General features: G+C 66.5%; 58 protein-coding genes and 1 tRNA gene (1 of these 59 running past the window's edge). 4 read left to right on the forward strand and 55 right to left on the reverse strand.

Going from position 1 to position 57,671, the window contains the following annotated elements; all coding sequences use genetic code 11:
* From CHC08_RS26835 to rplM, 4 genes are all read right to left on the reverse strand, one after another.
* Positions 1-9,487, reverse strand: a 9,487-nt coding sequence (locus CHC08_RS26835; protein ID WP_245878596.1) for a DUF7927 domain-containing protein, incomplete at its 3' end; no start/stop codon positions are given.
* A gap of 527 nt (positions 9,488-10,014) precedes the next feature.
* Positions 10,015-11,370 (reverse strand): phosphoglucosamine mutase, encoded by a 1,356-nt coding sequence (gene glmM, locus CHC08_RS26840; RefSeq protein WP_089210152.1) that lies wholly within the window; start codon positions 11,368-11,370, stop codon positions 10,015-10,017.
* A gap of 1 nt (position 11,371) precedes the next feature.
* On the reverse strand, positions 11,372-11,893 hold the full coding sequence (gene rpsI / locus CHC08_RS26845; RefSeq protein WP_089210153.1) for a 30S ribosomal protein S9: 522 nt from the start codon (positions 11,891-11,893) through the stop codon (positions 11,372-11,374).
* Between the two features lie 66 nt (positions 11,894-11,959).
* A complete protein-coding gene (gene rplM, locus CHC08_RS26850) occupies positions 11,960-12,403 on the reverse strand; it encodes a 50S ribosomal protein L13 (protein WP_089210154.1) in 444 nt (147 codons plus the stop codon).
* A 356-nt stretch (positions 12,404-12,759) separates the two neighbouring features.
* On the opposite strand from rplM, the gene CHC08_RS26855 reads away from it, so the two are divergent.
* From CHC08_RS26855 to CHC08_RS26865, 3 genes are all read left to right on the forward strand, one after another.
* Entirely contained in the window at positions 12,760-13,533 is a 774-nt protein-coding gene (locus CHC08_RS26855; RefSeq protein ID WP_089210155.1) for a CAP domain-containing protein, read from the forward strand.
* A 36-nt stretch (positions 13,534-13,569) separates the two neighbouring features.
* Positions 13,570-14,538 (forward strand): hypothetical protein, encoded by a 969-nt coding sequence (locus CHC08_RS26860; RefSeq protein WP_143653361.1) that lies wholly within the window; start codon positions 13,570-13,572, stop codon positions 14,536-14,538.
* Positions 14,539-15,240: 702 nt separating this feature from the next.
* Complete coding sequence (locus CHC08_RS26865) at positions 15,241-16,890, forward strand: hypothetical protein (RefSeq protein WP_089210157.1); 1,650 nt, start codon at positions 15,241-15,243, stop codon at positions 16,888-16,890.
* Positions 16,891-16,929: 39 nt separating this feature from the next.
* Here CHC08_RS26865 and truA read toward each other — a convergent pair whose 3' ends face one another.
* From truA to CHC08_RS27115, 50 genes are all read right to left on the reverse strand, one after another.
* Positions 16,930-17,820 carry a tRNA pseudouridine(38-40) synthase TruA gene (truA, locus tag CHC08_RS26870; RefSeq protein WP_089210158.1) on the reverse strand — a complete coding sequence of 297 codons (891 nt, stop codon included), beginning with the start codon at positions 17,818-17,820 and terminating at the stop codon, positions 16,930-16,932.
* 83 nt (positions 17,821-17,903) lie between these two features.
* Entirely contained in the window at positions 17,904-18,449 is a 546-nt protein-coding gene (gene rplQ / locus CHC08_RS26875) for a 50S ribosomal protein L17 (protein WP_089210159.1), read from the reverse strand.
* Positions 18,450-18,538: 89 nt separating this feature from the next.
* Positions 18,539-19,555, reverse strand: a complete 1,017-nt coding sequence (locus tag CHC08_RS26880) for a DNA-directed RNA polymerase subunit alpha (protein WP_089210160.1) — start codon at positions 19,553-19,555, stop codon at positions 18,539-18,541.
* A gap of 97 nt (positions 19,556-19,652) precedes the next feature.
* Positions 19,653-20,279 (reverse strand): 30S ribosomal protein S4, encoded by a 627-nt coding sequence (gene rpsD / locus CHC08_RS26885; protein ID WP_089210161.1) that lies wholly within the window; start codon positions 20,277-20,279, stop codon positions 19,653-19,655.
* A 19-nt stretch (positions 20,280-20,298) separates the two neighbouring features.
* Entirely contained in the window at positions 20,299-20,703 is a 405-nt protein-coding gene (rpsK, locus tag CHC08_RS26890) for a 30S ribosomal protein S11 (RefSeq protein WP_020542285.1), read from the reverse strand.
* A gap of 45 nt (positions 20,704-20,748) precedes the next feature.
* Positions 20,749-21,129: a 30S ribosomal protein S13 gene (gene rpsM / locus CHC08_RS26895; protein ID WP_089210162.1), complete on the reverse strand. Its 381-nt coding sequence runs from the start codon at positions 21,127-21,129 to the stop codon at positions 20,749-20,751.
* Between the two features lie 209 nt (positions 21,130-21,338).
* Positions 21,339-21,452 carry a 50S ribosomal protein L36 gene (gene rpmJ / locus CHC08_RS26900; protein ID WP_089210163.1) on the reverse strand — a complete coding sequence of 38 codons (114 nt, stop codon included), beginning with the start codon at positions 21,450-21,452 and terminating at the stop codon, positions 21,339-21,341.
* Between the two features lie 23 nt (positions 21,453-21,475).
* Entirely contained in the window at positions 21,476-21,697 is a 222-nt protein-coding gene (gene infA, locus CHC08_RS26905) for a translation initiation factor IF-1 (protein WP_012887858.1), read from the reverse strand.
* Positions 21,698-22,156: 459 nt separating this feature from the next.
* The gene (locus CHC08_RS26910) at positions 22,157-22,642 is read right to left on the reverse strand and encodes a hypothetical protein (RefSeq protein ID WP_089210164.1); all 486 of its coding nucleotides are present in this window, start codon (positions 22,640-22,642) and stop codon (positions 22,157-22,159) included.
* 105 nt (positions 22,643-22,747) lie between these two features.
* Entirely contained in the window at positions 22,748-23,200 is a 453-nt protein-coding gene (locus tag CHC08_RS26915; RefSeq protein WP_089210165.1) for a DUF1707 SHOCT-like domain-containing protein, read from the reverse strand.
* Positions 23,201-23,246: 46 nt separating this feature from the next.
* Positions 23,247-24,074 (reverse strand): type I methionyl aminopeptidase, encoded by an 828-nt coding sequence (map, locus tag CHC08_RS26920; protein WP_089210231.1) that lies wholly within the window; start codon positions 24,072-24,074, stop codon positions 23,247-23,249.
* Between the two features lie 118 nt (positions 24,075-24,192).
* Positions 24,193-24,843 (reverse strand): adenylate kinase, encoded by a 651-nt coding sequence (locus CHC08_RS26925; protein ID WP_089210166.1) that lies wholly within the window; start codon positions 24,841-24,843, stop codon positions 24,193-24,195.
* Entirely contained in the window at positions 24,843-26,162 is a 1,320-nt protein-coding gene (secY, locus tag CHC08_RS26930; RefSeq protein ID WP_089210167.1) for a preprotein translocase subunit SecY, read from the reverse strand. Before secY ends, CHC08_RS26925 begins: the two co-directional genes overlap by 1 nt.
* Before the next feature lie 176 nt (positions 26,163-26,338).
* On the reverse strand, positions 26,339-26,794 hold the full coding sequence (gene rplO / locus CHC08_RS26935) for a 50S ribosomal protein L15 (RefSeq protein WP_089210168.1): 456 nt from the start codon (positions 26,792-26,794) through the stop codon (positions 26,339-26,341).
* Between the two features lie 2 nt (positions 26,795-26,796).
* A complete protein-coding gene (gene rpmD, locus CHC08_RS26940; protein ID WP_012887849.1) occupies positions 26,797-26,979 on the reverse strand; it encodes a 50S ribosomal protein L30 in 183 nt (60 codons plus the stop codon).
* Positions 26,980-26,982: 3 nt separating this feature from the next.
* Complete coding sequence (gene rpsE, locus CHC08_RS26945; protein ID WP_089210169.1) at positions 26,983-27,615, reverse strand: 30S ribosomal protein S5; 633 nt, start codon at positions 27,613-27,615, stop codon at positions 26,983-26,985.
* A gap of 61 nt (positions 27,616-27,676) precedes the next feature.
* A complete protein-coding gene (rplR, locus tag CHC08_RS26950; protein WP_089210170.1) occupies positions 27,677-28,060 on the reverse strand; it encodes a 50S ribosomal protein L18 in 384 nt (127 codons plus the stop codon).
* 2 nt (positions 28,061-28,062) lie between these two features.
* Positions 28,063-28,605 (reverse strand): 50S ribosomal protein L6, encoded by a 543-nt coding sequence (gene rplF, locus CHC08_RS26955; protein ID WP_089210171.1) that lies wholly within the window; start codon positions 28,603-28,605, stop codon positions 28,063-28,065.
* 17 nt (positions 28,606-28,622) lie between these two features.
* On the reverse strand, positions 28,623-29,021 hold the full coding sequence (gene rpsH / locus CHC08_RS26960) for a 30S ribosomal protein S8 (protein WP_089210172.1): 399 nt from the start codon (positions 29,019-29,021) through the stop codon (positions 28,623-28,625).
* 133 nt (positions 29,022-29,154) lie between these two features.
* The gene (locus CHC08_RS26965) at positions 29,155-29,340 is read right to left on the reverse strand and encodes a type Z 30S ribosomal protein S14 (protein ID WP_089210173.1); all 186 of its coding nucleotides are present in this window, start codon (positions 29,338-29,340) and stop codon (positions 29,155-29,157) included.
* A gap of 2 nt (positions 29,341-29,342) precedes the next feature.
* On the reverse strand, positions 29,343-29,912 hold the full coding sequence (gene rplE / locus CHC08_RS26970) for a 50S ribosomal protein L5 (RefSeq protein WP_089210174.1): 570 nt from the start codon (positions 29,910-29,912) through the stop codon (positions 29,343-29,345).
* Positions 29,912-30,235 (reverse strand): 50S ribosomal protein L24, encoded by a 324-nt coding sequence (rplX, locus tag CHC08_RS26975; protein WP_089210175.1) that lies wholly within the window; start codon positions 30,233-30,235, stop codon positions 29,912-29,914. Before rplX ends, rplE begins: the two co-directional genes overlap by 1 nt.
* A complete protein-coding gene (rplN, locus tag CHC08_RS26980; protein ID WP_089210176.1) occupies positions 30,236-30,604 on the reverse strand; it encodes a 50S ribosomal protein L14 in 369 nt (122 codons plus the stop codon).
* A gap of 177 nt (positions 30,605-30,781) precedes the next feature.
* On the reverse strand, positions 30,782-31,069 hold the full coding sequence (gene rpsQ, locus CHC08_RS26985) for a 30S ribosomal protein S17 (RefSeq protein ID WP_089210177.1): 288 nt from the start codon (positions 31,067-31,069) through the stop codon (positions 30,782-30,784).
* Positions 31,062-31,298: a 50S ribosomal protein L29 gene (rpmC, locus tag CHC08_RS26990; protein WP_089210232.1), complete on the reverse strand. Its 237-nt coding sequence runs from the start codon at positions 31,296-31,298 to the stop codon at positions 31,062-31,064. The genes rpsQ and rpmC overlap by 8 nt, the downstream gene beginning before the upstream one ends.
* Positions 31,298-31,717: a 50S ribosomal protein L16 gene (gene rplP, locus CHC08_RS26995; RefSeq protein ID WP_012887838.1), complete on the reverse strand. Its 420-nt coding sequence runs from the start codon at positions 31,715-31,717 to the stop codon at positions 31,298-31,300. The genes rpmC and rplP overlap by 1 nt, the downstream gene beginning before the upstream one ends.
* A gap of 2 nt (positions 31,718-31,719) precedes the next feature.
* A complete protein-coding gene (gene rpsC / locus CHC08_RS27000; RefSeq protein ID WP_089210178.1) occupies positions 31,720-32,607 on the reverse strand; it encodes a 30S ribosomal protein S3 in 888 nt (295 codons plus the stop codon).
* Positions 32,607-32,960, reverse strand: a complete 354-nt coding sequence (rplV, locus tag CHC08_RS27005; protein ID WP_089210179.1) for a 50S ribosomal protein L22 — start codon at positions 32,958-32,960, stop codon at positions 32,607-32,609. Before rplV ends, rpsC begins: the two co-directional genes overlap by 1 nt.
* A gap of 31 nt (positions 32,961-32,991) precedes the next feature.
* A complete protein-coding gene (gene rpsS / locus CHC08_RS27010; protein ID WP_089210180.1) occupies positions 32,992-33,270 on the reverse strand; it encodes a 30S ribosomal protein S19 in 279 nt (92 codons plus the stop codon).
* A gap of 11 nt (positions 33,271-33,281) precedes the next feature.
* A complete protein-coding gene (gene rplB, locus CHC08_RS27015; RefSeq protein WP_089210181.1) occupies positions 33,282-34,118 on the reverse strand; it encodes a 50S ribosomal protein L2 in 837 nt (278 codons plus the stop codon).
* Positions 34,119-34,209: 91 nt separating this feature from the next.
* A complete protein-coding gene (gene rplW, locus CHC08_RS27020) occupies positions 34,210-34,512 on the reverse strand; it encodes a 50S ribosomal protein L23 (protein WP_089210182.1) in 303 nt (100 codons plus the stop codon).
* A complete protein-coding gene (rplD, locus tag CHC08_RS27025) occupies positions 34,512-35,159 on the reverse strand; it encodes a 50S ribosomal protein L4 (protein WP_089210183.1) in 648 nt (215 codons plus the stop codon). The genes rplW and rplD overlap by 1 nt, the downstream gene beginning before the upstream one ends.
* The gene (rplC, locus tag CHC08_RS27030; RefSeq protein WP_089210184.1) at positions 35,156-35,809 is read right to left on the reverse strand and encodes a 50S ribosomal protein L3; all 654 of its coding nucleotides are present in this window, start codon (positions 35,807-35,809) and stop codon (positions 35,156-35,158) included. The genes rplD and rplC overlap by 4 nt, the downstream gene beginning before the upstream one ends.
* Positions 35,810-35,823: 14 nt before the next feature.
* Positions 35,824-36,132 carry a 30S ribosomal protein S10 gene (gene rpsJ, locus CHC08_RS27035; protein WP_030912931.1) on the reverse strand — a complete coding sequence of 103 codons (309 nt, stop codon included), beginning with the start codon at positions 36,130-36,132 and terminating at the stop codon, positions 35,824-35,826.
* A 264-nt stretch (positions 36,133-36,396) separates the two neighbouring features.
* Complete coding sequence (tuf, locus tag CHC08_RS27040; protein ID WP_089210185.1) at positions 36,397-37,590, reverse strand: elongation factor Tu; 1,194 nt, start codon at positions 37,588-37,590, stop codon at positions 36,397-36,399.
* A gap of 228 nt (positions 37,591-37,818) precedes the next feature.
* Positions 37,819-39,867, reverse strand: a complete 2,049-nt coding sequence (fusA, locus tag CHC08_RS27045; RefSeq protein ID WP_420823587.1) for an elongation factor G — start codon at positions 39,865-39,867, stop codon at positions 37,819-37,821.
* A gap of 87 nt (positions 39,868-39,954) precedes the next feature.
* Complete coding sequence (gene rpsG / locus CHC08_RS27050; protein WP_012887827.1) at positions 39,955-40,425, reverse strand: 30S ribosomal protein S7; 471 nt, start codon at positions 40,423-40,425, stop codon at positions 39,955-39,957.
* 2 nt (positions 40,426-40,427) lie between these two features.
* The gene (rpsL, locus tag CHC08_RS27055; RefSeq protein ID WP_012887826.1) at positions 40,428-40,799 is read right to left on the reverse strand and encodes a 30S ribosomal protein S12; all 372 of its coding nucleotides are present in this window, start codon (positions 40,797-40,799) and stop codon (positions 40,428-40,430) included.
* A 676-nt stretch (positions 40,800-41,475) separates the two neighbouring features.
* A complete protein-coding gene (locus CHC08_RS27060; protein WP_089210187.1) occupies positions 41,476-45,366 on the reverse strand; it encodes a DNA-directed RNA polymerase subunit beta' in 3,891 nt (1,296 codons plus the stop codon).
* A 26-nt stretch (positions 45,367-45,392) separates the two neighbouring features.
* Complete coding sequence (gene rpoB / locus CHC08_RS27065; RefSeq protein ID WP_218825504.1) at positions 45,393-48,860, reverse strand: DNA-directed RNA polymerase subunit beta; 3,468 nt, start codon at positions 48,858-48,860, stop codon at positions 45,393-45,395.
* A gap of 444 nt (positions 48,861-49,304) precedes the next feature.
* The gene (locus CHC08_RS27070) at positions 49,305-49,820 is read right to left on the reverse strand and encodes a hypothetical protein (RefSeq protein WP_089210189.1); all 516 of its coding nucleotides are present in this window, start codon (positions 49,818-49,820) and stop codon (positions 49,305-49,307) included.
* A complete protein-coding gene (locus tag CHC08_RS27075) occupies positions 49,817-50,326 on the reverse strand; it encodes a hypothetical protein (RefSeq protein ID WP_089210233.1) in 510 nt (169 codons plus the stop codon). Before CHC08_RS27075 ends, CHC08_RS27070 begins: the two co-directional genes overlap by 4 nt.
* A 288-nt stretch (positions 50,327-50,614) precedes the next feature.
* Positions 50,615-51,001 carry a 50S ribosomal protein L7/L12 gene (rplL, locus tag CHC08_RS27080; RefSeq protein WP_089210190.1) on the reverse strand — a complete coding sequence of 129 codons (387 nt, stop codon included), beginning with the start codon at positions 50,999-51,001 and terminating at the stop codon, positions 50,615-50,617.
* 81 nt (positions 51,002-51,082) lie between these two features.
* On the reverse strand, positions 51,083-51,607 hold the full coding sequence (gene rplJ / locus CHC08_RS27085; protein ID WP_089210191.1) for a 50S ribosomal protein L10: 525 nt from the start codon (positions 51,605-51,607) through the stop codon (positions 51,083-51,085).
* Positions 51,608-51,939: 332 nt separating this feature from the next.
* Positions 51,940-52,770 carry an SCO4651 family lipoprotein gene (locus tag CHC08_RS27090; RefSeq protein ID WP_089210192.1) on the reverse strand — a complete coding sequence of 277 codons (831 nt, stop codon included), beginning with the start codon at positions 52,768-52,770 and terminating at the stop codon, positions 51,940-51,942.
* Positions 52,771-52,921: 151 nt separating this feature from the next.
* Complete coding sequence (gene rplA / locus CHC08_RS27095; RefSeq protein ID WP_089210193.1) at positions 52,922-53,635, reverse strand: 50S ribosomal protein L1; 714 nt, start codon at positions 53,633-53,635, stop codon at positions 52,922-52,924.
* A 177-nt stretch (positions 53,636-53,812) separates the two neighbouring features.
* Positions 53,813-54,244 (reverse strand): 50S ribosomal protein L11, encoded by a 432-nt coding sequence (gene rplK / locus CHC08_RS27100; RefSeq protein ID WP_089210194.1) that lies wholly within the window; start codon positions 54,242-54,244, stop codon positions 53,813-53,815.
* Positions 54,245-54,361: 117 nt separating this feature from the next.
* Entirely contained in the window at positions 54,362-55,282 is a 921-nt protein-coding gene (gene nusG, locus CHC08_RS27105) for a transcription termination/antitermination protein NusG (RefSeq protein ID WP_089210195.1), read from the reverse strand.
* A 68-nt stretch (positions 55,283-55,350) separates the two neighbouring features.
* A complete protein-coding gene (secE, locus tag CHC08_RS27110; protein ID WP_089210234.1) occupies positions 55,351-55,599 on the reverse strand; it encodes a preprotein translocase subunit SecE in 249 nt (82 codons plus the stop codon).
* A gap of 74 nt (positions 55,600-55,673) precedes the next feature.
* Positions 55,674-55,746, reverse strand: a tRNA-Trp gene (locus tag CHC08_RS27115).
* Positions 55,747-56,077: 331 nt separating this feature from the next.
* Between CHC08_RS27115 and CHC08_RS27125 the strand changes: the two genes are divergently transcribed.
* Positions 56,078-57,283 carry a pyridoxal phosphate-dependent aminotransferase gene (locus CHC08_RS27125; protein WP_089210197.1) on the forward strand — a complete coding sequence of 402 codons (1,206 nt, stop codon included), beginning with the start codon at positions 56,078-56,080 and terminating at the stop codon, positions 57,281-57,283.
* A gap of 257 nt (positions 57,284-57,540) precedes the next feature.
* Here the strand turns inward: CHC08_RS27125 and CHC08_RS27130 are convergent, their stop codons facing one another.
* Positions 57,541-57,671, reverse strand: the 3' portion of a protein-coding gene (locus tag CHC08_RS27130) for an ATP-binding protein (protein ID WP_089210198.1). The gene runs 1,891 nt beyond the window's last position; the window shows 131 of its 2,022 coding nt (coding positions 1,892-2,022); the start codon falls outside the window, past its right edge; its stop codon occupies positions 57,541-57,543.

The following is a 57,671-nucleotide window of genomic DNA, read 5'->3' on the forward strand; positions in this document are numbered from 1 at the left end:
CGTTGTAGACCGCGTCGTCCAGCACACCCGCGAGCGCGTCGGTGACGGCCGCCCCGGTGTACAGGGTCTGGCCGGTGTTCGCGATCGTGATCGTGTAACCGACCGTGGAACCGGGCGTGGTGGTGACGGTGTCCGCGACCTTGGTGACGGACAGGGCGGGGACGAGCACGGTGACGAGCGTCGTGCACGCCGGGGTGGACCCGGTGGACGGGCAGGTGCTGCCCAGCTCGTTGGAGAACGCCCTGTTGACGATCTGCTTGTCGCCGGGGTCGGGGTCGAGGACGGTCACCGAATAGGTGATCGTGGCACTGGCGCCGACGGCGAGGTCACCGGTCCAGGTCAGGTTGGGGCTGGTGAAGACGACCGTGCCGGTCGTGGCGGTCGCGTCGCCGTTGTAGGCGGCGTCCGGGAGCACCTTCGTGAGCTGGTCGGTCACCGTCGCCCCGGTGTACGGGGTCTGGCCGGAGTTGGCGACCGTGATCGTGTAGGTGATGGTGCCACCGGGGGTGACCGTGGCCCTGTCGGCGCTCTTGGAGACGTCCAGGGCGGGGATCAGCACGGTCACGGACGAGGCGCAGGCCGGGTCGGTGCCGCCGACGGGGCAGTTGGTCCCCGGGGTGGCCGAGGTCATGACGGAGTTAAGGACCTTGTCCCCCGGGTCCGGGTTCCGCACGGTCACCGAGAAGGTGACGGTGACGGTCTGGCCGACCGCGAGGGCGCCCTGCCACATCGCCTCGCCGCTCCCGGGAACGAAGGTGAGCTGGCCCGACGAGGCCGTCCCGTCGCCGTTGTAGACCGCGTCGTCCACCACCCCGGCGAGCAGGCCGTCCACCGCGGCGGCGTTGTACGGTGTCTGCCCGGTGTTCGCGATCGTGACCGTGTAGCGCACCACCCCGGTCGGAATGGTCGTGGCGACGTCCGCCGAGTTCGTGATCGTGATCCTGGAGATCAGGACCTCGTGGGAGCAGCGGGTGTCGGTGCCGCCGACGGGACAGGTGGCGCCCGAGGTGGTGGAGGTGACGGTGTTGGTCAGCCTCTGGTCACCGGTTCCCGGGTTGTCGACCGTGACGCTGTAGGTGACGGTGACCGCCTGGCCGGGGGTGAGACCTCCGGTCCAGGTGACGGCCTGGCCGGCGAAGCCGACCGTTCCCCTCGTGGCGGTCGCGTCGCCGTTGTAGGTCGCGTCGTCCAGCACCCCCGCCAGCGCGTCGGTGAGGTTCGCCGCGGCGAAGGGGACCTGACCGGTGTTGGTGGCCGTGATCGTGTAGGTGACCGTCCCACCGGGTGTGGCCGAGGCGCTGTCGGCGGTCTTCGCGATCGTCAGAATCGGGGTGAGGATGACGACCCTCGCGTCGCAGGCCGTGTTCCCGCTGGCGGGCGGGCAGGTGCTGCCCGTCTCGGTGGAGGTGGCCGCATTGGTCAGGAGCTTGTCGCCCAGGGCGGGGTCGTCGGTGGTGACCGAGTAGGTGACGGTCGCGCTTGCCCCGACCGCCAGGTCACCGGTCCAGGTCAGGGTCTGACCGGCGAGGCCGACCGTGCCGGTCGTGGCGGTCGCGTCCCCGTTGTAGGTCGCCTCGTCCAGCACCCCGGCGAGCGAGTCCGTGACGGTGGCCCCGTCATACGGGGTCTCCCCGGTGTTGGCGATCGTGACCGTGTAGGCCGCCGCCCCTCCGGGGACCACCGCGGACCTGTCGGCGACCTTGGTGATCGTCAGGGCGGGGATCAGCACGGAGACGGAGGCGGTGCAGCCGGGGTCGGTCGCCACGGGACAGGTGCTGCCCGGCGCCGAGGAGGACGCGGCACTGGTCATCACCCTGTCGCCCCGATCGGGGTTGTTCACCGTGAACGTGCCGGTCACCACGACGCTGTCGCCCACGGGGATGCTCCCGCTCCACGTCAGCGCGGTCTCGCCCAGTGACAGCGACCCGGAGGTGGCGATCTGGTCTCCGTTGGGGACGGCGTCGTCGAAGATGCGGCCCCCGTCGAGGATGACGGTGATCCCGTTGTACGGCGTCTGCCCCGTGTTGGTGATGAAGGTGGTGAAACGCACGACGGTGCCCGGGGTGACGGTGTCAGCGTCGGCGAAGGAGAGGATCTCCAGCCCCACCGTGGTCACCGTCTCGGAGCAGCGGAGGTCCGTGCTCCCGGCGGCGCAGTTGCTGTCCGGCGACTCCGACACCAGTGTGTTGGAGAGGATCCCGTTCCCCAGGCCCGGGGGGTTCGCCGTCACCGAGTAGGTGACCGTGGTCGACCCCTCGGCCGGGACGTTCCCGGTCCAGGTCAGCTCGGGTTCGGTGTAGGTGACGGTGCCCGTGCCGGCCGCGGCGTCCCCGTTGTAGGTCGCGTCGTCCAGCACGTCGGCGAGCGAGTCGGTGAACGTCGCGCCGACGTACGGTGTCAGCCCGCTGTTGCTGATCGTGACGGTGTAGGTGACCACCTCGCCCTGCGCGACCACCCCGGTGCTCGCGGCCTTGTCGAACGTCAGCGTGGTCGCTTCCGTGACCTGGACGCCGGCGCCGCAGCGCGAGTCGGTCCCGCCGGCCGGGCAGTTGCCGCCCGGGGTAGCGGAGGTGACCGCGTTCGCCAGGTTCAGGTCGCCGGTCGCCGGATTGTCGATGGTGACCGTGTAGGTGATCGTCGCGCTCACCCCGACCGCCAGATCGCCGCTCCAGGTCAGGTCCGTCCCGGCGAAACCGACCGTGCCCGTCGTGGCGGTCGCGTCCCCGTTGTAGACCGCGTCGTCCAGCACTCCGGCCAGCGCGTCGGTGAACGCCGCCCCCGTGTAGGGGAGCTGACCGGTGTTGGCGGCCACGACCGTGTAGGTGATCGTGCTCCCCGGTATCCCGGTCGTGGCGTCGGCGGTCTTGCTGATCGTCAGTGCCGGCACGAGCACGACCACGGTGCTGGTGCACCGCGGGTCACCGCTCGCCGGGGCGCAGTCGCTGCCGGCGGTGGGTGAGGAGATGGTGTTGACCATGAACCTGTCCCCGAGGACGGGATCGCCCACGGTGACCGTGTAGGTGATCGTCGCGCTCGCCCCGACCGCGAGATCGCCGGTCCAGGTCAGATCCGTCCCGGCGAAACCGACCGTGCCCGTCGTGGCCGTCGCGTCCCCGTTGTAGACCGCGTCGTCCAGCACCCCCGCCAGCGGGTCGGTGAACGTCGCCCCGGTGTACGGCGACTGCCCCGAGTTGGTGACCGTGACCGTGTATCCGACGGTGCCTCCCTGGACCGTGGCACCGGTGTCGGCGACCTTGACGATCGTCAGGCCGGGAACGAGCACGTCGAGCCGGGCCGTACAGCGAGGGTCCGAGCCGCCCGCCGGGCAGGTGCTGCCCGGTGCGGCGGAGACCAGGGTGCCGGTGATGATCCGGTCGCCGGTGGGCGGGTTCTTGACCGTCAGGGTGCCGGTGATGGTGACGACGCCCCCGACGGGGATGCTCCCGGTCCAGGTGATGGTGGTGGCGCCGAGGACGAGCGTGCCCGAGCTCGCGACCTGGTCACCGTTGGGGATGGCGTCGTCGACGGTGCCGGCGGTGGGGCTGGAGACGACGATCCCCGTGTAGGGGACCTGCCCGGTGTTGGTGAACGTGGCGTTGAGGCGGATCACCGAACCGGGTGTCGCACCGGTCTGGGTGTAACTCTGCTCCAGCACGAGGCGCGCCACCGGCACCGAGGAGACGCACCGGGTGTCGGTGCTCCCGGCCCGGCAGTTGCTCCCCACGGCGGACGAGACGACGGTGTTGGAGAGCCGGGCGTCTCCCGGGTCGGGGCTCCGCACCGTGACCGTGTAGGCGATCGTCGCGCTCGCCCCGACCGCCAGATCGCCGCTCCAGGTCAGGTCCGTCCCGGCGAAACCGACCGTGCCCGTCGTGGCGGTCGCGTCCCCGTTGTAGACCGCGTCGTCCAGCACCCCGGCCAGCGCGTCGGTGACGGTGGCGCCGGTGTACGGCGTCTGCCCGGAGTTGGTGACGGTGACCGTGTATCCGACGGTCGACCCGGGTGCCGTCGTGGTGGCGTTCGCGGTCTTGGCGATCGTCAGCTGCGGCAGAAGGACTGCTACCGTGACAGCGCACCGGGGGTCGGTACTCCCGGCCGGGCAGTTGCTGCCTGGTTCGGAGGACACGGCAGCGGTGATCATCTGCCGGTCACCCGGGTCGGGATCGCGCACTGTGACCGAATAGGTGATCGTCGCGCTCGCCCCGATCGCCAGGTCCCCGGTCCAGTTCAGGTTGGGGCTCGAGAAGACGACCGTGCCGGTCGTGGCGGTCGCGTCGCCGTTGTAGACCGCGTCCGGGAGCACCCGGGCCAGCGACTCGGTCACCTGGGCTCCGGTGTACGGGGTCTGCCCCGTGTTGGCGACCGTCATCGTGTAGGTCACCGTGTTGCCCGGCACGGTCGTCTGAGTGTCGGCGGTGTTCGTGATCGTCAGCGCGGGGACCAGGACCGTGACGACGCTGAAGCAGCCGGGCGCCGTCGCGCCGATGACCGGGCAGGTGCTGCCCGGCGCGGCGGACGTGACGGAGCTTCTCAGGACCTTGTCGCCGGTGTCGGGGTCGTTCACGGTGACCGAGCCGACGATGGTGACCGTCGCGCCGACCGCGATGTCCCCGCTCCATACGACCGAGCCGTCCGGAGCCAGGCTGATGCTGCCCGAGGAGGCCGTGAGGTTGCCGTCGTAGGTCACGTCGTCGGACAGAGCCGAGATGTCGATCGTGGCGCTGATGCCCGCGTACGGCGTCTGCCCGGTGTTGACCAGCGTGGTGGTGTACTCGACGACGCTCCCCGGAGTCGTCGTGGCGACGTCCGCCTGGGTGGTGAGCGTCAACTGCGGGACGAGGACCGCCACGTTGCCGGCGCACCGGGTGTCGCCGCTCCCCGCGGGGCAGTTGCTGCCGGTGGTGGGCGAGGAGACCGTGTTGGAGAGCACCTTGTTCCCGGGGTCGGGATCGAGGACGGTGACGGAATAGGTGACCGTGGCGGTCGCGGCGACCGCGAGGTCGCCGGCCCAGGTCAGCGTGGAGCCGGCGAAGCCGACCGAGCCACTGGTCGCGGTGGCGTCCGCGTTGTACGTCGCGTCGTCCAGCACCCCGGCCAGCGCGTCGGCGAACGTCGCCCCGGTGTACGGCGTCTGCCCCGAGTTGGTGACCGCGACCGTGTAGTTGACGACCGACCCGGGGGTCGTGGTCGACGCGTCGGCCGTCTTGGTGATCGTCAGGCCGGGGATCAGGACCGGGACGGTGGTGAAGCACGCGGGTGCCTGGTTGCCCACCGGACAGGTGTTTCCCGCCGCGGCGGAGGTGACGGAGGTCGTCATCACCTGCTCACCCGTGACGGGGTTGTTCACCGTGACCGAGGCGGTGACGGTGACCGAGGCGCCGATGGGCAGGTCACCGGTCCACGTGAGGGCGCCGTTGGGGCCGGAGACGACACTGCCCGACGTCGCGACGGCGTCGCCGTTGTACGTGGCGTCGTCGAGCGCGCCCGCGAGGGAGAAGGTGAAGCCGGTCCCCGTGTAGGCCGTCTGGCCGGTGTTGGAAGCCGTGACCGTGTAGTTCACGGTCGAACCGGGTGTCGCGGTGGCCACGTCCGCGCTACTGGTGATCACCAGGGCGGGGATCAGGATCGTGACGGTGGCGGTGCACTGCGCGCCGGGATTTCCCGGCGGGCAGGTGCTGCCGGGAGTGGACGAGGAGATCGTGTTGGAGATGGTCCTGTCCCCGGTGTTGGGGTTCCTCGCCGTGGCCGAGTAGGTGATGGTCGCGCTGGCGCCGACCGCGAGGTTTCCGGTCCAGGTCAGGTTGGGGCCGGTGTACGACAGGTTGCCGCTCGTGGCGACGGCGTCGGCGTTGTAGACGGCGTCGTCGAGCAGGCCGGCCAGCGAGTCGGCGAACGTCGCGGCCGTGTACGGGGTCTGGCCGTTGTTCGTCACCGTGACGGTGAAGTGGACCGTCCCGCCGGGAGTCGTCGTCGCGACGTCGGCGACCTTGACGATGGACAGCCCGGAGATCGTCACCGTCGCGGTGCATCGGGGATCGCCGCCGCCGGCCGGGCAGGTGCTGCCGACCGTCGGCGAGGTCACCGCGTTGGCCAGCACCTTGTTTCCGGTGTCGGGGTTCTTCACCGTGACCGAGTAGGTGATGGTCACGGTCGTACCGGCCGCCACGTTCCCGGTCCAGCTCACCGTCTGGCCGGTGAAGGACACCGAGCCGCCGGTGGCCGTCGCGTTCCCGTTGTACGTCGCGTCGTCGAGGACGTCCGCCAGCGGGTCGTTCATCGTCACGCCAGTGAACGCGCTCGACCCGGTGTTGTTGACGGTGATCGTGTAGTTGACCGTGTCGCCCGGGCCCGCCGAGGAGGTGTTGGCCGTCTTGACCATGACCAGCGGGCCGGGCGTGATGGAGAACGTCACCGACCTGGTGTCGGTGTGACTGTTGGCGTCGGCCACCTGGACGGTGACCGGATAGCTGCCCGTCGTCGTCGGGGTGCCCGACACCACACCGGTGGAGGCGTTAAGGGTGAGGCCCGGCGGCAGGCTGCCCGCGGTGACCGACCAGGTGTACGGCGCGGTGCCGCCGCTCACGGTCAGCGGGAAGCTGTAGGCGACTCCCGTCTGACCGCTCGGGGGTGTGGAGAACGTGAACGTCGGCAGCGGCACGATCGTCACGCCGGCCGTCCTGGTCGTGCTCTGGTTCTGGGCGTCGACCACCCTGACGGTGAAGCTGAAGGTGCCTCCCGTGGTCGGGGTGCCGGAGAGCTGACCGGTGGAGGTGTTCAGGGTGAGGCCCGGCGGCAGGCTGCCCGCGGTGACCGACCAGGTGTACGGTGCGGTGCCCCCGCTCACGGTCAGCGGGATGCTGTAGGGAGTCCCCACCTCTCCGTCGGGTGGCGCGGGGAACGTCAGCGCCGGCGGCGGCGCGATGACCAGGGTGACCGGCTTGGTGGCGCTCTGGTTGCTGGCGTCCGTCACCTGCACGGTGAAGGGATAGCTGCCCGCCGAGGTGGGGGTGCCCGACAGCACGCCGGTGGAGGCGTTCAGGGTGAGGCCCGGCGGCAGGCTGCCCGAGGCGATCGACCAGGTGTACGGCGCGGTGCCTCCGCTCACGGTCAGCGGGACGCTGTAGGGCGCTCCCACCTCACCGGCCGGTGGCGCGGGGAAGGGCAGGGTCGGCGGGGGGTTGGGAACGACCGTGGCCGAGGGGTCGGAGGGCTGGCCGGGGCCGGCCGTGTTCACGGCGGTGACGGTGAACGTGTACGAGGCCCCCGGTGTCAGGCCGGTGACGGTCTGGGTGGTCGCGGTACCGCCGAACGTCTGGGTCGGCTGCGCGACGCCGTTGATGTACGGCGTGACGATGTAGCTCGTGATGGCGCTGCCGTTGTTCGCCGGCGCCGTCCAGGTGAGGGTCGCGGACGAGGAGCCGGCGGTCACCGCGGTGATGGACGGCTTGCCGGGAACGTTGTAGGGGACGACCGAGTTGGACGCCGGGCTGGCCGAGCCGGTGCCGATCGCGTTCACCGCGGCGACCGTGAAGGTGTACGGCACGTCGGCGGTCAGTCCGGTCAGCGTCCTCGTGGTGGCCGAGGCGTCGAAGGCCACCGGCGTCTGGGCCACGCCGTTCCTGTACGGGGTGACCACGTAGCCGGTGATGGGGCTGCCGTTGTTCGCCGGCGCCGTCCAGCTCACCGTCGCGCTGGTCACCCCGGCCGTGGCCGTGGGCGCGGTGGGCGCCGCGGGGGCGGCGAGATACGTATAGGCGGCGAACGCGGCGAGACCCTGGGTGACGACGGTGACCCGCACCGCCCCGCTGGCGGACCTGCTCGGCATCGAGGGGATGGTCAGGGTGCCGTTGCCGTTGTTGATGAAACAGCCGGTGGTGACCCCGGAGGGGCAGGGCAGCAGGACCACGGGGGTGCCGGCCTGCTGCTGGGCGACGGTGCCGATCTCGATGGCGGTCGCGTTGGAGATGTTCGTCCCGCTCACGGTCACGGTGCCGCCGCCGGCGATCGATCCCGAGGTCGAGCTCAGGGTGATGCCGCTGGGCGTCGACGGAAGCGTGCCGACGGTCGTCGACGACGAGTAACCGGGATTGGCGTCGACCGACGACGCCGTGGCCACGGTCGTGGTCTGAACCAGCGCCGGCGTGACCCCGGTCCCGGTGACGATGCCCACCACGGTGATCGGCGGTAACGTCGCCCCGGCCGCGAACGGGCCGTTGCTGTTGGTGCAGGTGACGGACCGCCCGGACGGCGCCGCGCAGACCCATCCCGTGCCGTAGGCCCCCGCGGCCACCGTTCCGGCGGGCAGGGTCTCGGTCACCGAGATCGGGGAGGTCTCCGGCAGACCCGCGGCCACGCCCGCGACGACGCTGTAGGTCACGGGGTCGCCCGGCGACAGCGTCGCGGCGTTGTAGCTGGTCTGCGAGACGGCCAGCTCGGGGACCGCGCTGATCGTGAGGACCTTGGCCTCGTCGACCTCGTGGAAGTCGGTGACGGCACCGGTGGAGGCCACCCAGCCGAACGCGAGCTGCCGGGGGACCCCGTTGGCGTTCAGCCAGCTCGACGGGAAGAGGCCCGAGGTGACCGAGGGAAGCGTGCCGGTCAGCGTCCTGGTCACGCCGCTGACCAGGGTGACCAGCACCCGGTAGCTGTTGGCCGGGACCGTCATGCCGGCGGCGGTGGTGAGGACCGCGTTGGTGGGGTTGATGCCGACCTGGACCGGGACCGCCGTGCGTAAGACCGACCTCAACGCGAGGGCGGCGGAGCTCGTCGAGGTGGCGGTGCTGTTGATCGCGCAGTAGCCGACGGTGCCGTTGCCCGGCCCGCGGACGACGACCTGGCCGGGCACCCGGACACTGCCCGTCCCGATGTAGGCCGGGTTCGTGCAGCCGCTTCCCTGGTAGGCGCTGTTGCTGAAGTTTCCGTACACGTCGAGGCCGATGCCGAGGTAGCCGTAGGCCAGGCCGGGGAGGGCGGAGAAGGAGGTGTAGCCCAGCGCACCGCCCGACTGGCCGATGTTGGCCGGGGACTGGGGGTTGGCCGGATCGACCGCCGCCAGCACAAAGCTCATGCCGTCGGCCCCGCCCCCGCCGTACTGGTAACTGTTGAACGTCACGTCGAGGCCCTGCGAGGTGGGCACGCTGACGGCGCCGAAGAGCCCGCCCACCTTGCCGGTCGTCGCGTTCGTCAGCCGCAGCTTGCCGAAGCCCGGGAGGTCCGGGTCGGTGGTGCAACTGCGCAGGACGCCGGTGCTGGTGTTGCCCGAGGCGGTCAGGCACGCGAAGTTCGTCCCCGACTGGCCACTCGGCAGCGCGGGCAGTACCACGGCACCGGTTCCGTTGGCCGTGTTGTTGTGGAACGGCTGGTCGAACAGGACCGTGCCGGCCGCCAACGCGGGACGAGGCGCCAGCACGGCCGCCGTGCCGGTCAGCCCCGAGCAGGTCAGGGCCAGGACCAGGACCTGGGCGGTCCCTCTCCTGACACGAGGCACCCAGGCCCCCTGTCCGGACACCGCAGCGAAGAAAGGCACGCCAACACCCCGATCGATCTCGATGCTCGCGGCTTCATGACCTGGAACGCCCTGAGGGTCAGGGTGAATCGTGGTCGCCGGGCTCCGAATCGTCCGAAATGGTGATCCAGGCCCTGGCCTCTTGAGTTCGCCGGGACACCTCGGGTCGCCGGAGCCGTCCCGGAGACCTCTGCGGAGAGACCTCGCCGTAACGACTCAAAGTCTCTGATCAACTACGTAGAGTGTCAATCAACGCGAAGAGGCGGCGTGGCGGCATTGGACATGCCGGATATCTCACGTGGTTTCGGTTCGACTGGCGTGGCCGTATCGCTACGGGGAGTGGCGGAGACCGCCGAGGGCTGCAGAGAGCCGGAGTTCAAAAAGAAAAAAGCGGGGCCCGAAAGAGCCGGAGGCCCGAAGGAAGCGGGGGCCAAAAAGGAGCGACCCCTCGGCGGTGTGCGGAACACACCGCCGAGGGGTCGCGGATCGTTTCAGGCGCGGGCCGCGCCTCAGACGCAGGCCGTACGGACGACGTCCGCCAGGCGGCCCGCCATCTGCTCGGCCTGCTCCGCGGAGGCGGCCTCGACCATGACGCGGATCATCGGCTCGGTGCCGCTCGGCCGGATCAGCACCCGGCCGGTCTCCCCGAGCTCCGCCTCGGCCGCGGCGACCGCCGCGGACAGTGCGGGAGCCGAGACCTTGTCGCGGTCGACATCCCTGACGTTGACCAGGACCTGCGGCAGACGGGTCATCACCGAGGCCAGCTCAGCCAGCGACTTCCCCTCTCGCGCCACGACCGCCAGCAGGTGGAGCGAGGTCAGCAGACCGTCTCCGGTGGTGGCGTGGTCGAGCATGAGGACGTGGCCGGACTGCTCGCCGCCGAGGTTGTAGCCGCCCGCCCTCATGGCTTCCAGGACGTATCGGTCGCCCACGGCGGTCTCGATCATGTCGATGCCGGCGTTCTTGAGTCCGATCTTGAAGCCCAGGTTGGACATGACCGTGGCGACCACGGTGTCACCGACCAGTTTCCCCTCGGCGTGCATGGCCGTGGCCAGCACGGCCATGATCTGGTCGCCGTCGATCACCTCGCCGGTGTGCGAGACCGCCAGGCAGCGGTCGGCGTCGCCGTCGTAGGCGATACCGACGTCCGCGTCGCGGGAGACCACGATCTGCTGGAGCTTGTCCAGGTGAGTGGAACCGACCCCGGCGTTGATGTTGAGACCGTCGGGGCGGGCCCCGATCGTCTCGACCGTGGCCCCGGCCCGCAGCAACGCCTCGGGAGCCACCATGTGGGCGGCGCCGTGAGCGCAGTCGAGGACGACGTTCAGGCCGTCCAAGCGGCCGGTGACGGTGGACAGCACGTGGGACACGTAACGATCGGCCTCGCCGTACGCTTCGCGCACGCGGCCGACCGAGGCTCCGACAGGGCGATCCCACTTCTCGTCGAGCCGCTGCTCGATCTCGTTCTCCATCGCGTCGGGCAGCTTGTAGCCGCCGCGAGTGAGGAACTTGATCCCGTTGTCCGGGGCGGGGTTGTGGGAGGCGGAGATCATCACGCCCATGTCGGCTCTGAGAGCGGTGGTGAGGTAGGCGACCGCCGGGGTGGGCAGTACGCCAAGCCTGAGGACGTCCACGCCAGACGACGCGAGGCCGGCGACCACGGCGGCCTCCAGGAATTCTCCTGAAGCTCGCGGGTCCCGGCCTACGACGGCGACGGGACGACCTCGTCGCCCGACGCTGGCATGGAACGCCCCGGCATCGCCGAGGACATGAGCTGCGGCCACGGACAATTCCATGGCGAGCTCGGCCGTGAGGTCGCGCCCAGCGACCCCACGTACCCCGTCGGTGCCGAAAAGGCGCCCCAACTTAACGCTTGCTGTACTGCGGAGCCTTGCGGGCCTTCTTGAGGCCGTACTTCTTGCGCTCGGTGGCGCGAGCGTCACGGGTCAGGAAGCCTGCCTTCTTCAGCGGCGGGCGGTTGACCTCGACGTCCAGAAGGGTCAGCGCGCGGGAGATACCCATGCGCAGAGCACCGGCCTGGCCGGTGACGCCGCCGCCGTTGATGCGGGCGATGACGTCGAACTGGTCCTCAGCGCCAAGAACCACGAAGGGCTCGTTGACGATCTGCTGGTGGACCTTGTTCGGGAAATAGTTGTCAAGCGTGCGACCGTTGATCGTCCACTTGCCGGTGCCCGGCACGATGCGCACGCGGGCTACGGATTCCTTGCGGCGGCCCGTGCCGTACGAGTTGCCCGTGGTGATGGGCTTACGGACGGCGGCCTCGCCGCTGGCAGTGGACTCGGAGGTGTACTCGGAGGGAAACTCCTCCGCGGAGTACGCTTCCTGCTCGCCCTCGACGGGCGTCTCGACACCGGTGGGCTCAGCCACGGTTCTCCTCTAACTTTCCTACTCGGCGTCGGCCATCGGCCAACGCTGCTGGCGACAAGCCGCTGACTACTGGGCGATCTGGGTGAGCTCGAAGGGCACAGGCTGCTGCGCCTGGTGCGGGTGCTCGGAACCGGCATAAACCTTGAGCTTCTTGATCATCTTCCGGCCGAGGGCGTTCTTGGGCAGCATGCCCTTCACGGCCTTCTCGACGGCGCGATCAGGACGCTTGTCCATGAGCTCGCCGTAGGTAACGGAACGCAGACCGCCGGGGTAGCCCGAGTGACGGTACGCCTTCTTCTGCTCAAGCTTCTTACCGGTCAGCGCAACCTTTTCGGCATTGATGATGACAACGAAGTCACCGGTGTCGACATGGTTGGCGAAGGTCGGCTTGTGCTTACCGCGAAGCAGGATCGCGACGTGGCTGGCCAGCCGGCCGAGCACGATGTCAGTGGCATCGATGATGTGCCACTGGCGCTCGACTTCGGCGGGCTTGGGTGTGTACGTGCGCACGGTCGTATGCCTTCTTTGCTCGCGTCTTCGGCGCTGTCGGAAGTGACAGCAACTTGGTCGGTAGGTGCGGGCACACGACAGCCCGGACCTTCCGTCTCCCAAAGACTGAGGAGATGACGCCGGACGCGCCGCGTATCGGTCTGCACAGGAGACCAATTCGCACACAACGAACTAGCAGGATACCGGCGCGGATGAGTGTGGGTCAAAAGACAGACTCTGCGCCGGTGTCCCTGGCAGTCTACCCGTGACCGGACAGTGCTGGGGGATGTCGCCCATGAGCCTTCACAGAACGGTTCCGATACGTTCTCCGCTTTCTCTTCTTCCCCACCGCAAACATCTCTATCTTTGATAGCGGTATGTGGCAGCTTCCTCACCCCCGGCATACCCAGCGGACCCGCCTGCGCCGTATGGGACTGTTCGTGTGCCTGGCCGCGGTCCTGCTGACCGGATTCGTCCTCGGCCGGGGCACTCGCGCCGAGGAGCCCCCGGACCAGATCTATCTGAACGCCGGGCCGGTCACGCCCACATCCACGCCCTCGCCCAAACCCACCGCTCAGGTCAGACCGGGGCGGGCCACCGACCGCCGCGCTCCCCTCGTCCGGGTCGTCCGTCCCTCCGTCATGCCCACGATGACGCGGGAGCGGCGCCCCGTACGCGCCACTCCGAGCCTCGGAAACTCGATCGACGGCTCGGCCAACGACGGCCTCTCCTCCGTCATCAACGGTGGCGGCCAGGATGGCACCCCCGCCCTGACCGCGATGGAGAGCGAGGTGGTCCGGCTCGTCAATCTCGAGCGCAGGAAGTACGGATGCGCCCCGCTCCGGATCGACAGGCGGCTGACCCGGTCGGCCAGGGCGCACTCGTCCGAAATGGCCGGCAGCGGCGAGCTCTCCCACGACTCCCCGAACGGCGGGTCGCCCTGGGATCGGATGGAGACCGCAGGCTACGGCGACGGGGGCGCGGAGAACATCGGCCGTGGCTACACCTCGGCCGATGAGGCGGTGCGAAGCTGGATGGCGACCAGCGGCCACCGGCACAACATCCTCAACTGCAAGCTCACCGCCACCGGCGTCGGGGCCGTGGACGGCCCGATCGGGCCGTGGTGGACCCAGGATTTCGGCTACTCCTGAGTAAACCGGCCCTGTCGAAAGGGCTAGTCTCGGCGCATGGGTTTTCCCGGGGAGCCGCCGCGCCGCCAGCCTTACAACCAGCCTGACGCGTCGCCGCCCACGCAGGGCGAGCACTGGTTCGACGCCTCATCGCACAACCGCGCCCCCGAAGGGGCGAGGGCCGCTCAGGGTGCGTGGCCGCCTCCTTCCCAGCCCCAGCAGCCACCCTCACCACCGCGGCAGCAGCCGCCGCAACGCCAGGAACGGCCGCGGCAGGAGAGGTGGAGCCCCTATGACGAGGGCCCCCGTTCCCGCCGTCCGATTTACATCGCCGTCGGCGCGCTCGCCGTGCTGATCGCCGGAGGCATCGGCCTGGCCATGCTCGCCAACTCCGACCCCCCGGCGACAACCGGTACGGCGAGTCCTCCCTCCGCGGACTCCCGCGCACCGGCACCCAACACCCCCGACGACAAGTTCGGATTCGCCACCGCCCGTAAGACCGATCCCCTCCTTCTCACCCTGAACGAGGTGTTCAAGAACAAGAAGGTGAAGATCGGCGGGCAGAGCTATCTGATGACCACGCGCAGGGCCGACAAGAAGTGCGGTGACGCCGTGGTGGGCAGCAAGCTCCAGAAGGCTCTCACCGGGGGTAAGTGCAACCAGTTGCTGCGGGCCAGTTTCCGCGACGCCTCGGGGAAGATCATCGGTACCGTGGGGGTGGCCAACCTCAGCACGTCGACGGGGGCGGCCAAGGTCGTCTCCGCCGGAACCGGCAAGGAGCGGGAGGAATACATCAAGCCGCTGCCCGGTAAGGACACGGTCACCAAATTTCTCGGCACGGGTGAGGCATTCGTGGGCGAGTGGAGGCACGGGCACTACGTCGTGATGGTCTGGTTCCAGTACAAGGACGGGCACCTGCCGAAGAAGACCGAGGTCAAGAAGCTGAACCAGGCGGCCTTCGGCGCCGCCGACGCGACCGTGACGCCGGCCCTCGAAGGCCGCTCACTGACGGGCAAGCGACCGTGACAAAGAGCTCATTTAGCCACTTTCACCCCATAAAACCGTCGGGCGATACGGCCGAGAACGCCCATACACGCATGACGATCTCTGGCTATCGCTAGGCTGCGACACATGCGTGGCCAGGAATCCGGGTCCGAGCACGAACGTGAAGCCGACGGTTCGGCCGCACCGGCGACGCCACCGCCGAGTTTCGGTCAACCTTCGCCGCACGTGCCACGGACCGATCTCACAGGTGACGAACAGCCCTATGTCCGCCCGGCATGGCCGGAGCCGGCACCCGGGGCAGCCCAGCCGTGGACGGTTCCCGGCGACGACGGCGCCCCCTACGACTGGCTGGCCGAGCCCGAGCCTTCCGCGCCATGGTCCGGCTCCCCGCAGCCCGGCTCTCCACAGCCCGGGCAGCGCCCCGGCGCTCCGGCGCCCCAGAGGCCTCCCGGTGCGCCATGGTCCGGTTCCCCGGTAACGCAGGATCCCTCCGGCGCCACGTGGCCCGGCTCTCCGGTGACGCAGGATCCCTCCGGCGCGACATGGTCCGGCTCTCCCCGTACGGAGTCCAACCCTCCGACATGGGCGCCCCCCTCCCCCTCGTCACGGGAGCCGGTCACCCCGGGGTGGTCAGGCCCTTCCGCTCCCGCGGAACCCTCCGGCCCATCGTGGCCGGGCACGTCGACCGGCGACGAGTCCTCCACGCCCCCCGGCACCGTTCCGTTGAACAACCCGCCGCTGCCCACGGCGCCGATCGTGCCCGGAGCCCCACCGTGGCAACCGCCGCCGGCCTTCACCGCCGCCGCCGCGGGTATGCAGGTCTGGCCGGACACCCACTGGCCCGCGGCCACCGGAGAACCGGTCTGGTCCGACCCCGAGGAGACGATCGCCCGCCCCGGAGAGCCGGGCGACATCGCCGTCTGGCCGCCCGACGCGGCCTTCCAGGACGACCCCGGTGAGAGCACCGCCAACGTCCGAGGGCCCGAGTCCTCCCCACAGGCTCACCCGCAGTCACCCGAAGCGGGCCCGTACACCCCGGGTCAGACCTCGTCCCCCGAGCAGGGCGCCTACCCTGCGACCACACCGCGGCCCCCCGAAGCGGGCCCTCACGCCCCGGGGCCCATCCAGCCGGGCGCCTATCCCCCGGGCGCGCCGCAGTCACCCGAAGCGGGCCCCTATGCCCCGGGTCAGACCTCGTCCCCACAGCCGGGCGCTTACTCCTCCACCGCACCGCGATCATCCGAGGCGGGCCCCTACTCTCCGGCGCCGTCCACCGAACCGACCGTCCAGTCCCCCATGCCCGCGCCCGTCACGCAGGCCCCGACGTCCGAGCCGGAGCTGATCTCACAGGTGCCCGCGCCGCCCCTCGAACCGGCCACCCACGCCCCTGCACCGCCTCAGACTCCGGGCCACCGCCCCGGGGCGGACTTCCATACCCCCGATTCGGGCAGGCCGACGCCGCCTCCGGGCGCCGTGGACCAGGAGACCCCGCCGGGCGGCATCCCGATGCTTCCTCCGCTGTTCCCTCCCCTCCCGGTGGCGGCGCCGATCAACCAGCCGGCTCCCGCATCCGGTGTCCTGGTCCCGCGCGACGCGTTCACCCCGGCCTCGGCCGTCGTCCCCGAGCCCCCGACGTCTCCGCCCGCCGAACCGGCCCGCAGCCGGGGCAACACCGCGCTGATCGCGGCTGTGGGCGCGGTCGTGGTGATCGGCATCGCCACCGGCTCGATCTTCGCCTACCAGTCGATCAGCGCCGGGAATCCGACGAGCGCATCCGCGCCGATCCCCGCCCCCGAGATCATCGATCCCGCCCAGGATCCGGCCCCGGAGCCCGAACCGATCAACACCACGATGCTCGACTCCGAGAAGACCGACCCGGGCAAGCTGACCGTGCCCGACGCCTTCACCAAGAAGGTGACCCTGGCAGGGGCGACGTTCACCCGGGTCAAGACCAACATGACCGAGGACTGCCGGAAGGCGGCGGCCGGCAAGTTCGCCCGCACGCTGGACAGTCAGGACTGCCGCCGGGTGCTGCGGGCCACCTATGTGGACAGCAAAAAGAAATACGCGGTGACCACGGGGATCGCCGTACTGCCCACCCGTGAGTCCGCGATCGAGGCCGACAAGGCCAAGGACCTCAACGACAACCTGTGGTTCCGCAGCCTGCCCGGCGACGCCGGCAGTGGAGCCGAGCGCGTGCACATCGCAGGTGGTTACGCGGCCGGGATGGTGTGGGGCCGCTACATCGTGTTCAGTTACGCCACCTTCAGCGACGGCCACACGCCGACCGCGAAGGAGAAGAGCCTGGGCAAGGTCAGCAGCGCCTTCCGCGACCAGACCGCCAAGGTCGTGGAGCGCCGCGTCAGAAACTGAGCGAGCGCGCTCCCCCGGGCCCGGACGATCTCGTCCGCCTTACACGCTGAGCGTGCGCACCCGGCGGGTCTCGACGGCCCGCCGGGCCAGATCCTCCGCTTCCGGATAGAGCACCTCTTCGAGGCAGAGGCCGTGCGCGGGTGCGACATGCACCTTGGAATCCCGTGCGGCGCTCCTCAGCACCTGGCCGGGCCAGTCCACCGGAAGCCGCCCCTCCCCGACGGGGAGCAGCGATCCGACGAGGGCCCGGACCATCGAGTGGCAGAACGCGTCGGCCACCACCGTCGCGACGAGGATGCCCTCCTGGCGGACCCAGTCGAGCCGCTGCAGCTCACGAATCGTGGTCGCTCCCTCGCGCTTCTTGCAGAAAGCCGCGAAGTCATGCTCACCCAGCAGGTGGGCGGCGGCCGCGTTCAGCCTGTCGACGTTGAGGCCACGGCTGTACCAGGCGACTTCGCGCCGGCGGAGCGGGTCCACACCGCCCGGCGCGTCGGAGATCCGGTAGGCATACCGCCGCGACATCGCCGAGAACCGGGCGTCAAAGCCCTCAGGAGCCACCGTAACGCGATGAATACGCACATCGGAGGGCAGAACCCCTGACAGCCGTCTTAACAAGGCAGGGAGCCGCTCATCGACGCCCTCCGGCGACCCGGGGTCGGAGAGGGGGCTCGTCGGGGGTTCCTCCCGGCGGTAGCGGTTCTCCAGCGCGCCGAATCCGCCGGCATCCAGATCCACATGGGCGACCTGCCCCCGCGCGTGCACCCCGGCGTCGGTCCGCCCGGCCACGACCAGCGTCGGCGGTTCGGGAAGCCGGAGGACCTTGCCGAGCCCCTCCTCTATCTCCCCCTGCACGGTCCGCTGTCCGGGCTGCTTCGCCCAGCCGGAGAAGTCGGTGCCGTCATAGGCGAGATCCAGGCGCAGCCGTACCACGATGTTCCTCCCGGAAAACGGAAACGGGCCCGGCGGCTCCCAGAAAGAAGGAGCTGCCGGGCCCGTTCACAGGACCTGAAAGATCAGGCGTTGTCCTTCTTGTCGGTCTCCTCGGCGGGAGCCTCAGCGGCCTCGGTCGCCTCAGCGGTCTCCTCGGAAGCCTTCGGCTCCTCGGCGGCCTCGGTGGGCTCCTCGGCCTTGGCCTCCTCGGCCTTCGGCTTCGCAGCGGCGGCCGGGGCGGCAGCGGCCTGGCTGACGCGGACCGGGTTCAGAGGCTCGGTCACCAGCTCGATGACGGCCATGGGGGCGGCGTCGCCCTTACGAAGGCCGATCTTGGTGATCCGGGTGTAGCCACCGGGGCGCTCGGCGAAGGTCGGCGCGATCTCGGTGAAGAGGTGGTGGACGACGCTCTTGTCCCGGACGACCGTCAGGACCTGGCGACGGTTGTGCATGTCGCCCTTCTTGGCCTTGGTGATCAGCCGCTCGGCCAGCGGACGAAGGCGCTTGGCCTTGGTGACCGTGGTCTTGATCCGGCCGTGCTGGAACAACTGGGTGGCGAGGTTCGCCAGGATCAGCCGCTCGTGAGCCGGGCTTCCGCCGAGGCGGGCACCCCTTGCTGGCTGAGGCATTTCGTTCTCCTTGAGAGTTAACCCGCCCCGGCCGTATGAGGTACCGGGGTCAGGCCGGGGGTCCGTGGACCCCCGTTATTCAGCGAAACTCAGTACTGCTCGGTCTCGACGTACGCGCTGTCGTCGTCGTCGTAGCCGCCGCCGGCCACCGCGCTGGGGTCGAACCCGGGCGGGGAGTCCTTCAGCGCGAGCGTCATCTCGTGCAGCTTCTGCTTGACCTCTTCGATGGACTTCGCACCGAAGTTCCTTATATCGAGAAGGTCCTGCTCGCTGCGGGCCACGAGTTCACCCACGGTGTGGATGCCCTCGCGCTTGAGGCAGTTGTAGGAACGGACCGTGAGGTTCAGCTCCTCGATCGGCAGCGCCAGGTCGGCGGCCAGGGCCGCGTCCGTCGGCGACGGGCCGATGTCGATGCCCTCGGCCTCGACGTTCAGCTCGCGGGCGAGGCCGAACAGCTCGACGAGGGTCTTACCGGCCGAGGCCACCGCGTCACGGGGCTTCATGCACGGCTTCGTCTCGACGTCCAGGATCAGACGGTCGAAGTCGGTGCGCTGCTCGACACGGGTCGCCTCGACCTTGTAGGTGACCTTGAGAACCGGGGAGTAGATGGAGTCGATCGGGATACGACCGATCTCCTGGCCCGGCTGCTTGTTCTGCGCGGCGGAGACGTAACCGCGACCGCGCTCGACGGTCAGCTCCATCTCCAGCTTCGCCTTGCCGTTCAGCGTGGCGATGCGCAGCTCGGGGTTGTGCACCTCGACACCGGCCGGAGGCGCGATGTCGGCGGCGGTGACGTCGCCGGGGCCCTGCTTACGCAGGTACATCACCACGGGCTCGTCGTGCTCGGAGGAGACGACCAGGTCCTTGAGGTTCAGGATGATGTCGGTGACATCCTCCTTGACCCCCGGCACGGTCGTGAACTCGTGCAGCACACCCTCGATGCGGATACTGGTCACGGCCGCGCCCGGAATGGACGACAGCAGCGTGCGCCGCAGCGAGTTGCCGATGGTGTAACCGAAACCCGGCTCCAACGGCTCGATGATGAACTTGGACCGGGTCTCTTCGAGGGACTCCTCGAGAAGGGACGGGCGCTGAGCGATCAGCATGTGAGATCTCCCCTTGCATGGCGGCGCCCGCTATTTGACGCCGCTCGAACAACAGCATAGGTGCCGTACGGCGAACCGCACGGCACCTGCAGAGCTTCTACTTGGAGTAGAGCTCGACGATCAGCTGCTCCTGGACCTGGGTGTCAATCTGCTGACGGACCGGGAGCTGGTGAACCAGGACGCGCATGGCGTCCGGGATGACGCCCAGCCAGGCCGGGAACGTCTTGTCACCGGAGGTGGCGCGAGCCACCTCGTAGGGAAGGAGGTTGCGCGAACGCTCGCGAACCTCAACGATGTCGTGCTCGCGGACGCGGTACGACGGAATGTCGACCTTCTTGCCGTTCACCAGGATGTGTCCGTGACGGACCTGCTGGCGAGCGGCGTCGCGCGACTCGGCGAACCCGGCGCGGTAGACCACGTTGTCGAGACGGCTCTCCAGGATCTGGAGGAGGTTCTCGCCGGTCTTGCCACCCTTGCGGTTGGCTTCCTCGTAGTAGTTGCGGAACTGCTTCTCGAGGATGCCGTAGATGCGGCGGGTCTTCTGCTTCTCACGAAGCTGGAGCTGGTACTCAGACTCCTTGGGCCGACCGCGACCGTGCTCACCCGGGGGGTAAGGACGGATCTCGATGGGGCACTTCGCGGACTCGCACTTCTTACCCTTGAGGAAGAGCTTCGTCTTCTCTCGACGGCAGAGCTTGCAGTCCGCACCCGTATAACGAGCCATTTTCTATATCTCCTGGGCGTCAGACGCGACGGCGCTTGGGCGGACGGCAGCCGTTGTGCGGCACGGGAGTGACGTCCTGGATGGAGCCAACCTCGAGGCCGGTCGCCTGAAGCGAACGGATCGCGGTCTCACGGCCGGAACCGGGGCCCTTGACGAAGACGTCGACCTTGCGCATGCCGTGCTCCATGGCCCGGCGAGCGGCGTTCTCGGCAGCCATCTGCGCGGCGAACGGGGTGGACTTACGAGAGCCCTTGAACCCGACGTGGCCGGCACTGGCCCAGGAGATCACGTTCCCGTTCGGGTCGGTGATCGAAACGATCGTGTTGTTGAACGTGCTCTTGATGTGGGCGTGCCCATGAGCGACGTTCTTCTTTTCCTTGCGACGCACCTTTTTGGGTGCGCCCTGGCGGCTCTTAGGAGGCATTCTTTGCCTTCACTCCTGAGGTATTCGGTCCTGCGGCTACGCGGACTACTTCTTACCGGGCTTCTTCTTACCGGCCACGGTCTTCTTCTTGCCCTTACGGGTGCGTGCGTTGGTCTGCGTACGCTGACCATGCACGGGAAGGCCACGGCGGTGCCGAATGCCCTGGTAACACTGAATCTCGATCTTGCGACGAATGTCGGCCTGAACTTCGCGACGGAGGTCACCCTCGATCTTGTAGTTCGCCTCGATGTAGTCACGCAGCGGCACGAGCTCTTCGTCCGTGAGCTGGTGAACCCGAAGGTCACCGTTCACGCCGGTGGCCTCGAGGGTCTCCAGGGCGCGCGTGCGACCGATTCCGAAAATGTAGGTGAGAGCGATCTCCAGCCGCTTGTCGCGGGGGAGGTCGACGCCAACCAGGCGAGCCATGGTCGGGCATTCTCCTTCTTTATGGCGGAGGTCCTGCGCCTCACTTCCCCTCCCCATGCCCGGGGTGAGGGCCCCGGCCTCCGACCGGGGGTCTCCTGCGGGGTACGGCCGAAGCCGCCGACGCAAGTGTGAAACGCGATTACTTTGACGGCCCTACATGGGTTGAGTCCGCTACGGAGAGCGGACTCCTGCAAGGCCTGTTACTGCGATTAACCCTGACGCTGCTTGTGGCGCAGGTTCTCGCAGATCACCATGACGCGACCGTGCCGGCGAATCACCTTGCACTTGTCGCACATCTTCTTGACGCTCGGCTTGACCTTCATAGTCTTATTCGTCCCTCAGACGCTTACTTGTATCGGTAGACGATCCGCCCACGACTGAGGTCGTAGGGGCTCAGTTCGACGACAACCCTGTCGTCAGGAAGGATACGGATGTAGTGCATCCGCATCCGCCCGCTGATATGGGCCAGGACCTTATGGCCGTTGTCGAGCTGCACCCGGAACATCGCGTTCGGGAGCGACTCAACCACAGTGCCCTCGATCTCGATGGCGCCGTCTTTCTTGGCCATGTCCCTCGCGTTTCACTGATCGGTCGTCTGAGGCTTCGGAACACTAAGCAGCCGCGACCCAGCGCTTCGTTGAGAGCGGCGGTTGCGAAACCGCCGACGCGCAATGGTCATAGTGAACCGAAGAGGGAGTGTACGGCACCGGGCGAGGAAATGCGAAACACACGGCCGGTACCTTGACACAACCGCTACTCAGGATACCGCAGATCCAAGGCAGGACACGCAACGCGGCACGACGCATGAATAATCGTGCCCTCATTGTAAGCACATCTCACCTGGTCGAAGCCAGTGGCCGGGCCACCGGCCCCTAGTCGCGACGCTCCTGACCTGACGCAAGGAAGTCCCCCGGCGACCTTGCGCCGGGGGACTTCCTTGATCGACCTGCCTTGATCACGATTTCCCGATCATGCTTTTCCCGCCGGGGAATATCGACCGGCATTCTCCGAAAGCCGCGGCCCGCCCCTAGAAGGCGTCGCCCCAGCGGCCGCAGTCGTCGGAGCTGTTGGTGCCCTCGCAGACCCGGATGTCGAAGTCGTTGAAGCCGTTGCTCTTGCGGAAGCCGCCGAACTTGTCGAAGTGCTGGTTTCCGCGGGTCTTGAAGACCTTGGCGTGGAAGCCGGACCGGTCGTGCCACTTGAACCACACGTAGCTGTACTGGCGGTCGCGGTCACGGTCGACCAGGTCCCCGTAGAACCAGTAGCGGCCGCTGCCGTCCTTCGTGTAGTACCCCTTGAAGGAGGAGCGGTGTCCGAAGTTCTCACCGCGGCCGAATCCGGAGTAGTACGGACCGAAGAAGTGCTTGGACGAGCTCTGGGCCTGCTGAGCGGCGGCTGTGGCGACAGTCGCGGCAGTGGGGGTCGAGGCCATGGCCGCGGGGGCCGCCGCCATGGTGGCGGCGAGGGCGCCCGCCAGCGCCGTTCCGGCGAGAAGGGTGCGTACCTTGCTCATTTTTTCCTCCTGTGAAGGGTCCGGCCGTTCGGACACCGCTCACGTTAGGAAGAAACGACAGGCCGTTCCGCGGAGGAATACGCACTCAACGCCCAGCGTGCATTATTACGGGTTGCGATCCCTGCCGAGGCCCGTCACAACCGTGGTGAGCAGCAACATCACTCCCCACGGACCCATCACCCACAGCGGCCACGGATAGGGAAAGTCGAAACCGTCGGTCGCGCCGACGATGAACCAGACCATCCAGTTGATGCCGCTCGCGACCGCCCAGACGGCCCATACGGACTTCAGGGCCCTGTGGCTCGCCTGATGCCCGCCGGGGCGTCCACCTCGCTCTGAGAGGCGGGAAGAGGCGTTGGACAGCCCTTGCAGGTCAACGTCGGGCAGGTCGGAGGTGAGCGTGGCGAGTTCGCCGTACGTCCTGCTCGTGTAGAGCTGCTCCAGACGCTCGTCGAACTCCTCGACGGTGAGCCGGCCCTGCGCATAGTGCTCCCGCAGGACCGAGGCGACCTTGTCGCGATCTCCGTCCGAGGCCCGTGTGTTCGGACCAGCCGCCATCGTCAACCACACATCCGCTCACCGCTGGACAGTGCTACCAGACTTGTCAGGTTACCTGTTCGGGATCTTTCGCGAGGTCGGCGAGCCGCTCCGCTCCGCCGTCGAGGGCGGTCAACACCACAGGGCCGTCATCTGTCACCGCGACGCTGTGTTCGAAGTGCGCCGAGGACTTGCCGTCGACGGTGATGACGGTCCAGTCGTCGGCCAGCACCTTGGTCCTGTCCGTACCGAGATTCACCATCGGCTCGACGGCGAAGCACATGCCCGGCTCGAAACGCGGCCCGCGGCCCGGCTTGCCGTGGTTGGCGACCCAGGGGTCCATGTGCATCTCGGTGCCGATGCCGTGCCCGCCGTACTCCTGCGGGATGCCGTAGCGGCCCTGGGAACGGACGTACTTCTCCACCGCGTGGCCGATGTCGGACAGGTGGCGGCCCACGGTGAGCACGGCGATGCCGCGCCACATGGCCTCCTCGGTGACCCGCATCAGCTCGGTCAGCTTGGGGTCGACCTCACCGATCGGGACCGTGATGGCCGCGTCGCCGTGCCAGCCGTCCAGGATGGCGCCGCAGTCGATGGAGATGATGTCGCCCTCCTGCAGGGCCCGCCGGTCACTCGGGATCCCGTGGACGACCTCGTGGTTCACCGACGCGCAGATCGTCGCCGGAAAGCCCTGGTACCCCTTGAAGGAGGGGATCGCGTCTTCGTCCCTGATCGCCTTCTCCGCGATCCCGTCGAGGTCCAGCGGGGTCATCCCGGGCCGGACGCTCTCCCGGAGCAACTGCAGGGTCCGGCCGACCACCAGGCCCGCCGCCCGCATCTTCTCCAGTTGTTCAGGCGTTTTTATCTGGATCCCATGCTTGTTCTTTTTGAACACGTGCACACCCCCTGGGGTGGTTCAACGGGCGATCGGAGAGCTCAATTCCCCCGATTCTGCCCTAAACGACAGCACGCCACCCATGGGAACCCATGGATGGCGTACTGGACAAATATCTTTAATCGGCGAACGGGCTCAGAGCCTCCATCGCACGCTGGGTGACCTCTTCCACCGGACCGGTCGCATCCACGCCGACCAGGATGCCCTCGTCGGCGTAGAAGGACACCAGCGGGGCGGTCTGCTCCTGGTAGACCTCCAGCCGGTGCCGAACGGTCTGCTCCTTGTCGTCGTCCCGCTGGTAAAGCCGTCCGTTGCAGGCGTCGCAGACGTCGTCCTTCTTGTCGTCGAAATCGACATGCCAGATACGACCGCACTGACTGCAGGTGCGACGACCTGCCAGCCGGCGGACGACCTCCTCGTCGTCGACCACGAGCTCCAAGACGAGGTCCAGACCGACCCCGAACTCAGCGAGCATCTTCTTCAGGATCTCGGCCTGGGGCACGTTCCTGGGGAAGCCGTCGAGCAGGAAACCGTCCTGCGCGTCGCTCTCCGAGAGGCGGTCACGGACCATCGCGATGGTGACCTCGTCGGGTACGAGGTCGCCGCGGTCCATGTATTCCTTGGCAAGCTTGCCGAGCTCCGTGCCACCCGAGACATTGGCGCGGAAGATGTCACCTGTCGAGATCTTCGGGATGGACAGGTTCGATGCGACGAACTGGGCTTGTGTCCCCTTACCCGCTCCGGGGGGCCCGACCAGGACGAGACGCACTATTTCAGGAAGCCTTCGTAGTTGCGCTGCTGCAGCTGGCTCTCGATCTGCTTCACGGTGTCAAGGCCGACACCAACCATGATCAGAATGCTCGTCCCTCCGAACGGGAAGTTCTGACTCGCACCGACGAGCGCCAACGCGACGATCGGCACCATGGAGATCAGGCCCAGATACAGCGCGCCAGGAGCGGTGAGTCGCGTGAGCACGAAGTTCAAGTACTCAGCCGTCGGCCGGCCCGGGCGGATACCCGGGATGAACCCACCGTACTTCTTCATGTTGTCAGCGACTTCAACGGGGTTGAAGGTAATGGACACGTAGAAGTAAGTGAAGAAGACGATCAACAGGAAGAACGTGATCATGTACGTCGGCGTGGTGCCGCCGCCGCCGAACTCCTGTGAGATCCACTGGACGATCGGATTCGGCGCTTCCTGGGCGTTGCTGAAGAGCGACGTGACCAGCTGCGGAAGGTACAGCAACGAGGAGGCGAAGATGACCGGGATGATGCCGGCCTGGTTCACCTTCAGCGGGATGTAGGTCGAGGTACCGCCGTACATCCGGCGTCCGACCATCCGCTTGGCGTACTGCACCGGAACCCGTCGCTGGGCCTGCTCGACCATGACCACCAAGGCGATCATCGCGATACCGGTCACCATGACCACGGCGAAGACGAAAAGACCCTTGGTCTGGGCGATCGTCACCAGTTCGGACGGGAAGACCGCGATGACCTGGGTGAAGATCAGGATGGACATGCCGTTACCGACACCACGGTCGGTGAGCAGCTCGCCCAGCCACATGATGACGGCGGTTCCGGCGGTCATCGTCAGCACCATCACCGTGATGGAGAAGACGTTGTCCTTGTCGAGAAGAATGTCTTCACGACACTGTGGGAACAGCTGCCCGCTGCGTGCCAGGGCGATGAAGGCGGTCGACTGGAGAATCGCCAGGCCGACCGTAAGGTAACGCGTGTACTGTGTGATCTTGGTCTGACCGGCCTGGCCCTCCTTCTTGAGGGCCTCCAGACGCGGGATGACCACGACCAGGAGCTGAAGGATGATGCTCGCGGTGATGTACGGCATGATGCCGAGCGCGAACACTGAAAGTTTCAGCAGGGCGCCGCCGCTGAACAGCTGCACCATTCCATAAATGTTGCCGCTGGTTCCGGCCTGCGCCTGAGTGAGACAGCGGCTGATGTTCTCGGTATGTACACCCGGGGTCGGAAAAACCGACCCAAGTCGGAACAGCGCGATGATGCCCAAGGTGAAGAGCAACTTCTTACGCAGGTCCGGCGTACGGAACGCTCGGGTAAACGCGGTCAGCACGGTCCCTCCTGCGCGCCTAAAAGGCGAGGTCGGTCAGCGATGGTGCGGGGGTAATCCATCTTTGCCATCTCAAGTCAGCGAACCCAAGGAAATGAGTCGAGGCCCACTGTCCAGCGAACTCTAACGCACTACGGGCGCGGAGGCCCATTATGAGCCTCCGCGCCGCGTGGTGATACCTACAGCTCGGAGACGGAGCCCCCGGCAGCAGCGATCTTCTCCTTGGCACTCTTGGAGAAGGCGTGCGCCTGCACGTTCAACGCCACAGAGATGTCGCCGGTTCCCAGAACCTTGACAAGCTGGTTCTTCCGGACGGCACCGTTGGCAACGAGCGTCTCGACGGTAACGTCCCCACCTTCGGGGAACAGCTCGCCGAGCCTGTCCAGGTTGACGACCTGGTAGGTCGTCTTGAACAGGGCGTTGGAGAAGCCCTTGAACTTGGGCAGACGCCGCTGAAGCGGAACCTGACCACCCTCGAAGCCGAGGGGGACCTTGTTTCTGGCCCTCGTGCCCTTGGTGCCACGACCGGAGGTCTTGCCCTTGGACGCCTCGCCGCGGCCCTTACGGACCTTCGACTTGTTGGAGCCCGGAGCCGGACGCAGGTGGTGGATACGGAGCGGAGTGTTTTCTGCCATGTCTAGTCGACCTCTTCCACGGTGACAAGGTGCGTCACCACGGTGACCATGCCACGGATCTCCGGGCGGTCCTCCTTGACGACGACATCGCCGATTCGCTTCAGACCGAGCGAACGCAGCGAGTCACGCTGGTTCTGCTTGCCGCCGATCTTCGAGCGGACCTGGGTAATCTTCAGGCGTGCCATCGGCTAGCTCACCGCCCTAGCCGCCGCGGCCTCTGCGATGCCCTCGGCGCGAGCCCTGAGCATGCGCTTGGGAGCGACGTCCTCGATCGGCAGGCCACGACGGGCCGCGATCTCCTCGGGGCGGCTGAGGCCCTTCAGAGCGGCCACGGTCGCGTGCACGATGTTGATCGGGTTGTCCGAGCCGAGCGACTTGGACAGCACGTCGTGGATGCCGGCGCACTCCAGTACGGCGCGCACCGGGCCACCGGCGATGACGCCGGTACCGGGAGAGGCCGGACGGAGGAACACGACCCCGGCGGCCCTTTCACCCTGCACGATGTGCGGGATGGTGCCCTGGATGCGAGGGACCTTGAAGAAACTCTTCTTGGCCTCTTCGACACCCTTGGCGATCGCCGCGGGCACTTCCTTGGCCTTGCCGTAGCCGACGCCGACCATGCCGTTGCCGTCACCGACGATGACGAGGGCGGTGAAGCTGAAGCGACGACCACCCTTCACGACCTTGGCCACTCGGTTGATCTTTACGACGCGCTCGATGTACGAAACGCCCTTGTCAGCGTTGCCACCGCGACGGTCGTCACGACGACCGTCACGCCGCTCGCCACCGGCGGCGCCACCGCGACGCGGTGCTCCAGCCATTAGTGGTTCCTCTTCTCACTCGTAAAACGGGCCATCGGTTGCGATCCACGGGAGGGAGTCATCAGAACTCCAGCCCGCCTTCGCGGGCGCTGTCCGCGAGGGCCGCGATGCGGCCCGCGTAGCGGTTTCCACCGCGGTCGAACACCACCGCGGTGATCCCGGCTGCCTTGGCCCGCTGAGCGAGAAGCTCGCCGACCTGCTTCGCCTTGTCCGTCTTGGCACCCTCTGCCGTACGAAGGGAAGCGTCCATGGTGGAAGCGCTCACCAGCGTGTGGCCCTGGGCGTCGTCGACGATCTGGACGAAGAGGTGCCTCGTGGAGCGGTTGACGACCAAACGCGGACGCGTGGCCGTGCCAACAACCTTCTTGCGGACTCGGCCGTGGCGGCGGGCCCGCGAGACGGCGCGGGCGGCCGTGTGCTTGCCGAACGCAGTCTTGCCAGCCATGCCTACTTACCAGCCTTTCCGACCTTGCGGCGGATAACTTCACCCTGGTAACGCACGCCCTTGCCCTTGTACGGGTCAGGCTTGCGCAACTTGCGGATGTTTGCGGCGATCTCGCCGACCTTCTGCTTGTCGATGCCGTCCACGTGGAACAGCGTCGGCCTTTCGACGCGGAAGGAGACACCCTCGGGAGCGTCAATGATCACCGGGTGACTGAAGCCCAGAGCGAACTCGAGCTGAGTCGGGCTCTTGGCCTGAACGCGGTAACCAACACCCACGATTTCGAGGGTCTTGGAGTAGCCCTGAGTCACACCGAGCACCATGTTGGCGACCAGCGTGCGGGACAGGCCGTGCAGCGCACGAACCTTGTTTTCATCGTTGGGGCGCGTGACGGCAAGAGTGCCGTCATCGCCCTTGGCGATCTCGATCGGCTCAGCGATCGTGTGAGAAAGTGTGCCCTTGGGGCCCTTGACCGTGACGTCCCGGCCGTCGATGGCGACGTCCACGCCGTTCGGTACAGGGATGGGCAGCCGTCCGATTCTCGACATGCTGTGATTTCTCCCCTCTACCAAACGAAGGCGAGGACTTCCCCGCCCACTCCACGCTTGCCGGCCTGCTTGTCCGTCATGAGGCCACCGGACGTCGAGATGATCGCGACGCCCAGTCCACCCAGGACTCGAGGCAGGTTGTCTTTCTTTGCATAGACCCGCAGGCCGGGCTTGGAAACCCGGCGCAGGCCCGAGAGCGATCGCTCACGGGTCGGCCCGAACTTGAGCTCCACCACGAGGTTCTTTCCGACCTTGGCGTCTTCGACGGTCCAGGTCTGGATGTAACCCTCCTGCTGGAGGATCTCGGCGATATGCGCCTTGATCTTCGAGTACGGCATCGCCACGGTGTCGTGGTAAGCCGAGTTCGCGTTTCGCAGACGGGTCAACATGTCTGCGATCGGGTCAGTCATCGTCATGGCCGGTGGCCTTCCTCACCGCGGTTTCCACAAGGGACCTACGGTGCGGTCATGGGCGCTTGAAACAGCGTCCGGTGAATACGACTTCTATGTACGGGGTGGCGGCGCCATGCGGATCTCTCCGCGCGGACTGCTACCAGCTCGACTTGGTGATGCCAGGCAGCTCGCCTCGGTGCGCCATCTCGCGGAAGCAGATACGGCACAGGCCGAACTTCTTGTAAACCGCGCGGGGACGTCCACAGCGCGAGCACCGAGTGTAACCCCGGACCTCGAACTTGGGCTTGCGAGCAGCCTTGACCTTGAGCGATGTCTTCGCCATGATCAGGCCTCCTTGAACGGAAAGCCGAGGAGCTTCAGCAGCGCCCGGCCCTGGTCGTCGGTCTTAGCGGTGGTCACGACGGTGATGTCCATACCACGCTGGCGATCGACCTTGTCCTGGTCGATCTCGTGGAACATGACCTGCTCGGTGAGACCGAAGGTGTAGTTCCCGTTGCCGTCGAACTGCTTGGGCGACAGGCCGCGGAAGTCACGGATACGCGGCAGCGCCAGTGAGAGCAGCCGGTCCAGGAACTCCCACATGCGGTCGCCGCGCAGCGTGACGTGCGCACCGATCGGCATGCCCTCGCGCAGCTTGAACTGGGCGATGGACTTGCGGGCCCGGACGACCGCCGGCTTCTGACCGGTGATCACGGTGAGGTCGCGGACGGCGCCGTCGATGAGCTTCGAGTCGCGCGCGGCCTCGCCGACACCCATGTTCACCTTGATCTTGGTGATCGTGGGCACCAGCATGATGTTCTCGAACCCGAACTGCTCATTCAGCTTCGCGATGATTTCCTCGCGATAGCGCTGCTTGAGCCGCGGAAGGGTCCGCTCTTCAGTGTTCGCGGTCATCAGTTGTCCTCACCCGACTCGTCAGAAGCGGCCTTGGCCGACTCCTTCTTGGCAGGCTTCTCGTCCTTGGCAGGCTTCTCGTCATCCTTGAGCTTCTTGACGTTGCTCACGTGGATGGGAGCCTCCATGGTCTGCACGCCGCCGGTCTTGGCGCCGCGCGGGCCCTCGTTGGTCTCCTTGGAGTGCTTCTTGACCATGTTGACGCCTTCGACCACCACGCGGTCCTCGCGCGGGTGGGCGGCGATCACACGGCCCTTGGCACCCTTGTCCTTACCGGCGATGACCAGTACGAGGTCACCCTTTTTCACATGAAGCTTCGGCATTTACAACACCTCCGGCGCGAGCGAGATGATGCGCATGAACTTCTTCTCACGCAGCTCACGCCCGACGGGACCGAAGATACGCGTGCCACGAGGGTCACCGCTGTCCTTGATGATGACGGCGGCGTTCTCGTCGAAGCGGATGTAGGAGCCGTCGGGCCGGCGGCGCTCCTTGACAGTACGGACGATGACAGCCTTGACGACGTCGCCCTTCTTCACGGTGCCGCCAGGGATGGCGTCCTTGACTGTGGCGACGATGATGTCGCCAATTCCCGCGTAGCGCCGACCCGAGCCACCGAGCACACGGATGCAAAGAACTTCCTTTGCACCAGTGTTGTCGGCGACCTTGAGTCGCGACTCCTGCTGGATCACTTGTACTCCTGTTTGTCTCGCTGGTTCTCACCCAGTGGGTGAGCCTTGCGGAACCGATGGGGTCTTTTTCCTCCGACGTCAGCTGAACCAACCGCCGTCGCAGGCGAGACGAAGATTACTTCGCCCCCTTGGACACCGCCGTGGGGGTGGCTGGGCCACCCCCACGAGGCGCGTTGCTTACTTGGCCTTCTCGAGGATCTCGATGACTCGCCAGCGCTTGCTGGCGGACAGCGGCCGGGTCTCCATCAGGAGAACCCGGTCACCAACGCCACAGGCGTTGGCCTCGTCGTGCGCCTTGTACTTGGTCGTCCGACGGATGACCTTGCCGTACAGGGGGTGCTTGACGCGGTCCTCAACGGCGACCACGACAGTCTTGTCCATCTTGTCACTGACGACCAGACCCTCACGGGTCTTGCGGTAATTCCGCGCCTCGGTCGTTGCCTCAGTGGTCTCGGTCTCAGCCATCGATCGACTCCTTCTCAACCGTTACAATGCCGAGCTCCCGCTCGCGCATCACGGTGTAGATACGGGCGATCTCGCGGCGAACGGCACGCAGCCGCCCGTGGCTCTCCAACTGGCCGGTCGCAGCCTGGAAGCGGAGGTTGAACAGCTCCTCCTTGGCTTCCTTCAGCTTCTTGACCAGAGTGTCCTGGTCTTCCACCCGCAGCTCACCGGCGGTCAGGCCCTTAGCCATCACGCCTCACCTACTTCACGCTTAACGAACCGGCACTTCATGGGGAGCTTGTGCATCGCACGACGCAGGGCCTCGCGAGCCACCGGCTCAGCGACACCCGACAGCTCGAACATGACGCGACCGGGCTTGACGTTGGCGATCCACCACTCAGGTGAACCCTTACCGGAACCCATGCGGGTCTCGGCGGGCTTCTTGGTGAGGGGACGGTCCGGGTAGATGTTGATCCAGACCTTGCCGCCACGCTTGATGTGGCGGGTCATGGCAATACGAGCCGACTCGATCTGACGGTTGGTCACATAGGAGTGCTCAAGCGCCTGAATGCCGAACTCGCCGAACACGACCCTGGTGCCGCCCTTGGCGGCTCCGTGACGGTCGGGCCGGTGCTGCTTGCGGTGCTTGACCCTGCGCGGGATCAGCATGGTCAGCTCCCTTCAGCACCCGGCTGCGCAGCCGGGCCGGTCTCGGGGGCAGCCTGCGAGGCCGCCTCAGTCCTGGGTGCGCGGTCGCCACGGCCACCGCCTGCGCCGCCACCACGACGAGCGCCACCGGCACCGGGGCCGCCGCCACGACGGGGACGGTCACCGCCGCCGGCACCGCCACCCGCACCGGGGCCGCGACGGTCGTCACGGTCACGGCGCTGGCCCGCACGAGCGCCGGCGGCAGCCGCCTCACGCTCGGCGCGGCTGGTCGGAGCCTCACCCTTGTAGATCCACACCTTCACGCCGATACGGCCGAAGGTGGTACGGGCCTCGTAGAGGCCGTAGTCGATGTCCGCACGGAGCGTGTGCAGGGGCACGCGGCCCTCGCGGTAGAACTCCGAACGAGACATCTCAGCGCCGCCCAGACGACCGGAGCACTGCACCCGGATGCCCTTGGCGCCGCTCTTCATGGCCGACTGCATCGCCTTGCGCATGGCTCGACGGAACGAGACACGGCTGGACAGCTGCTCGGCCACACCCTGAGCGACGAGCTGAGCGTCGATCTCGGGGTTCTTGACCTCGAGGATGTTCAGCTGGACCTGCTTCTTGGTCAGCTTCTCGAGGTCACCGCGGATCCGGTCCGCCTCGGCGCCGCGGCGGCCGATGACGATGCCCGGACGGGCGGTGTGAATGTCGACCTGTACCCGGTCGGTGGTCCGCTCGATCTCCACCTTGGAGATGCCGGCCCGCTCCATGCCCTTTTTGAGCATGCGACGGATCGCCACATCCTCGGCAACGTACGACTTATAGAGCTTGTCGGCATACCACCGGCTCTTGAAGTCGGTCGTGATGCCGAGGCGGAACCCGTGCGGGTTAACCTTCTGACCCACTAGCGGGTCCTCCCCTTCGGCTCGCGGGACTCCACGATCACGGTGATGTGGCTGGTCCGCTTGTTGATCCGATAGGCACGACCCTGGGCGCGGGGACGGAACCGCTTCAGCGTCGGGCCTTCGTCGACCCACGCACGGCTCACGAAGAGCGTGCCGCGGTCGAGCTTGAAGTTGTGCTCCGCGTTGGCAATGGCGCTGGACAGCACCTTGTACACGGTCTCGCTCGCCGACTGGGGAGCGAACTGCAGCACGGCCTGCGCCTCCGAAGCGGGCAGCCCGCGAATGAGGTCCACCACACGGCGGGCCTTCATGGGCGTGTGGCGCGCAAATCGCACCTGAGCCCTGGCTTCCATCGCTTACTCCTCTTACCTTCTTCTAAGGCGCTTACCGCCGGCTGCGGCGGTCTTCCTTGACGTGGCTGCGGAACGTCCGCGTCGGCGCGAACTCGCCCAGCTTGTGGCCGATCATCGCCTCGGTGACAAACACCGGGACGTGCTTGCGACCGTCGTGAACGGCGATCGTGTGACCGAGCATGTCGGGCACGATCATGGAGCGCCGCGACCACGTCTTGATGACGTTTTTGGTGCCCTTCTCGTTCTGGACGTCTACCTTCTTCTGAAGGTGGTCGTCCACGAAGGGACCCTTCTTAAGGCTACGTGGCATTTTGGCTGCTCCTACCGCTTCTTCCGCTTGGTCCGACGACGGATGATCAGCCGGTCGCTGGCCTTGTTCGCCGCACGAGTACGACCCTCGGGCTTGCCCTTCGGGTTAACCGGGTGACGACCGCCGGAGGTCTTACCCTCACCACCACCATGCGGGTGGTCGACCGGGTTCATCGCGACACCGCGGACGGTGGGGCGCTTGCCCTTCCACCGCATACGGCCGGCCTTGCCCCAGTTGATGTTGCCCTGCTCGGCGTTGCCGACCTGGCCGATGGAGGCCCGGCAGCGAACGTCGACCTGGCGCATCTCGCCGGAGGGCATACGCAGCGTGGCGTACTGACCTTCCTTGGCGAGGAGCTGAATCTGCGCACCGGCGGACCGGCCCAGCTTGGCGCCACCGCCCGGACGGAGCTCCACCGCGTGGATGAAGGTACCGGTCGGGATGTTGCGCAACGGCAGGCAGTTGCCCGGCTTGATGTCGGCCGTGGGGCCGTTTTCAATCTTGTCGCCCTGCTTGAGACCGGTCGGGCAGAGGATGTAGCGCTTCTCCCCGTCGGCAAAGTGCAGCAGCGCGATACGGGAGGTACGGTTCGGGTCGTACTCGATGTGAGCGACCTTGGCCGGAATCCCGTCCTTGTCGTGGCGCCGGAAATCAATGATCCGGTAGGCGCGCTTGTGACCGCCACCCTGGTGGCGGGTGGTGACTCGGCCGTGGACGTTACGGCCACCCTTGCTGTGCAGGGGTGCAAGCAGCGACTTCTCGGGCGTGCTGCGCGTGATCTCGGCAAAGTCCGAGACGCTGGCGCCGCGGCGACCCGGGGTCGTCGGCTTGAGTTTACGGATGCCCATCTTATTCGTTCATCCTTCGTCGGTTAATCTGGTCGAATGCCCCTTGCCTACTGGCAAGGGGCGCTCTCCCTGTACTTACTGAGCGAGCGGGTCAGCCGATCTGGCCGAAGATGTCAATTCGGTCTCCCTCGACCAGGCTCACGATTGCTCGCTTGGTGCTGGGGCGCTGACCGTGACCGAACTTGGTCCGCTTGCGCTTGCCCTGGCGGTTGATGGTGTTGACGCTGGCCACCTTGACGCCGAAGATCTTCTCAACTGCGATCTTGACCTGCGTCTTGTTGGCCGTCTTCCGCACCAGGAACGTGTACTTGTTGTGCTCGTCGATCAGGCCGTAGCTCTTCTCGGAGACAACCGGCTTGATGATGATGTCGCGCGGGTCGGCGATCTTCTCCATCAGGCGTCTTCCTTCCCGCTCTTGCTCAGACGCGTGACGACCTGGTCGTACGCCTCCTGAGTGAAAACGACGTCGTCGTAGCAGAGCACGTCGTACGTGTTCAGCTGCCCGGCATCCAGCAGATGGACCTCGGGAGCATTGCGCAGGCTCAGCCAGGTGAGCTCATCGCCCTCGTCGACGACGACCAGGACGCTACGAGTCTGCGTGATCTTGCGCAGCGACTCGAGAGCCGCCTTGGTCTTCGGGGTCTCCCCCGCGACCAGACCGCTGACCACGTGAACGCGGCCGCCGGTCGCCCTGTCCGAGAGGGCGCCACGCAGAGCGGCGGCCTTCATCTTCTTGGGAGTCTTCTGGCTGTAGTCACGCGGCTGCGGGCCGTGGACGACGCCACCGCCTGCGAACTGCGGGGCGCGGGTCGAACCCTGACGGGCGCGACCGGTGCCCTTCTGGCGGTACGGCTTCTTGCCACCGCCGCGGACCTCGCCACGAGTCTTGGCCTTGTGGGTGCCCTGCCGACGAGCGGCGAGCTGCGCCACGACAACCTGGTGAATCAGCGGAACATTGACCTTCGCGCCGAAGACGTCTTCGGGAAGGTCAACGGTGCCGGTCTTCGTCCCGCTCACGTCGAGGACGTCAATGGTGCTCACTTGGCAGCCCCCTTCTTGGCAGCGGTACGGACGAGAACCAGGCTGCCGTTGGCGCCGGGGATAGCACCCTTGATCAGGATGAGACCCTTCTCGACGTCCACGGCGTGGACCTTCAGGCTCTGGATGGTGGTGCGGACGTTACCCATCCGACCGGCCATCCGTACGCCCTTGAAGACCCGGCCCGGAGTGGAGCAGCCGCCGATGGAACCCGGCGAACGGTGCTTGCGCTGCGTGCCGTGCGAAGCGCCCAGGCCCTTGAACCCGTGACGCTTCATGACGCCGGCGAAGCCCTTGCCCTTGCTCTTGCCCGTCACGTCGACGAACTGGCCGGCTTCGAAGGTGTCGGCCAGAAGCTCTTGGCCGAGCGTGTAGTTGCCGGCGTCGTCGGTGCGAATCTCCGTGAAATACCGGCGCGGGGTGATGTCGTGCTTGCGCAGGTAGTCGCCGAGCGGCTTGTTGACCTTCCGCGGGTCGACCTGCCCGAAGCCGAGCTGCACGGCGGAATAGCCGTCCTTCTCGGGGGTGCGGACGCGGGTCACGACGCACGGACCTGCTTCGACGACGGTCACCGGGACCATCCGGTTGTCTGCGTCGAAGACCTGGGTCATGCCGAGCTTCTTGCCCAGGACGCCCTTGATCTGCTTAGCCATGTCAGTGCGTTCCCTCAGAGCTTGATCGAGATGTCAACGCCGGCGGGGAGGTCGAGTCGCATAAGCGAGTCGACCGTCTTCGGCGTGGGATCGATGATGTCAATGAGCCGCTTGTGCGTGCGCATCTCAAAGTGCTCGCGGCTGTCCTTGTACTTGTGCGGCGAGCGGATGACGCAATACACGTTCTTCTCGGTCGGCAGCGGCACCGGGCCTGCGACCTTGGCGCCAGTCCTTGTCACCGTCTCGACGATCTTCTTGGCCGAGACGTCGATGACCTCGTGGTCATAGGCCTTGAGCCGAATGCGGATCTTCTGTCCCGCCATAATGGCCTCGGTGTCCTTCGCTGTCGTCTGAAAAAGTTACATGCGGCCTGTTGCCGCCGTTCATTGCCAAACCCCACGTAGCAGACGCTGTTGATCTGCGCTTTCTTCCGTGATCTGGCAGTTACTTCGGTCATCGTGCGGCCGAACCAACTGCGAGATCACGGTTCGTGGGACTTTGTGAAGGTGCGTGCCTTACGGCACGAACCCCCTTGTGGTGCGGCGGCCGGCCCTGCGATGAGGGCCGACCGCCACTCCGCGATCGTCTTACTTGAGAATCTTGGTAACGCGACCCGCACCAACGGTGCGGCCACCCTCGCGGATGGCGAACTTGAGTCCGTCCTCCATCGCGATGGGCTGGATGAGGGCGACGTTCATCTCGGTGTTGTCACCGGGCATGACCATCTCGGTGCCCTCGGGCAGAGTCACAACACCGGTCACGTCAGTCGTACGGAAGTAGAACTGAGGACGGTAGTTGTTGAAGAACGGCGTGTGGCGGCCACCCTCGTCCTTCGACAGGATGTAGACCTGAGCCTCGAACTCGGTGTGCGGGGTGGTCGTGCCCGGCTTGATGATGCACTGGCCGCGCTCGACGTCCTCACGCTTGATGCCGCGGAGGAGCAGACCGACGTTGTCGCCCGCCTGGCCCTCGTCGAGCAGCTTGCGGAACATCTCGACACCGGTGACCGTGGTGGTGGTCTTGGTCTCCTTGATGCCGATGATGTCGACAGTCTCGTTGACCTTGACGATGCCACGCTCGATACGACCGGTCACGACGGTGCCGCGGCCGGTGATCGAGAAGACGTCCTCGATCGGCATGAGGAACGGCTTCTCGGTCTCACGGGTCGGCTGGGGGACGCTCTCGTCCACAGCGTCCATGAGCGCGATGATGGAGTCGCCCCACTCCTTGTCGCCCTCGAGCGCCTTCAGCGCCGAGACGCGAACCACGGGCAGGTCGTCGCCGGGGAACTCCTGAGCCGAGAGAAGCTCACGGACCTCGAGCTCGACGAGCTCCAGGATCTCCTCGTCGTCCACCATGTCGGCCTTGTTAAGGGCAACCACGATGTAGGGGACGCCGACCTGGCGGGCCAGGAGGACGTGCTCCTTCGTCTGCGGCATCGGACCGTCGGTGGCGGCGACCACGAGGATCGCGCCGTCCATCTGAGCCGCACCGGTGATCATGTTCTTCACGTAGTCGGCGTGACCGGGGCAGTCCACGTGGGCATAGTGGCGCTTCTCGGTCTGGTACTCGACGTGCGCGATGGAGATCGTGATACCACGAGCCTTCTCCTCGGGCGCCTTGTCGATCTTGTCGAACGCGGTCGCCTCGTTGAGGTTCGGGAAACGGTCGTGGAGTACCTTGGTGATCGCCGCGGTCAGAGTGGTCTTGCCGTGGTCGATGTGCCCAATGGTGCCGATGTTTACGTGCGGCTTGGTCCGCTCGAACTTGGCCTTGGCCACTGCTCTCTCCTTAGAGATTCTGACTTGACTTGCGTCTTTTTATTCGGGCTTGGGGAAGCCGGTTCCTCCCGGAACCGGCCGACGAGAGGTTCTCGCCCCGCACCCCTCGGCCTGGGCGGCGATATCTCGCCGTCCGCACCGAAACGGGTGCCGGACTTACTCGCCCCGCACCCCTCCGGTGGTGGGGCGGCGAGATCCTCGCCACCCTCACCGAAACGGATGCTGGACTTACTCGCCCCGCACCTTCGCGACGATCTCCTTGGCGACGTGCACAGGCACTTCCGCGTAGGAGTCGAATTGCATGCTGTAGCTCGCGCGTCCCTGCGTCTTGCTACGGAGGTCGCCCACGTAGCCGAACATCTCAGAGAGCGGCACGAGCGCCGCGATGATGCGAGCGCCGGAGCGCTCGTCCATCGACTGGATCTGCCCGCGGCGACTGTTGAGGTCTCCGATGACATCACCCATGTAGTCCTCGGGCGTGGTGACCTCGACGGCCATCATCGGCTCCAGGATTACAGCGTCCGCCCTGCGCGCGGCCTCCTTGAAGGCCATCGAGCCGGCGATCTTGAAGGCCATTTCGGACGAGTCCACCTCGTGGTAGGCACCGTCCTGCAGGGTGACCTTGACCCCGACCATGGGGTAGCCGGCGAGCACGCCGAACTGGGCGGCCTCCTGGGCACCCGCGTCGACCGAGGGGATGTACTCCCTCGGGATGCGGCCACCGGAGACCTTGTTGGAGAACTCGTAGCCGTCGTTGCCCTCGCCCAGCGGCTCAAGGTCGATGATGACCTTGGCGAACTGGCCGGAACCACCGGTCTGCTTCTTGTGGACGTAGTCGATCTTCTCCACCTTGCGGCGGATGGTCTCGCGATAGGCCACCTGCGGACGGCCGATGTTGGCCTCGACGTGGAACTCGCGGCGCATCCGGTCGACGAGGATCTCCAGGTGGAGCTCACCCATTCCCCAGATGACCGTCTGCCCGGTCTCGTCGTCACGACGGACCTGGAAGGACGGGTCCTCCTCGGCCAGACGCTGGATCGCGGTGCCCAGCTTCTCCTGGTCACTCTTGGTCTTGGGCTCGATGGCGACGCTGATGACCGGCGCCGGGAAGTTCATCGACTCCAGGACCACGGGGTGAGCCGGGTCGGCCAGGGTGTCACCGGTGGTGGTGTCCTTCAGACCCATGACGGCGACGATCTGACCAGCGACGGCCGACGGGCGCTCTTCGCGCTTGTTGGCGTGCATCTGGTAGATCTTGCCGATCCGCTCCTTCTTGCCCTTCACCGAGTTCACGACTGCGGTGCCGGTCTCGAGCGTGCCCGAGTAGATGCGGATGTAGGTGAGACGGCCCAGGTGCGGGTCGCTCATGATCTTGAAGGCAAGTGCGGAGAAAGGCTCGGACACGTCCGCGTGACGCTCGATGACCTCGTCTTCCTTACCGACCGCGTGACCCTTGAAGGGCTTGAGGTCGATGGGAGCCGGAAGATAGGCGACGATCGCGTCGAGCAGGGGCTGAACGCCCTTGTTCTTGAACGCGGTGCCGGTCAGGACCGGGTTGATGGCGCTGGACAGCGTCGCGCGACGGATCGCGGCGACAAGCTGCTCCTCGGTGGGCTCGATGCCCTCCAGGAAGAGGCCCATGAGCTCGTCATCGTTCTCCGAGACGGTCTCAACGAGCTTGTCGCGCCACTCGCGAGCGGTCTCGGCGTGGTCGGCCGGGATGTCGACGATGTCGTACATCTCGCCCTTGGCCGCCTCGGCGCTCCAGAGCAGGCCCTTCATCCTCACCAGGTCGATGACACCCTTGAAGTCAGCCTCGACGCCCCAGGGAAGCTGGATGACCGCGGGGGTCGCGTGCAGGCGGCTGATCATCATGTCTACGCAGCGGTGGAACTCCGCGCCGACACGGTCCATCTTGTTGACGAAGCAGATGCGGGGGACTTCGTAGCGGTCGGCCTGACGCCAGACCGTCTCCGACTGGGGCTCGACGCCGGCGACGGCGTCGAATACGGCAACGGCACCGTCGAGGACGCGGAGCGAGCGCTCCACCTCGATCGTGAAGTCCACGTGGCCCGGCGTGTCGATGATGTTGATCGTGTGGCCGAGCCATTCGCAGGTGGTAGCGGCGGAGGTGATGGTAATACCACGCTCCTGCTCCTGCTCCATCCAGTCCATCGTGGCTGCGCCATCGTGGACTTCACCGATCTTGTAGTTGATACCGGTGTAGAACAGGATGCGCTCGGTCGTCGTGGTCTTGCCCGCGTCGATGTGGGCCATGATCCCGATGTTACGGACCATAGCCAGGTCAAGAGCGGTCGTGGTGGCCACTTCTCTCGCGTCCTCGTCGTCTCGTCGAACCCGCTGTTACCAGCGGTAGTGGGCGAAGGCCTTGTTGGACTCGGCCATCTTGTGGGTGTCCTCGCGCTTCTTGACGCTGGCGCCGAGGCCGTTGCTGGCATCGAGCAGTTCGTTCATGAGGCGCTCGGTCATGGTCTTCTCGCGGCGGGCGCGGGAGTACTGCACCAGCCAGCGCAGGGCCAGGGTGGTGCTGCGCGCCGCGCGCACCTCGACCGGGACCTGGTAGGTCGCGCCACCGACACGGCGGCTGCGGACCTCAAGAGTGGGCTTGACGTTGTCCAGCGCGCGCTTCAGGGTGACGACCGGGTCGTTGCCGGTCTTCTCCTTGGCACCCTCAAGGGCGCCGTACACGATGGACTGGGCGATGGAGCGCTTGCCGTCCAGGAGCACCTTGTTGATCAGGGCGGTGACCAGCGGCGAGTTGTGGACCGGGTCAGCCATGAGCTGACGACGGCCAGGAGAACCCTTGCGAGGCATTCTTACTTCTCCTTCTTCGCGCCGTAACGGCTACGGGCCTGCTTGCGGTTGCGGACACCCTGGGTGTCCAGCGAACCGCGGATGATCTTGTAGCGAACACCCGGCAGGTCCTTCACACGACCGCCGCGGACGAGCACGATGGAGTGCTCCTGGAGGTTGTGGCCGACACCGGGGATGTAGGCCGTGACCTCGATGCCGTTGGTGAGCCGGACACGCGCGACCTTGCGGAGGGCGGAGTTCGGCTTCTTCGGGGTCGTGGTGTAAACGCGCATGCAGGTGCCGCGTCGCTGGGGGCTGGCCTTGAGCGCCGGGGTCTTGGTCTTTGTGACCTTGTCCTGGCGGCCCTTGCGGACCAGCTGCTGAATCGTGGGCACCGCGTCTCCGTTCGTGCTTGCCGGTTATTCGAATATCGTGCATTTTGCAGGCACTGCCGGTGTCATGACCTGCGGGTTTTCCGTCCACTCCGACCCACGCGGTCGGGCGTGTCGCGCAATTACCGCGCCACACCCCAGCTAGGCCAGTCCAGTGGAGGAGGCCATACGGCGCCTCTGCCGACTCCCCGCGGGAAACCTGTCGACGCGCACGCATGAGAGCCCATGAAGCCACGGGCACGAAGGGCAAGACTACCTAGTCCAACGCAACACGTCAAAACGGTTACGTCTGCCGCGCGCCGTTATCGGCGCCCGTATTCGTGCCGTGACTCCCGCGATCGGTTTCCGGCCGACCGCTGTTGGGTCCGTGCTGAGTTTACCTGCCGCAGAGGACTTCTCCAGCCGTTCGCCTCATTAACGTACGGCTTTCGCCGCAACATTCCGGTCAAGGAAAGGACACGGCACCTCTGAACTCGACGGACGAAGATCCGGGAAGGGACACCGGCGGGTGAAGACGCCCGGGAAGAGACCCGGCACGCGGACGCCTCCGCGGAAGGTCCCGGGCCGATGAAGGGCCCGGGCAGTGGTGGCGGTAGTGCCCAAAAGTGTTCAGAAACCCCTGACAAGACGACAGCGCCCGGTCCCCCCGAAGGGAGAACCGGACGCTGCCTATGACCACTTAGCGGTTGTACTGACCGAAGTCGTACTCCTCCAGCGGCACGGCCTCACCAGAGCCCGAACCGAAGGTGTAGTCCGCCGCGGAGCCGTCGTAGCCGCCGACCGTGTACATCGCGGCCTTGGCCTCCTCGGTGGGCTCGACCCGGATGTTGCGGTACTGGGGCATGCCCGTACCGGCCGGGATGAGCTTTCCGATGATGACGTTCTCCTTGAGACCGAGCAGCGAGTCCGACTTGGCGTGGATCGCCGCGTCGGTGAGCACTCGGGTCGTCTCCTGGAAGGACGCCGCCGACAGCCAGGACTCGGTTGCGAGCGAGGCCTTGGTGATGCCCATCAGCACGGGACGACCGGAGGCCGGCGTACCGCCCTCGGCCACGCACTCGCGGTTGATCCGCTCGAAGCGGGGCCGCTCGACGAGCTCACCGGGCAGCATGTCGGCATCGCCGGACTCAAGCACGTTCACGCGCTTGAGCATCTGCCGGACGATGATCTCGATGTGCTTGTCGTGGATCGACACACCCTGCGAGCGGTAGACCTGCTGGACCTCCGCCACCAGGTGCAGCTGCACGGCCCGGGGGCCGAGGATGCGCAGCACCTCGTTGGGGTTGACCGCACCGGCGATCAGCTGGTGACCGACGCCGACACGCTGACCGTCGGAGACCATCATGCGCGACCGCATGGAGACCGGGTAAGCGATCTCCTCGGCGTCGGGGTCGTCCGGGACGACCACGATCTTCCGGGTCTTGTCGGTCTCGTCGATGCGGACCCGGCCCTCGGCCTCGCTGATCGGGGCGACGCCCTTGGGGACGCGCGCCTCGAAGAGCTCCTGGACACGGGGCAGACCGTGCGTGATGTCCGCGCCCGCCACACCACCGGTGTGGAAGGTACGCATCGTCAGCTGGGTACCGGGCTCACCGATCGACTGGGCGGCGATGATGCCGACCGCCTCGCCGACGTCCACGAGCTTGCCGGTCGCGAGCGAACGGCCGTAGCAGGTGGCGCAGACACCGATCTTGGCCTCGCAGACGAGAGCGCTGCGGGTCCTGACGGTCTCCACACCGGCCTCGACCAGCGCGGTGACGTGGATGTCGTTGATGTCGACACCCGCGGTCGCGATGATCTTGCCGTCGACCTCCACGTCCTCGGCGAGGATGCGGCCGTGCACGTTGCTCTCGGCGTTCTCCGCCTTGACCAGGTTGCCCTGGGCGTCGCGGTCGGCGACGTGCAGCGGGACACCGCGGTCGGTGCCGCAGTCGATCTCGCGGACGATGACGTCCTGCGCGACGTCCACCAGACGACGGGTCAGGTAACCCGAGTCGGCGGTCCGCAGCGCGGTGTCCGCGAGGCCCTTGCGCTGTCCGTGGGTGGAGATGAAGTACTCCAGCACCGACAGGCCCTCGCGGAACGAGGCCTTGATCGGACGCGGGATCGTCTCACCCTTGGTGTTGGACACCAGACCACGGATGCCGGAGATCTGGCGGACCTGCATCAGGTTTCCTCGGGCGCCCGACTGGACCATCATCCAGACCGGGTTGGTCTTCGGGAACGCCTTCTGCATGTCGTCGGTCACGTCACTGGTCGCGTGCGTCCAGATCTCGATGAGCTCCTGACGGCGCTCCTCGTCCGTGATCAGACCGCGCTCGTACTCCCGCTGGACCTTGTCGGCCCTGCGCTCGTACGTCTCCATGATCTCGGCCTTGTTCGGCGGTGCGATGACGTCCTCGATGGAGATCGTCACACCGGCCCTGGTCGCCCAGTAGAAGCCGGCGTCCTTGAGGGCGTCGAGCGCGGCCGCCACCTCGACCTTGGGATACTTCTCCGCAAGCTCGTTGACGATGACCGATAGCTGCTTCTTGCCGATCTGCGCGTTCACGTACGGGTAGTTCGCCGGCAGCGTCTGGTTGAACAGGCAGCGGCCGAGCGTGGTCTCCAGGCGGTAGGTGTCGCCCGGCTCCCAGCCCTCGGGAGCCGTCCAGTCGCGGGGCGGCGGGACGTCGCCCTTCATCCGGATCTGAATCCTGGACTGGATGTCCAGCTCGCGGCGGTCGAAGGCCATGAGCGCCTCGGACACCGAGCCGAAGGCCCGGCCCTCGCCGACTCCGCCCTGGGTGTCGTCCTTCAGCGTGGTCAGGGAGTACAGACCGATGATCATGTCCTGGGTGGGCATGGTCACCGGCTTGCCGTCCGCCGGCTTCAGGATGTTGTTGGTGGACAGCATCAGGATGCGGGCTTCGGCCTGAGCCTCGGCCGACAGCGGCAGGTGCACCGCCATCTGGTCGCCGTCGAAGTCCGCGTTGAACGCGGTGCAGACGAGCGGGTGGATCTGGATGGCCTTGCCCTCGACCAGCTGCGGCTCGAAGGCCTGGATGCCCAGGCGGTGCAGCGTCGGCGCGCGGTTGAGCAGCACGGGGTGCTCGGTGATGACCTCTTCGAGGACATCCCACACGACCGGGCGTGCACGCTCGACCATCCGCTTGGCCGACTTGATGTTCTGCGCGTGGTTCAGGTCGACCAGGCGCTTCATCACGAAGGGCTTGAAGAGCTCCAGTGCCATCTGCTTGGGCAGACCGCACTGGTGCAGCTTCAGCTGCGGGCCGACGACGATGACCGAACGGCCGGAGTAGTCGACTCGCTTGCCCAGGAGGTTCTGGCGGAATCGGCCCTGCTTGCCCTTCAGCATGTCGCTGAGGGACTTCAGGGGACGGTTGCCGGGACCCGTGACCGGACGGCCACGACGGCCGTTGTCGAACAGCGCGTCGACGGCCTCCTGGAGCATCCGCTTCTCGTTGTTCACGATGATCTCGGGGGCGCCGAGGTCAAGGAGACGCTTGAGGCGGTTGTTCCGGTTGATCACGCGACGGTACAGGTCGTTCAGGTCCGAGGTCGCGAACCGGCCACCGTCGAGCTGCACCATCGGGCGCAGGTCCGGCGGGATGACCGGGATGCAGTCCAGGACCATGCCGTTGGGCGAGTTGCGCGTGTTCAGGAACGCGGACACGACCTTGAGACGCTTGAGCGCGCGGGCCTTCTTCTGGCCCTTGCCGCTGCGGATCGTCTCGCGCAGGTTCTCGGCCTCGAGAGCGAGGTCGAAGTTGGTCAGACGCTCCTGAATGGCCTGGGCGCCCATGCCACCGCGGAAGTAGCGGCCGAAACGGTCGCGCATCTCGCGGTAGAGCAGCTCGTCGCCCTCAAGGTCCTGGACCTTGAGGTTCTTGAAGCGGCTCCAGACCTCGTCCAGCCGGTCCAGCTCGCGCTGGGCCCGGTCACGGAGCTGCCGCATCTCACGCTCGGCACCCTCACGGACCTTGCGGCGCTGGTCGCCCTTGGCCCCGGCGGCCTCCAGCTCGGCCAGATCGGCCTCGAGCTTCCGCTGCCGGGCCTCGATGTCGGCGTCACGACGCTGCTCGACATGCTGCCGCTCGACGGAGATCTTCGCCTCGAGCGAGGGCAGGTCACGCTCACGCATTTCCTTGTCGACATGCGTGATCATGTAGGCCGCGAAGTAGATGACCTTCTCAAGGTCCTTCGGGGCCAGGTCGAGCAGGTATCCCAGACGGGACGGGACACCCTTGAAATACCAGATGTGCGTGACGGGCGCGGCCAGCTCGATGTGGCCCATCCGCTCACGACGCACCTTGGCGCGAGTGACCTCGACGCCGCAGCGCTCACAGATGATGCCCTTGAAGCGGACGCGCTTGTACTTACCGCAGTAGCACTCCCAGTCCCGGGTCGGGCCGAAGATCTTCTCGCAGAAGAGTCCGTCCTTCTCGGGCTTGAGGGTCCGGTAGTTAATCGTCTCGGGCTTCTTGACCTCGCCGTGCGACCACTGGCGGATATCGTCGGCGGTCGCGAGGCCGATCCGAAGCTCGTCGAAGAAGTTGACGTCGAGCACTTGTAATCCCCTCCTCAGCTTCTGGATCAGACCTCTTCGACACTGCTCGGCTCACGCCGGGACAGGTCGATGCCGAGCTCTTCCGCAGCGCGGAAGACGTCCTCGTCGGTGTCTCTCATCTCGATGGACATGCCGTCGCTGGAGAGCACCTCAACGTTCAGGCACAGCGACTGCATTTCCTTGATGAGGACCTTGAACGACTCAGGAATGCCCGGTTCGGGGATGTTCTCGCCCTTGACGATGGCCTCGTAGACCTTCACCCGGCCGAGAACGTCGTCGGACTTGATCGTGAGCAGTTCCTGGAGTGCGTAGGCGGCGCCGTACGCCTCGAGCGCCCACACCTCCATCTCGCCGAAACGCTGTCCACCGAACTGGGCCTTACCACCGAGCGGCTGCTGGGTGATCATGGAGTACGGGCCGGTCGAACGAGCGTGGATCTTGTCGTCGACCAGGTGGAGCAGCTTCAGGATGTAGATGTAACCGACCGAGACCGGGTGCGGGAACGGCTCGCCGGAACGGCCGTCGAAGAGCTGGGCCTTTCCGTTCGCGCCGACCATGCGCCCGCCGTCCCTGTTGACCAGGGTGCTGTCGAGCAGGCCGATGATCTCTTCCTCGTTGGCACCGTCGAACACCGGGGTGGCCATGTTGGTCCGCGGCGCGACCTGGGCGAAGCCCTTGTCGCGTAGCCGCTCGGCCCACGCCTCCTGGATGCCCGAGATATCCCATCCTCTGGCGGCGATCCACCCGAGGTGGGTCTCCAGGACCTGGCCGACGTTCATTCGGCCGGGCACGCCCAGGGGGTTGAGGATGATGTCGACCGCCGTGCCGTCCTCAAGGAACGGCATGTCCTCGACCGGAAGGATCTTGGAGATGACACCCTTGTTGCCGTGGCGGCCGGCCAGCTTGTCGCCGTCGGTGATCTTACGCTTCTGGGCCACGTAGACGCGGACCAGCTCGTTGACGCCGGGGGGGAGCTCGTCGCCCTCCTCGCGGCTGAACACGCGGACGCCGATGACCTTGCCGGACTCGCCGTGCGGCACCTTCAGTGAGGTGTCACGGACCTCGCGGGCCTTCTCACCGAAGATCGCGCGGAGCAGGCGCTCCTCGGGGGTCAGCTCGGTCTCGCCCTTGGGCGTGACCTTGCCGACGAGGATGTCACCGGTGGTGACCTCGGCGCCGATGCGGATGATGCCGCGCTCGTCGAGGTCTGCCAGGACCTCCTCGGAGACGTTCGGGATGTCCCGGGTGATCTCCTCCGGGCCCAGCTTGGTGTCACGGGCGTCGACCTCGTGCTCCTCGATGTGAATCGAGGAGAGGACGTCGTCCTGGACCAGACGCTGGGAGAGGATGATCGCGTCTTCGTAGTTGTGGCCCTCCCATGGCATGAACGCCACGAGCAGGTTCTTGCCGAGCGCCATCTCACCGGTTTCGGTGCAGGGACCGTCGGCGACGACCTGGTTCACCTCGATCCGGTCGCCCTCCTTGACGATCGGCTTCTGGTTGAAGCAGGTGCCCTGGTTGGAGCGCTTGAACTTGGCGACACGGTAGGTCGTGCGGGTGCCGTCGTCGTTCATCACGGTGATGTAGTCGGCGGAGACCTCCTCGACCACACCGGCCTTATCCGCGGTGATGACGTCACCGGCGTCGGTCGCGGCACGGTATTCCATGCCGGTGCCGACCAGCGGCGCCTCGCTCTTGAGCAGCGGCACCGACTGACGCTGCATGTTGGAACCCATGAGCGCGCGGTTGGCGTCGTCGTGCTCGAGGAACGGGATCATCGCGGTCGCCACGGACACCATCTGGCGTGCCGAGACGTCCATGTAGTCGACCTCGTTGGCCCGCAGCGACTCGAACTCCCCGCCCTTACGGCGGACGAGCACGCGCGGCTCCAGGAACGTTCCGTCGGGGCCGATCGGCGTGTTCGCCTGGGCGATGACGTGCCGGTCCTCCTCGTCCGCGGTGAGGTAGTGGACCTCCTCGGTGACCCGGCCCTCGATGACCTTCCTGTACGGCGTCTCGACGAACCCGAAGGAGTTCACGCGGCCGAAGGAGGCCAGCGAACCGATCAGGCCGATGTTCGGCCCTTCGGGCGTCTCGATCGGGCACATGCGGCCGTAGTGAGACGGGTGAACGTCACGGACCTCGAAGCCGGCCCGCTCACGGGACAGACCACCGGGGCCCAGCGCGGACAGACGACGCTTGTGCGTCAGACCGGCCAGGGGGTTGGTCTGGTCCATGAACTGCGACAGCTGGGAGGTTCCGAAGAACTCCTTGATCGACGCCACGACCGGACGGATGTTGATCAGGGTCTGCGGCGTGATCGCCTCGACGTCCTGAGTGGTCATCCGCTCGCGGACGACGCGCTCCATACGAGCCAGGCCCAGACGGACCTGGTTCTGGATGAGCTCGCCGACCGTGCGAAGGCGACGGTTGCCGAAGTGGTCGATGTCGTCGGTCTCGACGACCATCTCACGGTTCGCGCCGGGCATCGAGACCTCGCCGGCGTGGAGCCGGACGATGTATTCGATGGTGGCGACGATGTCCTCTTCGGTCAGCGTTCCCTGCGTGATCTCGCTGTCGACGCCGAGTTTCTTGTTGATCTTGTAGCGGCCGACCTTCGCGAGGTCGTAACGCTTGTGGTTGAAGTACAGGTTCTCCAACAGCGTCTGCGCCGACTCCTTGGTCGGCGGCTCGCCAGGACGCAGCTTGCGGTAGATGTCCAGCAGAGCATCGTCCTGGCCGGCCGTGTGGTCCTTCTCCAGGGTTGCGCGCATGGACTCGTACTGTCCGAAACGCTCAAGAATCTGCTCGCTGGTCCACCCGAGCGCCTTCAGCAGGACCGTTACGGCCTGCTTGCGCTTGCGGTCGATGCGGACGCCGACGCTGTCGCGCTTGTCGATTTCGAACTCGAGCCAGGCGCCCCGGGAGGGGATCACCTTGCATCCGTAGAGGTCCTTGTCGGAGGTCTTGTCGACGCTACGGTCGAAGTAGACGCCCGGGGACCGGACCAGCTGGGAGACCACGACACGCTCGGTGCCGTTGATGATGAACGTTCCCTTGCCGGTCATGAGCGGGAAGTCGCCCATGAACACGGTCTGGCTCTTGATCTCACCAGTGGTGTTATTGATGAACTCCGCCGTGACGAACATCGGGGCGGAGTAGGTCATGTCCTTGTCTTTGCACTCATCTACTGAGTACTTTGGCGGCTCGAACCGGTGATCGCGGAACGACAGGGACATGGTTCCGGAGAAGTCCTCAATGGGACTGATCTCTTCAAAGATCTCTTCGAGACCCGACTGGGCCGGAACGTCCTTGCGCCCGGCCTGGCGAGCCGCCTCGACCCGCCCCTTCCACTTCTCGTTGCCAAGCAACCAGTCGAAGGACTCGGTCTGGAGAGCGAGAAGGTCAGGAACTTCGAGCGGCTCCTGAATTCGTGCGAAAGACACACGACGGGGACCGGCGGGTACGGCGAAGGCGTTGCGCGAGGCTGCCAACAGGATGTCCTTCCGAGGGCTCGCGGCGGACTGACTACACGCACGCCAGACGACCATGCATCAGAGCACCAAAAGAAGCGGGTCGTCAAAGGGCAGCGCAAAGGGGCAGTGTAGCCGAACGGCACACACCTGTCCACTTCAGTCTCGCTGCAAGCTCCACGTTGGTCGCAGCATCGCCCGTCATCGCCGAAACGTCAAGCCCGCGAGCCGACATTTCGGCCAAGCAATAGCCGAGATGCTGGGAGTTTTCCCACCGGATGACCTGCGCACACCACCGCGTCCAAGACGGTACCCCGACCTGGTGCGGCTGACGCTCAGTCACACGGCGGATCGAACGCTAGCCGATGTTCGACTGACGATCGACGCTGCCGTGGCTGATGTACCCCCCGCAGCACACATCTCAAACCGAAGCTTTACTAACAATTGGGTAACCCGCCACGCCGACTAGGGTCTCGGAGGGCTTCCGAGCAGCGTGGACAGCTCCGCGACCAGCCAGCGAGAATCCTTTTTGACCATGACGAAAAGGGCCCGATTCTGACTGACCTGCCGCCGGGGTTCCTTCTCTCCGGGGAGGGTCCTCACGGTGCTCATGCTCATGAACAACAACACCTCGACCCGGTCGGAACCTATCGACTCCACCCCCGCCCCGGCCACCGTCGCCTGCTGCACGGTCCGTTCTTTTCTGGCCTGGGGCACCAGAGTTGTGGCAAGCTGCTTGTAGTGCCATGTGAGACCACCGGCGGTGTAACCACCTGCTCTTGCGAAATCCTGTTCGATTGTACGATAGTCGTAGGACAGCATGGCGGAGGCGACCGAGCGGGCAGCGGCGAGCGCCTCCGCGCCTGCCGTCTCCTCCGTCCGCAGCCGGTTCAGATCGGTGAACATGATCCAGATAACGGCCGTGAGCGCCAGCGCCACGACCGTCAGCATCCCGATCACCAACAGGGAGACACGCCTCACAGGACCACCTCCGCCTTTGACACGAGCCATACCCCTCCGATCTTGGTGACCTCCATGTTCCACCGGTAGAACCGCTCCTGTGGAGCGTTCTTATCGCCGTCCTTCCGGATCACCGTGTCCCCCACCACCATCACCTGAGCCGTGGTCCCCTTGAGCGAGACCAGCCCGGTGGCACGGAGCGCGCCCGCCTGGACGATCCGGCCCTTGATCGTGGCCTCCTTGAGCGCCTCAGCGGTCCTGACGTACTCCGTCCTGGCCGGGCCGGTGGAAGTATCCAGGATGCGTTTGATGTCCGCGTCGACGCTCTGGTGGCTGACGGAGAGCAGATAGACCGCGTGGGCCCCCGCCACCCGCATCGCCGCCTGCCTGTCATCGGCCGCGGCCTGGGCGGCGCCCAGGTCCCTGCCGACCCAGAAGGCCACGACCAGCAGCACCGCGATCAGCACGCCCAGCACCGGCCCTGCGATCCCCAGCGGGCGACGGGGCCGGGCGGCATGTACTGCCATGCGTTCTTCTCCCATCGCACGGTCTCCGGAACGCCGGCCGGTGAGCATGGAACCTTCGTCCGTCCGAATCGACGAGCCCCCCGGTCGCCGGATCATAACCCGCCGTGCACATCCGTACGGAAGGCTTTCGCTACCCGTTTTGCGCCTCGTCGCACCCACCCCGCCCCTCCCGTGCCGGGCCGGGAGATCCGCCGGCACGGGAGGGGCGGGAAAACAAAAAAGAGCGGACCACCGGCACCTGGTGGACCCGCCCTTTTCTGGTGAAACGAATTACGTGGTGAAACTGAATTACTTGACGGTGACGCCGGCGCCGGCGGCCTCGAGAGCGGCCTTGGCCTTCTCCGCCTGCTCCTTGTTGACCTTGCCATCGAAGACGGACTTGGGAGCGCCGTCGACGAGGTCCTTGGCCTCCTTGAGGCCCAGGCTCGTGAGGGCGCGGATCTCCTTGATGACCTGGATCTTCTTCTCGCCGGCAGACTCGAGGATGACCTCGAACTCGTCCTGCTCCTCGACCTCTTCGGCAGCGGCGCCGGGGGCGGCGGCGGCGGCAACGGCGACCGGAGCGGCAGCCTTGACGTCGAAGGTGTCCTCGAAGAGCTTCACGAAGTCGGACAGCTCAAGGAGAGTCATTTCCTTGAAAGCGTCGAGCAGCTCGTCGGTGCTGAGCTTCGCCATGGTGGTTCCTCCGTATGAATCTAACTACTAAGAAATGGGACCGCGGTGTGCGTTAAATCCCCTGTGACCGCTTGCGCGGACCTACTCGCCGGCGCCTTCGCGCTTGGCGCGCAGGGCCTCGGCCAGCTGAGCCATGTTGGTGGGCAGCGCGTTGAAGACAGCGGCCGCGTGGCCCTGCTTCGCCTTCATGGCGCCGGCCAGCTTCGCGAGGAGAACCTCGCGCGACTCGAGGTCGGCAAGCTTGCTGATCTCGGCCGGGTTCATCGACTTACCGTCGACGACGCCGCCCTTGATGACCAGGAGGGGGTTGGCCTTGGCGAATTCACGCAGACTCTTGGCAGCTTCGACCACGTCGCCGTTGACGAACGCGATCGCCGACGGACCCGCGAGCAGGTCGTTGAGCTGGCTGAACCCGGCCTCAGTGGCCGCGATCTTGGTCAGCGTGTTCTTCACCACGGCGAACTTCGCATTCTCACCGAGAGAAACGCGCAGCTGCTTGAGCTGGGCGACGGTGAGACCGCGGTATTCGGTCAGAACGGCAGCGTTGGAGCCGTTGAAGCTGCTCGTGAGCTCGGCTACTGCCGTTGCCTTTTCTGCCTTCGCCATGGGCCTCCTTCCAGATGTGCCGCCGGCGTGAAGGCCCCTAAAAGCAAACGAGCCCCGGCGCAGGCGCGCGGGGGCTCACATAAGGAGGTTAGTCCAGATGAAAACTCACAACACAACCTACGCAGGCCGTCCACTGAAGTGGATCCTTGGGTCATCAGGCCATGAGGCCCGATGACGACCGGCGGTCTTCGGCGTTGACAGCTTACGTCCTGACGGGACTTGTGCCAAATCAAACCCGGCACCCGTACCGAATCGAAGAAAAAGCTCGACCAGATCAAGGAAAAAGGCTCGCGCCCCCGGCCGGATGGCCGGGGGCGCGAGCCGCGCGTACGTCAGTTTCCGACGTGGTTCTTCGGCAGGTCGCCCACCTGGTCGGCGGGCGGGGCCGCGATCTCCACGGGCTCGTTGAAGCCCTTGAAGAAGGCCGTCAGGTTGAACGTGTTCCCCTGCTCGGAGCCGCTCAGCGTGACCTTGCGCGGCAGGTTCTGCGCGTCGGACCAGAAGTCGAACTTCACGTTCTTGACCCGCGAGAGATCCTGCTGGAGCTGCTCGCTCTTGGCCGGGTCGATCGCCTGAGCGGCTTCGGCCACCGGGAAGGTGCCGCTGTAGTGCGTGGTGTCCACTCCGCCGACCGTCTCGGTGCCGACCGCCTTGACGTCCTTCGACACGGTCAGCAGCTTGACGGTGCTCGCGAGGTCGAACTGCTGAACCTGGTCCATGAAACCCTTGATCCCAGCCTGTCCCTTGGCGTCGACGTCGGCGAGCGACACCTTGATCCAGGGCTTGTTCGCGCCCGCGAACTTGTTGAGGAGTTCCGACTTCACGTACACCGTGTCACCCGACAGGATGGCCCGCGCCCCGCCGGGCACGTTCTGGCCGCCGTAGGTGATCGTGTCCAGCCTGATGTCGGTCGCGAGCTGGGGCTTGCTCTGGTAGAGCAGGCTGCCCTGGATCTTGCTCGCGCCCTTGTCACCACCGGTGGCCTCCAGGACCACGTCGCCGGAGTAGGAGGTGACCGCTTCGGCCTTCTGCACACTCTGCTGCACCGCCTCGGCGGCGGCGAGCTTGACGTTTCCGAGGGAGCTGGTGCCCTGCGCACCGCATCCCGCGACCGCGACCAGCGCGGCCCCTCCCAATGCAAGTGCGGGAGCCAATCGACGCATTCGTCTTCACCCTTTCGTGTCCCCCGATGAACTTGTCTACGACACTACGCGGCGGCAAACTCGGGTGCGTCCTCCGAAAGAACGAAGAAACGAAAAAAGACCTCAACCGAATGGCCATTCGGTTGAGGTCTTTCGCGAAAAGAGCCTGGGATCAGGCGTCGAGCTCCGCGGTCAGGCCGCGCGTCGCGTTGGGGTCGACCGGAATGCCGGGGCCCATGGACGTGGCGAACACGACCTTCTTGACGTAGCGTCCCTTGGCCGCGGACGGCTTCAGACGCAGCACCTCGTCGAGGGCGGCGGCGTAGTTCTCGATGAGCTGACGCTCACCGAACGACACCTTGCCGATGATGAAGTGCAGGTTCGCGTGCCGGTCGGCACGGAACTCGATCTTGCCGCCCTTGATCTCGGTGACGGCCTTGCCGACGGCCGGGGTGACGGTGCCGGTCTTGGGGTTCGGCATCAGACCACGCGGGCCGAGCACGCGGCCGAGGCGGCCGACCTTGCCCATGAGGTCCGGGGTGGCGACGACGGCGTCGAAGTCGAGGCGGCCCTTGGCAACCTCTTCGATCAGCTCGTCGGCGCCGACGATGTCGGCGCCCGCGGCGCGGGCTTCCTCTGCACGGTCGCCGGTCGCGAAGACCAGGACCCGGGCGGTCTTACCGGTGCCGTGCGGGAGGATGACGGTGCCACGCACCATCTGGTCCGCCTTGCGGGGGTCGATGCCCAGTCGCAGGGCGACCTCGACGGTGGCGTCGAACTTGGCGACGTTGGAGTCCTTGGCCAGCTTGGCGGCTTCGGCCGGGCTGTACAGGTTCTCGAGGTCGATCTGGGCCGCTGCGGTGCGGTATCCCTTGCTGCGCTTCACTTGCTCACTCCTGTGAATCCGAGTGTCCGTGGTACGGGCCAGCGCCTGGCCCCTCCACTTACTTCGACGTTGTGGTGACGAACGCGCTCTTGGTCGCGGTCGCTGCCGGGCTTCTGGCCGGTGTCGCGGATCCCGATGGGGTCCGTCTCACCGCCCTGCCCGGATGATCGGGTGCTGCTAGTCGACGATCGTGATGCCCATCGACCGGGCGGTGCCGGCGATGATCTTCTCGGCCGCCTGGAGGTCGTTGGCGTTGAGGTCCTGCATCTTGGTCTCGGCGATCTGGCGCAGCTGCTCCTTGGTGAGCTTGCCGACCTTGTCCTTCTGCGGGACTGCCGAGCCCTTCGCCACGCCGGCGGCCTTCTTGATCAGCTCGGGCGCCGGGGGCGTCTTCGTGATGAAGACGAAGCTGCGGTCCTCGAAGATGGTGATCTCGACGGGGATGATGTTGCCGCGCTGGGCCTCGGTGGCAGCGTTGTACTGCTTCACGAATTCCATGATGTTGACGCCGTGCGGACCGAGGGCGGTACCGACCGGCGGTGCGGGAGTGGCCTGGCCAGCGGGAAGCTGGACCTTGACCAGTGCCGCGATCTTCTTCTTAGGAGGCATGGTTCTCTCCGGGTCCTCAATCGGGTTGGTGCGGCTCCCACGCAGACACGGGGAGCATGTCGGCGGGCCGCGCTTCGCGAAGCACGGCCCCCGAACGACTTAGTTTATGCGATCCGGTCAGATCTTCGAGACCTGGTTGAACGAGAGCTCAACCGGGGTCTCACGACCGAAGATCGACACCAGCACCTTGAGCTTCTGCGACTCGGCGCTGATCTCACTGACCGTCGCGGGCAGAGTGGCGAACGGGCCGTCCATGACGGTGACGGACTCGCCGACCTCGAAGTCGACGGTCGCGGCCGAGGCCTTGGCGGTCGACTTCTTGACTTCCTCGGACGGCTCCGGCGCCAGCAGCTTGGCGACCTCTTCGAGACTCAGCGGGCTCGGCTTGTTGGACAGGCCGACGAAGCCGGTCACGCCGGGCGTGTTACGCACCGCGGACCAGGACTCGTCGGTGAGCTCCATCCGGACCAGCACGTAGCCGGGCAGGACCCGCTCCTTGACGAGCTGGCGCTTGCCGCTCTTCACCTCGGTCACGTGGTGAGTGGGCACCTCGACCTGGAAGATGTAGTCCTCCATGTTGAGGGACTGCGTGCGGGTCTCGATGTTCGACTTCACGCGGTTCTCGTAACCCGCGTAGGAGTGGATGACGTACCACTCGCCGAACAGGCTCCGCAGGTGGTCCTTGAACTCCTCGACCAGGTCGACCTCGGGAAGGACGTCGCCGTCCTCGTCGACGGCGCCGTCCGCCGAGACCACAGCGGCCTCGGCGGCCACGTCGTCGTCCTCATCGGACTCGTCGTCGTCCTCGTCGGCGTCGTCCTCATCGGACTCGTCGCCGGGAAGGACGTCACCGTCCTCGTCAACGGCGCCGGCCGCGGCCTCTTCGGCCTCGGTTTCAGCGTCGACGTCGACGTTGGATCCGGCATCGACGGCCGACTCATCGGACTCGTCGAGCGAACCCTCCGCAACGTCGACGGCTTCCGGCTCCTCCACGCGCTCCGCGCGGGACTCGCCAGCCGACTGTGAAGACTCGGACACGGTGACTCATTCTCTTTCCGTCGATGGGCTGAATGGACTGACCGCGGGACAACCCGCCGGATGCCGGTTCAGGCTCCGCCGAAGATTCTCAGCACACCCTCGGTGAACACGTAGTCCAGCACGGACACGATTCCGATCATGATCACAACGAAGACCAGAACGATGATGGTGTAAGAGATAAGCTCTTTGCGCGTAGGCCAGATGACCTTACGCAGCTCAGCTATGATCTGCCGATAAAAAAGGGCGGGAGAAGTGCGCTTGGCCTTCTTCTCACCACTCGGCTTGTCTGCGGTTTCGCCGCGCGTGTCGATCGCCACAGTCCTCACCTGATCCGTCGAGTCCAACGCATATCAGCGGCGCGCTAGACGCCAGATGCGCGGACCGCTCCTCGCAGGGCACGAAGGACTCGAACCTTCAACCGCCGGTTTTGGAGACCGGTGCGCTACCAATTGCGCTAGTGCCCTAAGACATGAACCACCATACATCGGTTGGACCGAAGTTTGGTCGCGGCTCACGGTCTCACGCCGCCGGTTCAGGCATGCGGCGGAAAGACCACGTCGGATTCTACGTCGGAATGGCCACTACGTCGAACCAGCGGCCGATTGCCCAGATCAAGGGCCCGTTTACGTGCTTGTACGGCTTGTAGGGCTTGTCACCCGTCGTCCGCGTCATGGACAGCGCGCGGTGCCCGTGGCCGGCCGTCCGCATCGTGAACGGCGCGCAGGGACCGAGACCCGCCGTCCGCATCATGGATAAGGAGCGGAGACGGCGGTGCGGATCTGTAAACATGGACGCATGACCCGTCCTCGCATCTCAGCACGCATCTCCGCGATCTCCGAGTCCGCCACGCTCGCCGTGGACGCCAAGGCTAAGGCGATGAAGGCGGCGGGCCGCCCGGTCATCGGCTTCGGCGCCGGAGAGCCGAACTTCGCGACGCCCGGCTACATCGTCGAGGCGGCCGTCGAGGCGGCCCGGAACCCCAGATTCCACAAGTACACGCCGGCCGGCGGGCTCCCCGAGCTCAAGCAGGCCATCGCCGACAAGACGCTCCGCGACTCCGGCTACCAGGTCGGCGCGGCCCAGGTGCTGGTCACCAACGGCGGCAAGCAGGCCGTCTACCAGGCGTTCGCCACGCTGCTCGACCCCGGTGACGAGGTCGTGGTCATCGCCCCCTACTGGACCACCTATCCCGAGGCCATCAAGCTGGCCGGCGGGGTCCAGGTCGACGTCGTGACCGACGAGACCACCGGCTATCTCGCGAGCGTCGAGCAGCTCGAGGCGGCGCGCACCGACCGCACCAAGGTCCTGCTGTTCGTCTCCCCGTCCAACCCGACCGGCGCGGTCTACAGCCCCGAGCAGGTCGAGGCGATCGGCCGCTGGGCCGTCGAGCACGACCTGTGGGTCGTCACGGACGAGATCTACGAGCACCTCACCTACGGCGACGCGACGTTCGCGAGCATCGCCACCGTCGTTCCCGAGCTGGGCGACAAGGTCGTCGTGCTGAACGGCGTCGCCAAGACCTACGCGATGACCGGCTGGCGGGTGGGCTGGCTGATCGGCCCCAAGGACGTCGTGAAGGCCGCGACCAACCTGCAGTCGCACGCCACCTCCAACGTCTCCAACGTGGCCCAGATCGCGGCCCTGGCCGCCGTCACCGGCGACCTGTCGGCCGTCGCCGAGATGCGCGAGGCCTTCGACCGCCGCCGCCGGACCATGGTCCGGATGCTCAACGAGATCCCGGGCGTGCTCTGTCCCGAGCCCCTGGGCGCGTTCTACGTCTACCCGTCGGTCAAGGAGCTGCTGGGCAAGGACTTCGGCGGCAGGCGCCCGCAGACGTCCGCCGAGCTCGCCGAGCTCATCCTCGAGGAGGCCGAGGTCGCCCTCGTCCCCGGCGAGGCCTTCGGCACCCCCGGCTACTTCCGCCTGTCCTACGCCCTCGGCGACGACGACCTCGTCGAGGGAGTCGGCCGGATCGCCAAGTTCCTGGGCGAGAGCCGCTAGCCGTACCGGACGCGGGAGGCCCGGCCCTCATCGATATCGATCCCGAGGTCCGTCTCGTCTCCCGGGCCGGGGGGTCGCGACGGCTGGCAGAGGACCGACCGGGCGACGGGCCCCGCCTCTTCGCCACCCCGGGTCCGCGGATCCGGGGGCCAGATCTTCCTATGGCGGGCGCCTTCGCCTCGGAGCCTCGGATCCGGAGGTCAGGTCTCCATGTGGCGGGCGCCTTCACCGCGCCCCCCGGTCCGCGGATCCGGGGGTCAGATCTCCAGAGGTTTCAGGGCGTAGGCCACGGTGGCCTCGATGTGGGAGGTCGCGCCCTCCTCGAACGCCACGGCGTAGGCGGCCGGGCCGATCAGGTCCATGGCGCGGGTCGCGGCGCTCTCGCGAG

It is taken from the genome of Streptosporangium subroseum (genome assembly GCF_900188345.1).
Classification (GTDB): Bacteria; Actinomycetota; Actinomycetes; order Streptosporangiales; family Streptosporangiaceae; genus Streptosporangium; species Streptosporangium subroseum.

Coding starts and splice junctions, on each gene's coding strand:
- CHC08_RS26855 (WP_089210155.1), top strand. CDS start 12,760: ATGTGGCAGCTTCCTCACCCCCGGCATACCCAGCGGACCCGCCTGCGC.
- CHC08_RS26860 (WP_143653361.1), top strand. CDS start 13,570: ATGGGTTTTCCCGGGGAGCCGCCGCGCCGCCAGCCTTACAACCAGCCT.
- rplQ (WP_089210159.1), bottom strand. CDS start 18,449: ATGCCTCAGCCAGCAAGGGGTGCCCGCCTCGGCGGAAGCCCGGCTCAC.
- CHC08_RS26880 (WP_089210160.1), bottom strand. CDS start 19,555: ATGCTGATCGCTCAGCGCCCGTCCCTTCTCGAGGAGTCCCTCGAAGAG.
- rpsD (WP_089210161.1), bottom strand. CDS start 20,279: ATGGCTCGTTATACGGGTGCGGACTGCAAGCTCTGCCGTCGAGAGAAG.
- rpsK (WP_020542285.1), bottom strand. CDS start 20,703: ATGCCTCCTAAGAGCCGCCAGGGCGCACCCAAAAAGGTGCGTCGCAAG.
- rpsM (WP_089210162.1), bottom strand. CDS start 21,129: ATGGCTCGCCTGGTTGGCGTCGACCTCCCCCGCGACAAGCGGCTGGAG.
- rpmJ (WP_089210163.1), bottom strand. CDS start 21,452: ATGAAGGTCAAGCCGAGCGTCAAGAAGATGTGCGACAAGTGCAAGGTG.
- infA (WP_012887858.1), bottom strand. CDS start 21,697: ATGGCCAAGAAAGACGGCGCCATCGAGATCGAGGGCACTGTGGTTGAG.
- CHC08_RS26910 (WP_089210164.1), bottom strand. CDS start 22,642: ATGAGCAAGGTACGCACCCTTCTCGCCGGAACGGCGCTGGCGGGCGCC.
- CHC08_RS26915 (WP_089210165.1), bottom strand. CDS start 23,200: ATGGCGGCTGGTCCGAACACACGGGCCTCGGACGGAGATCGCGACAAG.
- rplO (WP_089210168.1), bottom strand. CDS start 26,794: ATGGCAGAAAACACTCCGCTCCGTATCCACCACCTGCGTCCGGCTCCG.
- rpmD (WP_012887849.1), bottom strand. CDS start 26,979: ATGGCACGCCTGAAGATTACCCAGGTCCGCTCGAAGATCGGCGGCAAG.
- rpsE (WP_089210169.1), bottom strand. CDS start 27,615: ATGGCTGGAGCACCGCGTCGCGGTGGCGCCGCCGGTGGCGAGCGGCGT.
- rplR (WP_089210170.1), bottom strand. CDS start 28,060: ATGGCTGGCAAGACTGCGTTCGGCAAGCACACGGCCGCCCGCGCCGTC.
- rplF (WP_089210171.1), bottom strand. CDS start 28,605: ATGTCGAGAATCGGACGGCTGCCCATCCCTGTACCGAACGGCGTGGAC.
- rpsH (WP_089210172.1), bottom strand. CDS start 29,021: ATGACGATGACTGACCCGATCGCAGACATGTTGACCCGTCTGCGAAAC.
- CHC08_RS26965 (WP_089210173.1), bottom strand. CDS start 29,340: ATGGCGAAGACATCGCTCAAGGTCAAGGCTGCTCGCAAGCCCAAGTTC.
- rplE (WP_089210174.1), bottom strand. CDS start 29,912: ATGACCGCGAACACTGAAGAGCGGACCCTTCCGCGGCTCAAGCAGCGC.
- rplX (WP_089210175.1), bottom strand. CDS start 30,235: ATGCCGAAGCTTCATGTGAAAAAGGGTGACCTCGTACTGGTCATCGCC.
- rpsQ (WP_089210177.1), bottom strand. CDS start 31,069: ATGGCTGAGACCGAGACCACTGAGGCAACGACCGAGGCGCGGAATTAC.
- rpmC (WP_089210232.1), bottom strand. CDS start 31,298: ATGGCTAAGGGCCTGACCGCCGGTGAGCTGCGGGTGGAAGACCAGGAC.
- rplP (WP_012887838.1), bottom strand. CDS start 31,717: ATGCTGATCCCGCGCAGGGTCAAGCACCGCAAGCAGCACCGGCCCGAC.
- rplV (WP_089210179.1), bottom strand. CDS start 32,960: ATGGAAGCCAGGGCTCAGGTGCGATTTGCGCGCCACACGCCCATGAAG.
- rpsS (WP_089210180.1), bottom strand. CDS start 33,270: ATGCCACGTAGCCTTAAGAAGGGTCCCTTCGTGGACGACCACCTTCAG.
- rplB (WP_089210181.1), bottom strand. CDS start 34,118: ATGGGCATCCGTAAACTCAAGCCGACGACCCCGGGTCGCCGCGGCGCC.
- rplW (WP_089210182.1), bottom strand. CDS start 34,512: ATGGAGAAGATCGCCGACCCGCGCGACATCATCATCAAGCCGGTTGTC.
- rplC (WP_089210184.1), bottom strand. CDS start 35,809: ATGGCTAAGCAGATCAAGGGCGTCCTGGGCAAGAAGCTCGGCATGACC.
- rpsJ (WP_030912931.1), bottom strand. CDS start 36,132: ATGGCGGGACAGAAGATCCGCATTCGGCTCAAGGCCTATGACCACGAG.
- fusA (WP_420823587.1), bottom strand. CDS start 39,867: ATGGCCCACATCGACGCGGGCAAGACCACGACGACCGAGCGCATCCTG.
- rpsG (WP_012887827.1), bottom strand. CDS start 40,425: ATGCCTCGCAAGGGTTCTCCTGGCCGTCGTCAGCTCATGGCTGACCCG.
- CHC08_RS27075 (WP_089210233.1), bottom strand. CDS start 50,326: ATGGCAGTACATGCCGCCCGGCCCCGTCGCCCGCTGGGGATCGCAGGG.
- rplL (WP_089210190.1), bottom strand. CDS start 51,001: ATGGCGAAGCTCAGCACCGACGAGCTGCTCGACGCTTTCAAGGAAATG.
- rplJ (WP_089210191.1), bottom strand. CDS start 51,607: ATGGCGAAGGCAGAAAAGGCAACGGCAGTAGCCGAGCTCACGAGCAGC.
- CHC08_RS27090 (WP_089210192.1), bottom strand. CDS start 52,770: ATGCGTCGATTGGCTCCCGCACTTGCATTGGGAGGGGCCGCGCTGGTC.
- rplK (WP_089210194.1), bottom strand. CDS start 54,244: ATGCCTCCTAAGAAGAAGATCGCGGCACTGGTCAAGGTCCAGCTTCCC.
- CHC08_RS27125 (WP_089210197.1), top strand. CDS start 56,078: ATGACCCGTCCTCGCATCTCAGCACGCATCTCCGCGATCTCCGAGTCC.